Source organism: Acidovorax sp. (assembly GCF_046314175.1).
GTDB lineage: Bacteria > Pseudomonadota > Gammaproteobacteria > Burkholderiales > Burkholderiaceae_C > Acidovorax.
In genome coordinates, this window is the sequence record NZ_JBKBXG010000026.1 from 1 (window position 1) to 57,671 (window position 57,671).

Here is a 57,671-nt window from a genome sequence, read left to right on the forward strand (position 1 = left end):
CGGCGTGCAGGCTAAGCGCAAGCGCGCGGGATGGGATGTGGCCTATCTGGCACACATCCTGGGACTCTCTGTTTAGATGCGATTGCCCTGCCGTTTGAGGGGTCCTGCTCTGAATTTAGGAGCTGGTAGCGCTCGTATTTGCTACCATTGAGATGGTTTTATGTTTTAAACCTAATCTGGTAAAGCGATACCAGCTACTCAAAAGATAGCAAGTGACGGTCTTTCGCCCATAAAAAAGCCCGGCATCGAAATGCCGGGCTGGGCGCCAGGGGCGCTTGAATTACGGCTTGGTGCCGGTAGGGAAAGGCCAGGCTGCCTGAGGGTTCAGCGTGGTCTGTGCTGCAGGGGCCGCAGGGGCAGGCGCCTTGGGGGCCTTCTTGGCCGGTGCAGCTTTCTTGGCGGGCGCAGACTTTGCAGGTGCGGCCTTCTTCGCTGCTACTGCCTTCTTGGCGGGAGCGGCTTTCTTTGCCGGTGCTGCTGCCTTCTTGGCAGGTGCAGCCTTCTTCGCTACCACTGCCTTTTTGGCGGGAGCAGCTTTCTTTGCCGGTGCTGCTGCCTTCTTGGCAGGTGCAGCCTTCTTCGCTACCACTGCCTTTTTGGCGGGAGCAGCTTTCTTTGCTGGTGCTGCTGCCTTCTTGGCAGGTGCAGCCTTCTTCGCTACCACTGCCTTTTTGGCGGGAGCAGCTTTCTTCGCAGGGGCCGCCTTCTTAGCGGCTGGTTTTTTCGCAGTTGCCATCATGTTCTCCTTGGGTCAATATGCAAAGAGCACTTCCTGTCTACAGTGGACAGAAAGCGATCCATGGAGATGGAGAAAAATTCCATCTCCATGAACACGGGAACGCTCACCACGGCGGCGCTCTGCGACGCTGTCTGTGGTGGGCGTGGTGTGGATATCCATGTGGTGTGATGCTTGTAAATAACGAGGCGCTAGTCCCAGGACAGCGCACCACCGGACTGGTATTCAATAACGCGGGTCTCGAAGAAGTTGCGTTCCTTCTTCAAATCGATCATCTCGCTCATCCATGGGAACGGGTTTTCTTCGTTGGGGAAGAGTGTTTCCAGCCCGATCTGCGTGGCACGGCGATTGGCGATGTAGCGCAGGTAGCCCTTGAACATGGATGCGTTCATGCCGAGCACGCCGCGTGGCATGGTGTCTTCGGCGTAGCGGTATTCAAGCTCCACGGCTTTCATGAACAGCGCGTTGATCTCGGCCTTGAACTCGGCCGTCCACAGGTGCGGGTTTTCCAGCTTGAGCTGGTTGATCAGGTCGATGCCGAAGTTGCAGTGCATCGACTCGTCGCGCAGGATGTACTGGTACTGCTCGGCGGCGCCAGTCATCTTGTTCTGGCGGCCCAGTGCCAGGATCTGCGTGAACCCCACGTAGAAGAACAGGCCTTCCATCAGGCAGGCGAAAACGATCAGCGACTTGAGCAGCGTCTGGTCGGTCTCGAAGGTGCCGGTGTGGAAGTTAGGGTCCATGATCGCTTCGATGAACGGGATCAGGAACTGGTCCTTGTCACGGATCGAAGGTACTTCCAGATAGGCACTGAAGATCTCGCCTTCGTCGAGGCCGAGCGATTCGACGATGTACTGGTAGGCGTGCGTGTGGATCGCTTCCTCGAAGGCCTGGCGCAGCAGGAACTGGCGGCATTCGGGGGCGGTGATGTGGCGGTAGGTGCCCAGCACGATGTTGTTGGCGGCCAGCGAATCGGCGGTGACGAAGAAGCCGAGGTTGCGCTTGATGATGCGGCGTTCGTCTTCAGTCAGGCCGTTGGGGTCTTTCCACAACGCGATGTCGCGCGTCATGTTCACCTCTTGCGGCATCCAGTGGTTGGCGCAGGTGGCAAGGTATTTTTCCCAGGCCCACTTGTACTTGAAAGGCACCAGCTGATTGACGTCGGTCTGGCCGTTGATGATGCGTTTGTCGGCAGCGTTAACGCGGCGCTGGGTGCCTGCTGCAGGTGCGGATTGCTGTGCTGCGGATGATGTCATCGACGCATGCACTTCTTGCAAAGACGGGGTCTGAAAAGGCAAAGGCGGCTGTCCCGCCGGGTGGCTTTTGTTCAGTCCACCGTCCAGTTGATTTTGCGATGAGGGCTTGACTTCTTCGTCCCAGGTCAACATAGATTTTCCAGTGTTCGGATTATGAAAGCAGTGCTGCAAAAAGAAAAGCACTGAAGCGTTGTGCAGCAACGTTTTGTTGCTTCACAGCACATGCGCGACGCCTCAATTGCATGCGAGCTGTCGCGCGCGAAGTTTTTATTGGCAGGCTTCGCAGCCTGGATCGTCGATGGGAGAAAACTGAACGTCCGTGGCAGGCACCGCTGCGGCTACTTCCATCGCGTGCTGTTTGCTTTGCGTGGGCGCAGATGCGCTGGTTGGTGCGTCGTCATTTCCCGATGAAACCGAGTTGAGCTGGCGTGTGTTTACCGTGCTCATTTCGACATGCGTGGCACTTTGCGTGCGCAGGTAATACGTGGTCTTGAGACCGCGGATCCAGGCAAGTTTGTAGGTGTCGTCCAGCTTCTTGCCTGACGCGCCTGCCATGTAGATGTTCAGGCTCTGCGCCTGGTCGATCCACTTCTGGCGACGCGATGCTGCTTCAACCAGCCACTGCGCCTCGACTTCAAACGCGGTGGAATATAGGTCCTTGATGTCTTGCGGCACGCGGTCGATGGGGTGCAACGAACCCTTGAAGTGCTTGAGGTCCATGATCATCACGTCGTCCCACAGGCCCAGGCGCTTGAGGTCGCGCACCAGGCCGCCGTTGATGACAGTGAACTCTCCCGACAAGTTGGACTTGACCGAGAGGTTGCCGAACGAAGGCTCGATCGATGCGTCCACACCAATGATGTTGGAAATGGTGGCCGTGGGGGCGATGGCGACGCAGTTGGAGTTGCGCATGCCGTCTTGGGCAATCTTCTTGCGCAGGGCGTCCCAGTCGAGGGTGACCGAGCGGTCCACTTCCACGTAGCCACCGCGTGCTTTGGCCAGCATGTCCAGCGTATCGAAAGGCAGGATGCCCTGGTCCCACAGCGAGCCCTTGTAGCTTGCATACTGACCGCGTTCCTTGGCCAGCTCGGTGGAGGCCCAATAGGCGTAGTAGCAGATGGCTTCCATCGACCGGTCGGCAAATTCCACGGCTTCTTGCGAAGCGTAAGGAATGCGCAGTTCATACAGGCTGTCCTGGAAGCCCATCAGGCCCATGCCCACAGGCCGATGACGAAGATTGGAGTCGCGAGCCTTCGTGACGGCGTAGTAATTGATGTCGATCACGTTGTCGAGCATGCGCATCGCGACCTTGATGGTCCTCTTGAGCTTGTCGTGGTCGAGCTGGCCGTCCTTGATGTGCTGCAGCAGATTGACGGAACCCAGGTTGCACACGGCGGTTTCCGTGTCGCTGGTGTTCAGCGTGATCTCGGTGCACAGGTTGGACGAATGCACCACGCCAGCGTGTTGCTGGGGCGAACGCACGTTGCAGGCGTCCTTGAACGTGATCCAGGGGTGCCCGGTCTCGAACAGCATGGTCAGCATCTTGCGCCACATGTCGGTGGCCTGCACGGTCTTGGCGGGTTTGATTTCGCCACGAGCGGCCTTTTCTTCATAGGCTACATACGCCTTTTCGAATTCAACTCCGAACAGGTCGTGCAGGTCGGGAACATTGTTGGGCGAGAACAGTGTCCAAGTTCCTTTTTCCATCACGCGGCGCATGAAGAGATCAGGAATCCAGTTGGCGGTGTTCATGTCGTGCGTGCGGCGGCGGTCGTCGCCAGTGTTCTTGCGCAGTTCCAGGAACTCTTCTATGTCCAGGTGCCAGGTTTCCAGGTAGGTGCAAACTGCGCCCTTGCGCTTGCCGCCCTGGTTCACGGCCACTGCCGTATCGTTGACAACCTTCAGGAACGGCACTACGCCTTGCGATTCACCGTTGGTACCCTTGATGTGGCTACCCAGGGCCCGCACGCGGGTCCAGTCGTTACCCAGACCGCCCGCGAACTTGGACAGCAGCGCGTTTTCCTTGATGGCGTCGTAGATGCCGCCCAAGTCGTCGGGCACCGTGGTCAGGTAGCAGCTGGACAGCTGCGAGCGCAAGGTGCCGCTGTTGAAAAGCGTGGGGGTCGAGGACATGAAGTCAAACGAAGACAGCACTTCATAGAACTCAATGGCGCGGGCTTCACGGTCGACTTCATTGAGTGCCAGGCCCATGGCCACACGCATGAAGAAGGCCTGGGGCAGCTCGATGCGGGTCTTCTTGACGTGCAGGAAGTAGCGGTCGTACAGGGTTTGCAGGCCCAGGTAGTCAAACTGCAGGTCGCGGTCTGCATTGATAGCTGCGCCCAGGCGTTGCAGGTCGTATTGCTGTAGCAGGCGTTCATCCAGCAGCTCGTTTTCGACCCCCTTCTTGATGAATTGCGGGAAGTAGTCGATGTAGGCCTGGCCCATATCGCTTTGGGTCACCTCACGCCCCAGCACCTCGCGCACGATGGTGTGCAGCAGCAGGCGGGCGGTGGCGTAGGTGTAGTCGGGGTCTTTTTCGATCAGCGTGCGTGCGGCCAGGATGGAGGCTTTATAGACCTCGTCCATAGGAACGCCGTCGTAGAGGTTGCGCATCGTTTCGGCAACGATGGGGTCGGCCTTCACGTCGGCGCCCAGGTTCACACAGGCAGATTCGATGAGCGACTGCAGGCGGTTCAGGTCCAAGGCGACCAGCTTACCGCCGTCCATCACGTGCAGCAAAGGCGCGGGCGCTGCGGGGGTTTGTTGCTCGGTCTGCCGTGCGCGCTCTTGGGTCCGGCGCTCACGGTAGAGAACGTAGGCGCGCGCGATCTCGTGGTGGCCACCACGCATCAGGCCCAGCTCGACCTGGTCTTGCACGTCCTCAATATGAAAGGTGCCGCCGCCGGGGCGTGAGCGCATCAGGGCGCGTGCCACGTTCTGGGTCAGGGTGTCCACCACTTCACGGACGCTGGCCGATGCCGCGCCCTGTGTGCCGTGCACTGCCAGAAAGGCCTTCATCATGGCCACTGCAATCTTCTGAGGCTCAAAAGGCACCACGGCGCCGTTGCGGCGAATGATCTGGTAGTGCGTGCTTGCCTGGGCTGCAGACGCTTGCGCAGGCGTCTGTGTCCGGTTCGACGAAGGGGTGGCGGGCGGGGCGGAAGGCGTATTCAAAGCAGCTTGCATGGGTGTCCTCTTCTGTGGGCTGTCTGGGGATGGGGGCGTGGCTGGAAGTGCCGCCGCAGTGTGTGAGTGATGCGGCGGATTTTAGTCTGTCGCACACTATATATGGGGTGTCGAATGTATTCAAGACACTACCGGTAGTGTACCGCCGCAGATTGGCTAAAAAGTGAAACAGGCCGTTTTGCGCGCCTTCAGCGCAGGCCTGACTGCGCGCTCATCCCTTGCGCCAGCTGAAAATGTTGCCCCAAATCACGCATTGGCAAGCGGTGCGGGCGTATTTCCCTTTCCAGGCCGCGCCATTTCTGGAGATTCGATTTTGTGCATTTGCACAAAGAAAATTTTTGGCCTTGAGGCCATGCTGCGACCAAGTCGTCAGTGAGTCGGCGGCTGGGCCTGCTGGGCGCGCTCGGGAAAGCAGTCTGCTGGCCAATTCAGGGAGTTTTGCAGGCGATTCCAGTCGAACCCCGGGCCGGGATCCTGCTTGCGACCGGGGGCAATGTGTTCATGCCCCGCGATGTGCTGTATGGGATAGCGTTGCGCGATGTCATGGCAAAGTGCCGCTAGCGTTTGGTATTGCGCTATTTCGAAAAAAAACCCCTCCAGGCCTTCCATTTCTATGCCGATCGAGTCGTCGTTGCACTGGGTGCGTCCGCGGTAGCTGGATTGGCCAGCGTGCCAGGCGCGTTCATCACAGTCCACAAACTGCCACAGGACGCCCTGGCGGTCGATAAAAAAATGAGAGGAAACCTGGAGGCCGCGGATGCTTTGGAAATAGGGGTGCGCGTCCCAATCGAGGGTGTTGGTGAACAATTGCTGCACAGCACCTGCGCCGAACTCGCCAGGGGGCAGGCTGATGGAGTGCACCACGATGAGATCAACGGGCGTGCCCGTGTCAGGGCGCTTCCCGTAGTTGGGGGATATCCGCCGAATGGCGGAGCGATGCCATCCTCCGTCCCATCGAACAGGAGCGGTGTCCGCGCCGTCAGCCGATGTCGTCATGCGGGTCCAGGTCATTGGGCGCAGCGATGTTCAAGCGTGCGATGCGGTAGCGGATTTGCCGCAGGCTGATACCCAGTCGGGCAGCTGTTGCGGTGCGGTTGAAGCCCGCCTCGCGCAGTGCTCGAATGAGTATGTCGCGTTCCTGCTGGTCCAGCCAGGCCTGCAAATCACTGGGCAGTGGCACGGTGCTGCCAGCGCTGGGTTGTGGGTGCGGCAGATGCGTGGAAGACGAAGAAGACGTTGATGCGCCGAGAGGGGGTGGCGCCAACTCCGGGCGTGGTGCCACCGAGGCTCCAGCGCCTGAAGGGGGATCTACCTGCAGTTCATCGCCATCGCTCAGAGCCACGGCACGGTGCAGCAGGTTTTCCAGCTCGCGGACATTGCCCGTCAGCGGGTGCGCCGCAATCGCAGTCAGCGCGCGCTCCGTTATCGCAGGCACTGCTATGCCTGATTCCGTTGCAATGCGTGACAAGAGGGCTGTACACAGGGCGGGTAAGTCCTCGCGTCGCTCGCGCAGGGGCGGGATCACGATCTCGATCACGTTGAGCCGGTAGTACAAGTCCTGCCGGAAACGACCTGACTGCACATCGGCCGCCAAGTCGCGGTGGGTGGCACTGACGATGCGCACGTCCACGGTTTCTTCTTGCGTGGAGCCTAGGGGGCGCACGCTGCGCTCCTGGATGGCCCGCAGGAGCTTGGATTGCATGGCCAGCGGCAGATCACCAATTTCGTCCAGAAACAAGGTGCCGCCACGCGCCGCCTGAAAGTATCCATCCCGGTCTTGCGCTGCCCCGGTGTAGGACCCTTTGCGTGCGCCAAAGAACTCGGCCTCCAGCAGGTTTTCGGGAATCGCACCGCAGTTCACTGCGACCAAGGGGCCGTCTGCGCGCTGGCTGCTGGCATGCAGCGCTTGCGCCACAAGCTCTTTACCGGTGCCGGATTCGCCATGGATGAGCACCGGTGCCATGCCCCGCGAGACCTTGGCCACGCGCTGCTTGACATTGCGAATGGCTTCGGATTCGCCCACCAGCCGGTCCAGGGCGGTGCCCGCACCCAGCATTTCCGCCGCTGAAAGCGCTTGGCGGCTCTGGCCCCCACTGCGTGCTGCACGGGGCGATGGAACACCCCCTGTGCCTTGCACCGCCGACGCCACGACCGAGCGGAACTGCTTGAGGTCCACAGGCTTGGTCAGGTAGTCAAAAGCGCCAGCGCGCAGGGCCTCCACGGCATTCTCGGCGGAGCCGTAGGCTGTCATGACCACACAGCGCTCTTTGCGTTGCTGGTCGCGCAGATCCTGCAGCAACTCCATGCCGAACCCGTCGGGCAGGCGCATGTCGGTGATCACAGCGTCGAACTTGTGGGCTTTGAGCTGTTCGCGGGCCTCCTGTACGGTGGATGCGGTTTCGACGCGGTACCCCTCGCGCAGCAAGGTCAGTTCGTACAGGGTTCGCAGATCGGGTTCGTCGTCGACGACAAGGATGGAGGCTATGGGGGCGTTCATGGGCAAATCGGGGGTTAGACCACGATGGTGTCAAACAGCGTGGCAGCATCCGCGGGGCGGGTGAGGCGGCGGAACCCCACGGTGAACGCGTTGCCCCCTGTTTCGCCACGTGCAGTGGTGCGGTTGAGCCGTTGGTAGCTGATGGAAGCACCATGGCGCTGGCACAGCTCGCGGCATATATAGAGGCCCAGGCCGCTGGAGCGGCTTTCTGAGGAGAAGAAGGGTTCGAAGAGGTGGCGTTCTACCGATTTGTCCATGGGGGCGCCGTCGCTCCAGACCTGCAGGATGACCTGGCCTGATGGCGTGGCCCGGGTGAAGACGGAAAGGGAGTCGGGCTCTTGGCCCATGTAGCGCAGCGCGTTGTCCAGCAGGTTGACCAGCACGCGGCGCAGATGTTCGCCATCAAACTCCACCTGGGTGGCGCTGGCTTCAAGCGCCACAAGCCCGCGGCGCTGGACCGGGTCTTGTGCTTGCCAGTCGTTCCAAATCTGGGCAACCGTTTCGTCCAGCGCCACGGTGGAGGCCGGAGCGTGGCTGATTTGGTGCTGCACGCGCGCGATGTCCAGCACTTCTTCTGCAATGCGCGCCAGTCGATCAGCGTTTTGTTGAACCATGCGCGCAAGCCTCTTTTGGGCGGGGTCGTGCAAGTCCTCTTCCAGCAGCGCATTGGCCTGAACAATCGCCGCCAAGGGATTGCGGATTTCGTGGGCCACGGCCGCTGACATTCTGCCCATGGCAGCGAGTTTTTCGGTGCGAAGGCGTGCCTCCATTTCACGCAGGTCGTGCAGGAACATCACGCACAACCGCTCCGAACGTGACTCATGGGCGGCTTCCCGGCTGGTGGTGAGCCAAGTGCGTACATGCAGTCCGGTGGGGCTTTGCCCTGCGTGCAGCAGGTCCACGTCGGCCATCTGGGGTTGTTCCTGCCGGAAGGTGCGCCGCGCCATCAAGACCAGCGGGTGCCAGGGTGCTTCGGAGGCCAGGGTAAAGGGCAGGGCTGGCAGGGGCGCCCCGCCCAGCAACTGGAGTCCCGCAGGGTTGGCGATGCGTACCGCATCGTTTTCGTCTACCACCAGCACGCCATCGGTGAGGTTCTGTATGACCAGTGCACTGACCTGGGTCTGCACACGGGCAGCCACCTGGCTTTGCTGTGCAAGCTCTTGTTCACGTGACAACCGGGTGGCGAGCTGGTGAACCAAGTAACTGACTATGAAGTAGCCCGTACCCGTCAGTGCACTTTGCAGGTAGCGCTGCGCGTCGTCGCCCGAGGTGCGGATGCCAACCCACCATGCCCAGCCTAGCAGCAGCAGCGTGACCCCCGCAGTGGTTCCCAGCGCCAGTGTCAATGTTCCCAGCACCGCGGCCATCAGCACGGGCAAGCCGAACAACGGCGTGTAGTTCATGGCGCCCGCATGCAGCAGTTGCAAAGCGGTAATCGCAGTCAGGTCGACCCCAATGGACGGCAACCATTGCGGGCCTGCACCGGGTGATGGGGGGCCCTGCCTGGCCAAAACGCGCAGCACCACGGTGGCCACCAGATACGCCACGCACACGGTCAGAACGCCAGACTCCGTGGTCTGGTTGATGGCTTGCCCGACCCCCTGCAGCATCAGCAGGGCGATGGCCACCATCACGCGCCCCGTCAGAAAGCCACGCCACAGACGCACAAAAGGCGCATCCACGGTGGGTAGAAACGTACCCGCAGGTGGCAATGTCTGCATGGCGTCAGGCCGGGCCCAGACGTCGGTGTTCGGCGCAGCAGTAGGCCTGGGCACCCAGCATCAAGGCTTCTGCCTGCGGAATGTGGATGCCGCAGTGCGCGCACGCCAGCATGTCCTGGGGCAATGCCAACCGCGACGGTTTTTTCTCTGAAGTATCCGGAGCGCGGCGACTGCGCCAGATGCCGAACGCCACCACGAGTACCACCAACAAAACAAGGTATTTCATGTGCTGCGGCCCAAAACAACTTCCATCACAAAACGGGAGCCGACATAGGCAAGCAACAGCAATGCGGACCCCGCATACAACACGCGCACCGCATTGCGGCCCCGCCAGCCAAAACGCGCGCGACCGATCAGCAAGACGGCGAATGTCAACCACGACAGCAACGAAAAAATGGCTTTGTGGTCCCAGCGCCAGGCGCGCCCATATAGCATGTCGCCAAACAGCCAACCTGCAAGCAGTGTGGCACTGAGCAGTACAAACCCGGCCGTCACAAAGCGGAAGGTCAGACGCTCTAGCGTGAGCAACGGAATGCCGCTGTGCGGGTCTTCGGCCTGGCGGATATGCCGCTCAGCGCGGGTCATCAGCCAGGCATGCACCACCGCTGCGCCAAACAAGCCATAACAGGCAATGCCAAGGGCCAGGTGCAGCGGCAGCCATGCCGAGGCGGTCACATGCAGGGGCTGCCCCGGGAACACGAGCGCCAGCACAACGGCCACTGCGCCCAACGCCGCCAGCACCCAGCGCGCCTGCATTTGCGGAAAGAGCTGCCGCTCCACCGCGTATACAGTGAGAACCAGCCAGGCCGTCATCGACAGGGCGGGCGCAAACCCAAACCGGGGGGCGTCGCCCCAAAGGCCCCATACCAGCACGGCACCATGCAGCAGCCAGGCCACCAGCAGTGCGTTGCGCGCCGCGGCTGCGCTCAGCCGAGACGCTGCTGCGGCGGGCACGGCGTATGCCATGGCGGCTGCCAGGGCCAGCAGCCAACTGACAGGGGAGCTACTCGCTAAAATCATGGGTCACAGTTTAGCCTTTTGCCCCACCGCCAGCGCCTTGGCGGGCCTGCGCACACAACGTTCGAGTTGATGGCGCGCAGGCAACACCGGAACTTCTCCTATGGCATCCGCCCTTACCGACAAACTCACGCGTCTCGTCAAGGAGATGCGTGGCCAGGCCCGCATCACCGAATCCAACGTGCAGGACATGCTGCGCGAGGTGCGCATGGCCCTGCTGGAAGCCGACGTGGCCCTGCCCGTGGTGCGGGACTTCATTGCCCGCGTCAAGGAGAAGGCGCTGGGCCAGGAAGTGCTGGGCTCGCTCAAGCCCGGCCAGACACTGGTCAGCATCGTCAACCGCGAGCTGGCCGCCACCATGGGCGACGGTGTGGCTGACATCAACCTGGCCGCCCAGCCCCCTGCGGTCATCTTGATGGCTGGCCTGCAGGGCGCCGGTAAAACAACGACGACGGCCAAGCTGGCCAAGCACCTGATCGAAAAACGCAAGAAAAAGGTGCTGACCGTGTCGGGCGACGTGTACCGCCCGGCCGCCATCGAGCAGCTCAAGACGGTAACCAAGCAGGCGGGTGCCGAGTGGTTCCCCAGCACACCGGAGCAGAAACCGCTGGACATTGCCCTCGCCGCACTCGACTACGCCAAGAAGCATTATTTTGACGTGCTGCTGGTGGACACGGCCGGGCGCCTGGCCATCGACGAGGCCTTGATGAAGGAAATCAAGGACCTGCACGCTGCGCTGAACCCTGTCGAAACCCTGTTCGTGGTCGATGCCATGCAGGGCCAGGACGCGATCAACACGGCCAAAGCCTTCAAGGAAGCGCTGCCGCTGACCGGCATCGTGCTCACGAAGCTTGACGGCGACTCGCGCGGCGGTGCGGCGCTGTCGGTGCGCCAGATTACGGGCGCACCCATCAAGTTTGCGGGTGTGTCTGAAAAGCTCGACGGCCTGGAGGTGTTTGATGCGGAGCGCCACGCAGGCCGCATCCTGGGCATGGGCGACATCGTGGCGCTGGTGGAGCAGGTCACCGCTGGTGTGGACATGGAGGCTGCGCAAAAGCTTGCGGCCAAGGTCAAGAGCGGTGACGGCTTTGACCTGAATGACTTCTTGTCCCAGATTCAGCAGATGAAGCAGATGGGTGGGCTGTCCAGCCTGATGGACAAGCTGCCGTCGCAGCTCACCGCCAAGGCCGGTGCCCTGGACATGGACAAGGCCGAGAAGGACATCAAGCGCAAGGAAGGCATCATCCAGAGCATGACGCCGCTTGAGCGCCGCAAGCCCGACCTCATCAAGGCCACGCGTAAGAAGCGCATCGCCAATGGCGCGGGCGTGCACGTGCAAGAGGTCAACCGCCTGCTCAAGGAGTTTGAGCAGATGCAGGGCATGATGAAAAAGATGAAGGGCGGCGGCCTGATGAAGATGATGAAGAAGATGGGCGGCATGAAGGGCATGGGCGGCGGTGGCATGCCCAAGATGCCTTTCTGATCGCCCTGCGCGCTGACAATAAAAAACCCTGAAGAGAAAGCTTCTCTTCAGGGTTTTTTGTATTCCTGCCCTGTGCCGGGTCTATCGACTTTCAGCCTCTCACGGCTCCTCCAACCAGTTCTTGAGCGGCTGTTCCGCCCAGACCTTGGCTTCATCGCCCACGAACATGCGGGGCCGTGATGGGGGGAGCTTGCGGCGTTTTTCCTGCGCGGCGATGGACTTTTGCGCTTCCTTCATCCAGTCTGTCACTGTGCGGGCTTCGGCCCCTTCCTGGCCAAAAAGCGCTTCGGCGAAGGGCGTGTTTTCGCCGGTGTACCTGCAATTGAACGTGGTGCGGCGTACATCTGTGGCGGTGAGCACGACCCGGTTTGGCGCTTTCAACGGCTCGACGAATGCGCCGCTGTAGCACGCTGACAGCACCACCAGTGTGGGTACTTTGCCCAGCGGCGCCAGCGCGGCGCTGAGGGTTTTGGCGTTGAGAGGCAGCAGGTGCTTGCCGCCAACGTTGATATTCAACAGGCCGGGGTTGCTGTGGGTCGAGATGAACAGCAAAACGCGGTCTTGCGGGCGCGCCACCTCGGCGGTTTTGGACATGACCAGCGCGAAATTATCTGCCGTTGCCTGGGGCCAGTCCGAGCTCTGGTCGCGGGCAGGGTTGGCCAGCTTGAGCACTAGCGCGTTGGGGTCGATGTCTTTGACCAGCTTTTCGGCCAGCAAAACATCGCTGCGGAAGGCTTTGGACTGCGAGTGCATCGCAAACCCCGCAAAGATGATGCGCCCTGGCGGCTCCGCAGGCGGCGGTGGAGGTGCCGGTGCGGCGGCGACTGGCGCAGGGGCTGGTACGGGCGCCTGCCCTGGGAACAGGGCGCAGCCAGTCAGTGCGACAGTCAGAGTGAGGGCGCTGGCGCAAAGCAGCCGCCGACGGGCGGTGGGAGGAAGCAAGAACGGTGGCATCGATGGCAGGGCCGCACCCTGCAGAAATCCGGGGATGACGCAGGTTCCGGCACCGGGAGCTGGGTGGGAAGGACAGGTATCGTAAGTGAGCGCAAAGTGCCGGCTATGACGCCTGCCTTGGCTGAATTTTGGCTATTTTTGTGGCTTAGCGCTTGATGCTATTCAGCTTTAAGCTATCAAAAAATGAGCATATGCAAAAAAGCCGGTGCATGCACCGGCTTGTAATTTGTAGGGTGTCTTTCAGATTGTCACAATGCCGCTGCCAATGGCGTGGGCTGCGCCAAGCGGCTGGCATGCACCCAGGCACGTCGCAGTACCGGTGGCGACCACGACTCCTCCGGAATCAACAGCAGCCTTTGGGCGCGCATGGCCTTGCCCAGTGCAATCTGGCTGGTCATTACAGCCAGCGGAATCGCCAGTGCCAGCGGCAAGCCGACGGGCATCAGCCACAGTAATGCGCTGCTGTCGATCAGTGCCACACCCACCGCCAGCATAGCGATCACCAGGCTCATGGGGGCCAGTTGGCGCACGGCATGGCGCCAGGGAACGGCATGGGCCTCCCGGGGGGGCGACTTCCATTCCAGCTTCAGTCCGGTGAGCGCAATGAGCACAAACAGCGAATGCGCCAGCATGCGGATGGGGGCCTGCAGGATGGCCATCACGCTTTCGAGCATGGCGCTCTTGAGCAGGCTGAAGCCGCCACCGTATTGCTGCTGCTCACCGCGCATGAACACCGCGGCGACGCCCAGAATGCGAGGCAGGAACAGCATGCACAGCGTCCATGCCCAGAGCGCAAGCAACTCAGCCGGCAGGATGTGCCAGTCGGCCACGAACTTCGCGCCCGACAGCCACAACGCCGTGCCCAGCGTCAAGAACGCCAGCCACAGCGGCGCAGACAAATAGGCCATGGCACCAGTCACGAACATGGAGCGGTGCACCGCGTGGATGCCGGGCTCCGCCATCAGGCGTGCGTTTTGCAGGTTGCCCTGGCACCAGCGGCGGTCTCGCTGCAACTCTGCCAGCAGGTCGGGCGGTTGTTGTTCGTAGCTGCCGATCAGGTCTGACACCAGCCAAACGTGATAACCAGCGCGGCGCATGAGAGCGGCTTCGACAAAGTCATGCGACATGATGCCGCCCGCCAGTCCCCCCGTGCCTTTGATAGGCGCCAGCGCACAGTGCTGCATGAAAGGGGCGACGCGGATGATGGCGTTGTGGCCCCAGTAGTGAGACTCGCCCAGTTGCCAGTACTGCATGCCCAATGTGAACAGACGACCGGTCACGCGCGAAGCAAATTGCTGCGCGCGGGCGTGCAGCGTCACATGGCCAATGGCCTGCGTGGCCGTCTGGATGATGCCCGCGCTGGGGTTGGCTTCCATCAGCTTGGCCATGGACACGATGCAGTCACCACTCATCACGCTGTCAGCGTCCAGTACCACCATGTAACGGTAGTCCTTGCCCCAGCGGCGGCAGAAGTCGGCGACGTTGCCCGCCTTGCGGTGCGTGCGACGGGTGCGCCGGCGGTAGTACACCTGCACCTGGGGTTGCTGGCCGTGCTGGGCCAGGGCGCTGCGCAGATCTTCCCAGGCGGCGCGCTCGGCGCGGGCGATGGCGGGGTCGTAGCTGTCAGACAGCACGAACACATCGAACGTGGTGCCGTGCCCGGTCGCCGCCACTGACTCGCAGGTCGCCCGCAGCCCGGCAAACACGGTGGCCACATCTTCGTTACAGATCGGCATGATGATGGCGGTGCGGGCCTCCTGCGCCAGGGTGTGTTCGGTCACGCTGCGCACCGACAGCGCATGCTTGTCCCCTCGCAGCATCACCCAAAAGCCCATCAGCCCCGTGAGGAAGCCGGTGACGACCCAGGCGGACAGCAGTGCGAACAGCGCAATCTGGCCGTAGCCCAGCCACGGGTTGTCATATTCGGGCTGCACACCAGCGAACAGTGTGCTGGCCAGTGCAGTCGTCAGCAGGGTAAGCAGTGCAAAGGTCCAACGGCGGCGCTGCGCCGCGCCTAGCCAGGCCTGGTCTTGCGCGCTTGAAGCCGTTGGCGATGCAGCCGCCGCCTTGCGGCCTGTCAGTCGCAGCAGCGCGGCGGTACCCACACTGTTCCAGAACCCGCGCCAGGGCACGGCCGGCATCGAACCACGGTTCAGGGGTGGAGCAGTCACCGCGCTGGGATGGCGCTCCTCGCGCAGGGGACTGCGCTGGCTGGCGACCGGCCTGTGGTAGGCGGCGCCTCGGCGTGCGACAACAGCGGGGGCTGCCATGGCATGCGAACGATCGTCCTTGGGGCTTACTCGGGAAGAATGATGTGCGTCCATGTTTCACTCACAGCGTTGTTGTCGTGTTGAAGAAAAGCGCGCAGCTCGATCGGTTGATCGGCCTTCAGGCGCTGTACGCGCACCGTCATGCGCCATTGATTCGTTGCGGGGTTGCGATAGACGATGTTTTCCAGCACCTTGCCGTTGGCATCGCTGGTCACCACTGCTTTCACCGTGGCGTCTGCCGCGAGGGCCTTGAGAGCGGGGCCGTCAAAATCGACCACGTACTGCGTTTGCTCGGCCAGTGCCTGTTCGTTCAGCTTGGTGTAGCCAACGCCGCGGCGCGACTGCGTGGCCCATGCGCTGGGAGGGCGTTGCTGGTCGTCGCCTTGCCAGCTCAACTCGTAGGCAAACTCCAGCGGCTGACCGGGTGGCGGCATTTGGGCTGGTACCCAGTACGCCACGATGTTGTCGTGCGTTTCGTCGGGCGTGCTCAGCTGTACCAGTTCCACGCGGCCATCGCCCCAGTCATGCAGCGGGCGAATCCAGGCGCTCGGGCGGCGCTCGTAGCGGGCTTCCACGTCTTCGTAGCTGGACCATTCGCGGTCGCGCTGCATCAAGCCAAAGCCCTTGGGGTTCTTGGTGGTGAACGAGGTGACCAGCGGCTGCTTTGGGTTTTGCAGAGGGCGCCAGAGCCACTCGCCCTCGCCCGTCGCGATCATCAAGCCGTCGGAGTCATGTACTTCGGGCCGGAAGTCCTGCTTGCGCGGCTGGTTCTCGCCAAAGAAGAACATGCTGGTCAGCGGCGCGATGCCCAAGGTGGCAATAGGCTTGCCCGCGCCGGACCGCATGAACACCCGGCTGCGCACGGTGGTGGTGGTCTGCGGGCCAGGCGTGATGTCGAACTGGTAGGCGCCCGTGGCCCGGGGCGAATCCATCAGTGCGTAGACAGTCACCTTCTGGGCACCGGCTTCAGGCTTCACCAGCCAGAACTCCTTGAAGCGGGGAAACTCTTCACCCGAGCCACCCACGGTGTCAATCGCCAAACCGCGTGCAGACAGCCCGTATTGCTGGCCTTTGCCCAGCGCGCGGAAGTAGCTCGCGCCCTGAAACACCACCAACTCGTCCTTGTAGTCAGGCGAGTTCAGGTGGTTGTGCAGCCGGAAACCCGCAAATCCGAGATCACCCCAGTTTTGCGGTTTGACCTGGTTCTTGCCATAGTCAAAATCGGCGCGGCTGTAGCTGATGTGGCGCGCACCTTGCGGGGTGACTTCGTTGAGGAGCACGGGCTCGGTCTGGTACAGCCCGAGATGGAAGAACATCGCCTCGAACGGCAATTTGTCGGCACGCCACAACGCGCGGTCGGGGCGCCAACGGATGTCCCGCACCTGGTCGTAGTTCAGCTTGGCAAGGTCGGCGGGCAGCTTGTCGCTGATAGCGCGGTAGGGCTGGGTTGCGCCATCCCGGGCAAGGCGGGTCACGCTCTCGAAATCAAACGCCTGGGCAGACGCTGCACCGGCCAGCAGCGAGGCGGCCAGCGCAATCGCCGGGCCAGCGGAGCGGCGGGCCCGGCGTGAAAAAGTGGAAAGAACCGCGTACATGCTGACATACAGGGCAAACCCTGTGCCAGCTTGAAAAAACTCTTTTAAATCAACAACTTGGCGCTGCTATGGCATGTAAGCGTTTGTGCATAAGCCCCCAACGACTTCAAATCATCGATTTTTGTCGCTGTTTAGCGACGGGCAGTGGGCTTCAATATATAAAACCCATATAAATCAATAACTTACTCGTGTCGCTCTTCGGCGACGTCATCCGCGGCGCCCCCGTCAGCCTTGAAATTGCCCGGAGTGAGAGCGTGTTTCTGAAGCAGGCGATAGAACTCCGTGCGGTTGCGTTGGGCCAGCCGCGCAGCGTCGGCCACATTGCCATCCGTCATCTTGAGCAGGCCCACCAGATACTCGCGCTCAAAGCGCTGACGCGCCTCAGTAAAGCTCAGTACCTGCGTGGACGGGGTGCGCAGTGCGCGCTGCACCAGCGTCAGGGGCACCAACGGGGTGGTCGACAGGGCGCACACCTGTTCGACCACGTTGAATAACTGTCGAACGTTGCCAGGCCATGCGGCCGTGGTCAGCGCCTTGAGTGCCTCGGGGGCGAAACCGGACAAGCGCTTTCCGTACTTGCGGGCCAGCTTGTCGAGAAAGTGGTTGGCCAGCAGTGCGATGTCTTCGCGCCGCTCGCCCAGCGTGGGCAGCATCAGCGTGACGACGTTGAGGCGGTAGTACAAGTCTTCCCGAAACTGCGCGGTGGCCATGGCCGCTTCCAGATCGCGGTGGGTCGCCGAGATGATGCGCACGTTGATGGGAATGGCCTGGCTGGCCCCCACCGGCCGCACTGCGCGCTCTTGCAGCACCCGCAGCAGCTTGACCTGCAGCGCGGGCGGCATGTCTCCGATTTCATCGAGCAGCAGCGTGCCGCCTTCTGCAGCCTGGAAAAGGCCTTTGTGGTTGCTCACCGCATCGGTGAACGCGCCTTTGACATGGCCGAACAGTTCGGACTCCAGCAAGGCCTCTGGAATGGCGCCGCAATTGACGGCGACAAACGGCCGCGCAGCGCGTGGGCTGGCACGGTGTATGGCCTGCGCCAGCAACTCCTTGCCTGACCCGCTGTCGCCCAGCAGCAGAACGCTGGCGTCGGACTGCGCCACCATGTAGGTCTCGGCCAGCAGGTCGGTCATCCGGTTGGATCGACTCACAATTTCAGCACGCCATGCTTCGTTGGCATGAGCGTGGGTGACTGCGGGGGCGCTCAGCGCCAGTGCTTGGCCAATTTTCTCCAGCAGCTCTTTGCCGTCATAGGGTTTGGTGAGATAAGTGAACACCCCGCGTGATGTCGCTTCGACTGCGTCTGGAATAGTGCCGTGGGCCGTGAGCAGGATGACCGGAAGGGAAGGGTGTCGGGCACGTACCTCGTCAAACAGGGCCAGCCCGTCACGCCCTGGCAAGCGCACATCGCTCAGAACCAGTTGGGGCCGCGCCATGTCCAGCTGCGCCAATGCGGCTTCGGCAGATGTCACGGCCACCACGTCATATCCGGCCCCGTTCAGACGCAATGACAGCAGCCGCAGCATGTCTGCGTCGTCGTCCACGACCAGGATACGGGCACCAAGGGACGCGCGGTGGGGTGTTGGGGTGGCCATAGGGGTGATCCGTGCAGCGTTGGTCACGGCACTGGCCGTGCAGGGCTTGCGCCGTTGCTGGATGCCGGGCTGGCGGGTGCAGGCGCAGGGCGGGTGGTCAGGCTGCGTTCGATGGCACGCACGGCCTCCAGGCGCTCGTTGAGCTGTTCGTTGCGCCGCTGGGCCTCGCGCAACTGCTGGTTTTGGCGATCAATCTGGTCTTCCAGCCGGCGTTGCTGCAACAGGCGTGACTCCAGTAAGCGCGCCAGGGGGTGCAAGGCCTGCGCTGCCGGGGTGGAGTTGCCGAGCACCCGTAGCACCAGCCCCTGGGCGCGTGCGGTGTCGACAGGCTGACGCGTTTGCGCCAGAGCGACGGCCAGGAGCAGCGGGTTTTCAACTGCCGCTTCTTCCAATTCGGTCAGTCGGGCAATTTCCTTGGCCAGATCCTGCGGCGACAGGCGCAGCGTGCGGTCGGCCTGTGCCAGCACGAGCGCGGCGGGGTCCACCACGAAGATTTTCTTCGGCTTGCTGACAGGTTCGTTGACCTCTGGCTCTGGGGGCGCGGGCGTTTCCACCACGGTGGCCGCTGGAGGCTCGGGTGGGGCCAGGGGCGGCGACGCCATGCTGCTGCAGCCCGTCATCAGGAATGCAACTGCCAGCAATGCAGCCCACATCAAGGGTTGCCGCGCCTCAGGTGGCGCGGCGGGAATGGAATGACAACTAGACAACATGCGGCAGTTCTATGCGGAAAAAGGTGTGGATACCATCGTCGATCAGCTGCAGGCGGCCCCCATGGGCGACAACGTATTCATTGACAATGGAAAGGCCGATGCCGGTGCCGCGCACGGCGTCCTCGGGCTGTCGGACACCTCTGTAAAAGGGTTCAAAAATACGATCACGGTCGGCACCCGCCACGCCGGGCCCCTGGTCTGTGACGTCGATGCTGATATGCCCCGGTGTGCGGGAGAGTATCAGCCGCACGGTGCCGCCCTTGGGTGAAAAACGGATGGCGTTGGACAGCAGATTGCTGATGGCAGAGCCGATCTTGTCCGCATCAACAGGCAGGGACACATCCTGCCCCTCGACCAGCACGCGCAGTCCGCGCGCTTGCCACTGCAGGCGCTGAGATTCCACCTGGGCTTCGAGCAGTGCGAGCAGGGCGGTGTCCTGTCGCTGAAGCTGCCGCGCCTCAAACGCAGCGGCGTTGAACCTGAGCAGCGCCTCGATCTCGCCCTGCAAAACCAGCGTGTTGTGGTGCAGTATTTGTGTCACCTCGCGCTGGCCCGGGGTCAGTTCGCCAGTCACTCCGTCCTGCAGCAGGGCCACGCCTTCGCGCAAGGCCGCCAACGGGGTCTTGAGTTCATGGGACACGTGTCGCAGAAAGCGGGCCTTGTCGGCGTCCAGTTCCAGCAACCGCAATCGCAGCCATTCCAGCTGCTGCCCCACGCGACGCATGTCGTCAGGGCCGGATATGAGAATGGCCTGATCCAGCTGGTTTTCGCCCAGCTTGCGAATCGCGCTTTCAAGGCGTTTGAAGGGCCGCGCAAGCCAGATGCCCAGTGCCAGCGCCAGAGCCAGTGCCAGCACGATCACGCCCACCACCTGGTGTGTGACGTTGCGTCGGCTGTCCTCAACGCGCTCCTGCAGGAGCGCGTTGCGCTGGGTATTGATGTCCTGCACCGACTGGTATACAGCGGTGTGAAGCGCCTGCAGCGCTACAAACTCTTCAGCTACTCGGCGCTCGTTCTCCAGCGCGCGCTCCGGCGGGGCATCGAGCAGCGCCTTGACGGTGTCCAGCCGTTCACGCCATTGCGCAGCCTGCTCTTGCGGCAGGCCCCCGTGCTGGAGCTTGTCAAGGAGCACCTGTGCCTCCCCGGTCATGTCGTTGAAACTGCGCCGCAGGGGGGCATCGCGCAGCACCAGTGACTGGCGGGCGGCGCGCTCCAGTGCCTGCCCCCGCTGGTTGAGCGCCTGAGCGGCGGCATTGAGGGCGGTTGCCTCAGTCGCCCCCAGCCGGCTTTGCACCATCAGTTGCTCCAGCGTGTGCAGCGCTCGCAGGGAGCTCACACCCAACAGGCCGGCAATCAGCAAAAAAGCCAGCAGCAGAAGCTGCTGAAACGACAACCCATGCAACGCGCCTTCAGGCCCTGGGCGCGTGATCGGTGTACTGTCTGCTGCCATTCCAGTGTGAACAGGGCCTAGGCCGCGAGCACTGGCTCGCGTGTAACCACTTCTCCGCGCAGCGTATAGGCCTTGGCTTCTGTAATGGTCACATCCAGCATCTGGCCGATCAGGCGGGGCTGGCCCACAAAGTTGACCACGCGGTTGCATTCGGTGCGGCCCATCAACTCGGTGGTATCGCGCTTGGAGACGCCTTCCACCAAAATGCGCTGCACCGTACCCACCCGGCTTTCGCTGATGGACTTGATGTTGGCGTTGATCACGCCCTGCAGGTGCTGCAGGCGGCGCAGCTTTACATCGTGCGGCGTGTCGTCGTGCAGGCCAGCCGCCGGGGTGCCTGGGCGGGGGCTGAAGATGAAGCTGAAGCTGTTGTCGAAGTGGATGTCGTCGATGAGCTTCATCATCTTGTTGAAGTCGTCTTCCGTCTCGCCCGGAAAGCCCACGATGAAGTCGCTGCTCATGGCCAGGTCGGGGCGGATGGCGCGCAGCTTGCGCACCGTGCTCTTGTATTCCATGGCGGTGTAGCCGCGCTTCATGGCCATCAGGATGCGGTCGCTGCCATGCTGCACAGGCAGATGCAAGTGGCTGGCCAGCTTGGGCAGCTTGGCGTAGGCCTCGATCAGCCGGGGCGTGAACTCGTTGGGATGGCTGGTGGTGTAGCGGATGCGCTCGATGCCAGGGATGTCGGACACGTATTCGAGCAGCAGGGCAAAGTCGGCAATCTCTGCGGTGCCACCCATCTTGCCCAGGTAGGCATTGACGTTCTGACCCAGCAGCGTGATTTCCTTGACGCCCTGATCCGCCAGGCCTGCTACTTCGACCAGCACGTCATCAAACGGGCGGCTCACTTCTTCGCCGCGCGTGTAGGGCACCACGCAGTAGCTGCAATACTTGCTGCAGCCTTCCATGATCGACACAAAGGCCGATGCGCCTTCCACCCGCGCGGGTGGCAGGTGGTCAAACTTTTCAATCTCGGGAAAGCTGATGTCCACCTGCGGCTTGTCCAGGCGCTCGCGCTGGTTCAGCATCTCGGGCAGGCGGTGCAGGGTTTGGGGGCCAAACACCACGTCCACATAGGGAGCGCGCTTGATGATCTCGGCGCCTTCCTGGCTGGCCACGCAGCCGCCCACACCAATCTTCACGCCTTTGGCTTTGAGGTGTTTGATGCGGCCCAGGTCGCTGAACACCTTCTCCTGGGCTTTTTCACGCACCGAGCAGGTGTTGAAAAGGATGAGGTCGGCCTCGTCCACGTTCTGCGTGGGCTCGTACCCCTGTGCGGCGTGCAAGACGTCTGCCATCTTGTCCGAGTCGTACTCGTTCATCTGGCAGCCGAAGGTTTTGATGAAGACTTTTTTGGCCATGGCTGGTTCGCAATCGGAAAAGGGATGCAGCGGCGCGCCCGGGCGGTGCCGCACTGTGCAATGGCTGGGCCGCATGGAGCGCCTCAGCCCGGGAATTACTTCTGGACCGGGTCGAATTCAGAGCGGTAATTGCGCTCGACCGTGTCGCTGCCCTTGCGCGGCTGGTCCGCCTCGCTCTGGCTCAATATCCAGGCGGACTGCAGCATGCCGGTGCTGGGCTCGATGAGGTAGTTCACCTTGAAAGTCTGGCCCAGAACCGTGTGCGCCATGACCAGAGAGTTCTGCGGGCTGAACAGGCGCATGCCGGGCGCCATGCGGATGGCGCGGCCATTAAGGGTGGCGTCCGATGTTGCGGTGATGGTCAGCGTGCCGCGCAGCGCGGCGTCGGGGAAAGTGCGGGAGACGCCCAAGGCGCCCTGCACCTGCGCCGAGGCGGGCAGTGAGCCCCAGAGCACGGCACACCCCAGGCCGACGGCCAGGGCGCATTTCAGGAACTTGGTGGGGGAGGGGGATGTTGTGGGTTTCATGGGGCAGCGGTGCTTGGTTTATATCCAGGGGCTGGAGGGGGATTCTAAGATGCGCGGCAAATAACCATTCAAGGCAAAGCACATGAGCGAATCATTGGAGCAGGCCCGTCAGGCTTTCGTGCGGGGCATCGCGCTGTTCGAGGGTGGGCAGTACGAGCCTGCCGACGAGGCATTCACCCAGGCCCTGGCGCTGGCGCCGGGGCGGGCGTCCGTGCTGCTGAACCTGGGAGTGACCAAGGTCCATCGCCAACTGTTCGAACAAGCGGAACCCTTGCTGCAGGCCGCCCTGGCCGCCGACGACACCCAGGGCGACGGCTGGGCGGCGCTCGGGCTGGCGCAGATGGAGCTGGGGCAGTGGGAGGCGGCGCGGGGCAGCCACGAAAACGCCTTGGCACGCGGCGTGGCGTCGGCCGTGGTCCGCATGCGCCTGGGGCAGTGCCTGGCGCGTGCAGGCCGCACCCCAGAGGCGCTGGCCGCGTTGGAAGCGGCCGTACAGCAGGACACGGACCTGGCCGAGGCGTGGAGCCAGCTCGGTCACCTGCGCCGCGAAACGCAGCAGCCCGCCGAGGCAGCGCGCTGCTACCAGAATGCGCTGGATCGCGGCGCAGATGCCGACCTTCACCGCTACTACCTCGCAGCGCTGCAGCACGGGGCACCCGTCGCCCAGGCGCCTCGCCAGTACGTGCAGACCCTGTTCGACCAGTACGCCCACGAATTCGAGGACCATCTGGTCGGCCAATTGCGCTACCAGGGGCATCAGGTGCTGGTGGAGAAGTTGCCCGCCGCCTGCCCGCCCCGCTTCGCGCAGGTGCTGGACCTGGGCTGCGGCACGGGCCTGTGCGGCCTGCACATCAGGCCCCGCTCAGAGGTGCTCTGGGGCGTGGACCTGTCGGCGGCCATGCTGGACAAGGCCCGCGCGCGCGGTGCGTACGACCGGCTGATCGAAGGAGACCTGGTGCAGGCCTTGCGCAGTGAAGCTGCTCTGTTCGACTTGGTGTTGGCGGCAGACGTGTTCATCTACGTGGGTCACCTGGAGGACGTTTTTGCGTTGCTGGCGCAGCGTATCCGCCCCGCCGGGTGGCTGGCCTTCACGATCGAAGAAGCGGTGGAGCTGGAAGACGAGCCCCAACTGCTGCCCAGCCTGCGCTATGCCCATCCGCTGAGCTATATCCAGGGGCTGGCTGCGCAGCATGGCTTTCGATGCGTACATACCCACAGCGCCCCACTGCGGTGGGACCAGGACACCGGGGTGCCTGGCCAGTACCTTTATCTGCAGCGATCTATATAAAAAAGATAGCTGTTGGCGCCTGTCTACATTGAATTTGAATCGACTTTCATATTGAAATCCAATGTAGACGAGCGCTGGTAGCTATGAATTTTGATAGTCTGCGCAAAGAAAAACCCCCAGCACTTGAGTGCTGGGGGTTTTCAATTTGGTGGTCGTAGGTGGACTTGAACCACCGACATCAGCATTATGAATGCTGCGCTCTAACCAACTGAGCTATACGACCGAAGTCCCGAATTATAGAACAAAATTTATTGGTGAGTAAAGTTGGCTGCGCGCTTGTTCATGAAAGCGTCCATGCCTTCCTTTTGGTCCTGCGTGGCGAACAGAGCATGGAACAGGCGGCGTTCAAACATCACGCCATCGCTCAATGTTCCTTCGAAGGCGCGGTTGACCGACTCCTTGGCGGCCATCAAGGCGATCTGCGAGAACCCGGCGACGATGATGGCCGCGCCAAGGGCCTCATCCATCAGCTTGTCGAAAGGCACCACGCGGCTGACCAGTCCAGCGCGTTCCGCTTCGGCCGCGTCCATCATGCGGCCAGTGAGTGCCATGTCCATGGCCTTGGCTTTGCCCACGGCGCGGGGCAAGCGCTGTGTGCCGCCCGCGCCGGGAATCACCCCCAGCTTGATCTCGGGCTGGCCGAACTTTGCCGTCTCTGAGGCAATGATGAAATCGCACATCATCGCCAGTTCACAGCCGCCACCCAGCGCAAAGCCGCTCACAGCGGCAATCACGGGTTTGCGGATGGTGCGAATGGCTTCCCAGTTGCGGGTGATGTAGTCACCCTTGTAGGTGTCCGCGAAGCTGTACTTGGCCATAGCCCCAATGTCAGCCCCGGCAGCAAAGGCCTTTTCACTGCCTGTGATGATCATGCAGCCGATTTTTTCGTCGGCATCAAATGCTTTCAGCGCAGCGCCGAGCTCGTTCATGAGCTGGTCGTTCAGCGCATTGAGCTGCTTGGGGCGGTTGAGCGTGATGACGCCAACCTTGTCCGCTTCGACGCGGACCTCGATGGTTTCGTAGGCCATGAAATCTCCTGGGTTTGTGGTTTGTTCTATCGACGACACAAAGAAATATACCGAAGAGAGTTAGATCGTCTGCCGCCTATGCCAACCAGCGGCCCAAAGCAGCGGTGTCTGTGGCCGTCAGGCTGATGGTGTCGGACGGGGCAGAGGGCTCGGGCGTCTTGGATTTTTTGCTGCCGTTTTCGCGGGTCTTGCCAGCGATGGGCAGCTCCAGCGGCAAACGCAGCAGGCGCCCGTCACGCGACACGATGGCAGTGAGCGAATGCTCAACACCCGCGCAAAAGGCCACATCGTCCAGCTTGCAGATACGCCATTCCTGCCCGAGCACCACCAAACCAAGCCATTCGTCCCCGGCAGCAAAGCCTGCCTTTTCTGCAGCGCCACCCCGCAAGACCGTTTTGATCTGCACGCTGTGATTTTCTGCCACGCGTATTCCCAATCGCTGGGCCCACTGGGGCGTCTCGGGTTTGAGTGCGACGCCGTGCGCAGCCAGCACTTCCGCCAGGGGCAACTCTGCGGTGCTGTGCACCCAGTGCTGGATTTCGGCATCAAACGGGCGGCCTGCCAGCTCGAGCAGCACGTCGCGCAAGTCGGATTCCTGCATGGGGCCAGCCGCACAACGGGTCCACAGCGCGCGCATCACGTCGTCCAGGGTGGCTTTGCCCTCGCGGCGCAAGGCAAGATCAAGGCACAGCGCAACCAGGGAGCCCTTGGTGTAATAACTCACTGTGGCGTTGGGGGTGTTTTCGTCTTGTCTGTAGTACTTCACCCACGCGTCAAAACTGGCCTGTGCGACGGTTTGCACCATTCGCCCAGGCGTTTGAAGCACCTGGTTGATGGTTTTGGTGATGAGCTTCAGGTAGGCCGCGTCATCGATCAAGCCTGCACGGCGCAGCAGCAGATCGTCGTAATAGCTGGTGAAGCCTTCAAAAAACCACAGCAGCTCGGTGTAGTTTTCGCGCGTGTAGTCATACGACGTGAACTCGGAAGGGCGCAAGCGCTTCACGTTCCAGGTGTGAAAGTACTCGTGGCTGATCAACCCCAGCAGCGTGTTGTAGCCATCGCCCGCTCGGGCCTCGCCCATGCGCGGCAGGTCGCGGCGGCCACAGATCAGCGCCGTTGAGTTGCGGTGCTCCAGGCCGCCATAGCCGTCACCCACCGCATTGAGCATGAACAGATAGTTCTTGAAAGGCGCTTTGCCCTCGCTATGCCAGAAGCGGATGGCGGTCTCGCAAATCTTCTGTGTGTCGGCCAGTAGTCGCTTGCCATCGAAAGAAGGTGCTGCACCCGCCACGACAAAGCGGTGGGCGATGCCGCCCGCAGTAAAGCGGCCCACCCAGAAGGTACCCATTTCTACAGGGCAGTCCACCAGTTCGTCGTACCCGGCCGCGGCGTACATGCCAAAGCCGCGAGGGTCGATCTGAACCCCTTTCAGCCCCGTGGCCACAGACCATTTTGCCGTTGCTGGCGTACTGGCAATTTCCAGTGTGTGGCGCTGCGCTTCCGCTCCATGTACCCGCAGGCAAAGGCTGGTGCCGTTGAAAAAGCCGCGAGAGGCATCGAGCCAGGCTGTGCGCACCGAGTTGTCGTATGCGCACACCGCATAGGTCAGAACCAAGGGTTTTGCGGGGTTGCAACTGGCTTGCCAACGGTGCTTGTCCAGCTGAATCAGTGTGACATCGCGCTTTCCCTGCTGTGCCTTCAATTGTTGAAGGTTCTTGGAGAACTCGCGCACCAGGTAGCTGCCCGGTATCCATACCGGCAGCGACACCTCCTGCGACGCCTTCGGGTTTGCCACCGTCAGGGTGACAGTGAACAAATGGGCATTGATGTCGGTCGCTTCGACCCGGTAGTGAACGGCAGAAGGTTGCAATGTGGATGCGGTTTGGCGTGCAGAAGGCATGGGCGCTTGCAGGTACTGGCGTTGCGAGGGTCTAAACGCATCGCACGGGATAACAACGATGCGCCCAGGACGGACGCGCGTGCGTCAATTGGTGGTAGGCGAATCCTTGGCCACTTCGGCCAGCCGTTTTTCAACCTCTTGCGCGCCGATGGCGCCGGGCACCCGAATGCCATCGGCAAAGATCAATGTGGGAGTGCCGGTGATTTTGTGCTTTTTGCCAAAGGCCAGATTGCGCTGCAGCGCGCTGGTGTCACAGCTGGCAGCGGCAGGGGTCTTGTCTTTGATCATGTAGTCCTGCCACGCCGCAGTTTTGTCCTTGGCACACCAGATATTGCGAGATTTTTCGGCCGAATCGGGGCTCAGGATGGGGTACAGGAACAGATAGACCGTCACGTTGTCGACGTTCTGAAGGTCACGCTCGAAGCGCTTGCAGTAGCCGCAGTTGGGGTCTTCAAACACAGCGACCTTGCGCTTGCCGTCGCCCCGCACAATGGTGAAGGCATCCTTGAGGGGCAGGGCCGAAAAGTCAACGGCGGTCAGCTTTGCGATGCGGTCTTCCGTCAGGTTGCGCCGGGCCTTGGTGTCAATCAGCTCACCCTGGATCACATAGTTGCCCTTGGCATCGGTGTAGAAAAGATCGGTACCGATACGCACCTCATACAACCCCTTCATGGGTGTCGGGCGCACTTCATCGATTTTGTCCATCTGAGGAATGCGCTCGGCCAGCGCCTTGCGGATGCCCGCTTCCTGTGCGGTGGCCACAAGGCTCAAAGAGGCGAGGGAGGCGGCAGTCAGCAGGGTGGAAATCAGTTTCATTGTGGTCTCGTTCAATCGATCAGGTTGGCGGCACAGTGCGGTCGCAAAGTGCTGTCACTGCATGCCCATGGCTTGGCGCGCTACAAAATTTTTCAGCGGTCCGCTGCGTTCAAAGCCTTTCATTCCCCAATTGCGCAGCGATTGCAACGGGCCTTCTTGGCGCATGAACAATTGCTGCAGACCGTCCGTTGCCAGGCCCATGGCCAGCAGCGCCGCCTTGCGCTCGCGCTCGTAACGCCGCAGCAGCCGCACGTCTCCCGGGCTGCGCCAGTAGTCCCGCTGGTGCAACACATTGGCCAGTGCCTGCGCATCGCCCAGTCCCAGGTTCAACCCTTGGCCCGCCAGAGGATGCACGTTGTGCGCCGCATCGCCTGCCAACACCCAGCTGCGAACGCCCCGGTTGTCCGTCGGGGCTGTTCCGCACCAGCGGCCTGCTTTCGCCAGCTGCAGCGGCCAGGTGGCGCGCTCAGCGCACAGTGTCAGCGTGCCCAGGGCACCGTGGCTCGCTTGCTTCAACTTTTCCGCAAAGGCTTCAGGCGAAAGCACCATCAGCGCCTCCGCCTGGTCCTGCATGACGGACCAGACAACCGCCACAGAGTTCCCCTCGGTCCCCTCCAAAGGCAGAAAAGCCAGAATCCCGTCGGGTGAAAACCATTGGCGTGCTGTCTGTCCATGCGGATACTCGCAACGCACGCGCGTGGCAATCGCATGCTGCGCGTAGGGGGTGACGTCAAAATTCACGCCGAACTCGGCCCTTGTGCTGCTGGCGCGCCCTTCGCAGACCACTGTAAGGGCGGCCGCGACAGGCGCATCCACGACCTCCACCTGAGGCTGGTAGCGGACTGCTTCAGCAAGGCGTGATTCCAGGGCTGGCACGTCCACAATCCAGGCGAGGGCTTCTACCGACTGGGTGTCAGCGTCAAAACGCACAACAGCGTCCTGGTCCCCCAGCACCTGCATATGTTTTACCGCGGTGGCGTGCTCTGTGTCGGGCCAACTGCGCAGCGATTCCAGTAAACGGCGGGATGCCATGTTCAGTGCATACGCCCGCACATCCGAGATGGCAGGGCTCTTGGGTGCAGCGGCGGGCACCAGGGCCACTTTCAGACGTTCTCGCGCAAGCAGCAGAGCCAGCGTTTTACCCACAATGCCAGCGCCGCGGATACAAATGTCAAAGTTTTGGGCCATGCGGGGCATTGTAGGAGTGGTCTTACGCCCCCTCTAGCGCAGGGCAAAATTGCACCCTTCTTCTGTATGGCCCATTTGAGGAGCACCCTGCGTGAGTTTCAATCCCGATAGCGATCTGTCCGGCACCATTGCGCGTTTGTTTGTGTACCCCGTCAAGTCCTGCGCGGGTATCGAGGTGCAGCAGGCGCTGTTGACCGAAACCGGCCTGGACCTTGACCGGGCCTGGATGGTCGTAGACGCCCAAGGTGCTTTCCTGACCCAGCGGGCGTTGCCGCGCATGGCCTTGATCCGGCCGCAACTCAAGACTGATGAGATGGTGCTACAGGCCCCCGGCATGCTGGCATTGCATGTGGCTATTGATGCGGTGGAGTCGCCTGCCACGGTCACGGTGTGGCGAGACACCGTGCCCGCATGGGACATGGGCGCTGTGGCCGCGCAGTGGTTTACGGATTTTCTGGGCCAGCCCTGCCGACTGGTTCGTTTCGACCCCGAGCACAAGCGTTTGTCCAGCATGGCGTGGACGGGTGGGGTCGAAGCCCCCAACCAGTTTGCGGATGGGTTTCCCATCCTTTTGGCGAGCGAGGCCTCGTTGGAAGAACTCAACACGCGCCTGGCAACCGCAGGGCACGCGGCGGTTGGCATGGACCGGTTTCGCCCGAACGTGGTGCTGGCAGGCCTCGATGCGCACGACGAAGACCGTGTGGACCTTGTCCGCGTTGATGGCGGGGCCGAAGGCCAGATGCATCTGCAGCCCGTCAAGCCCTGTGCGCGTTGCCCCATCCCCAATATCGATCCTGCAACCGCACAGACCGACCCGTTGGTGGGCGACACGCTGCGCACCTACCGCCGGGACAAGCGGCTGGACGGTGCTGTCACCTTCGGCATGAATGCCATCGTGCGCCAGGGGGCAGGCCAGATGCTGCGTGTGGGGCAGCGCATCGGGGCCGATCTGCGCTTTGATTGAAGCCTGAATGGGAGTGCTGGACCAGGGCTGGCCGCTGGGCCCGTAAAATCGGCGGTTTGTCTCCGAAATCCAGAAAGCCCTGCCATGAGCCTCCAATGCGGCATCGTGGGCCTGCCCAACGTCGGCAAGTCCACCCTTTTCAACGCGCTGACCAAGGCCGGCATCGCCGCCGAGAACTATCCGTTCTGCACCATTGAGCCCAATGTGGGCGTGGTCGAAGTGCCGGACCCCCGCCTCAAGCAACTGGCCGACATCATCTCGCCCGAGCGCATCGTGCCGGCCATCGTCGAGTTTGTGGACATTGCCGGCCTGGTGGCGGGCGCCAGCCAGGGCGAAGGCCTGGGCAACCAGTTCCTGGCCCACATCCGTGAGACCGACGCCATCGTCAACGTGGTGCGCTGCTTTGAAGACGACAACGTGATCCACGTGGCTGGCCGCGTCGACCCGATCTCTGACATCGAAGTCATTCAGACCGAGCTGTGCCTGGCCGATATGGGTACGGTGGACAAGGCGCTCAACCGCTACACCAAGGCCGCCAAGTCGGGCAATGATAAGGACGCCGCCAAGCTGGTAGCGCTGCTCACGCGCATCCAGGCTGCACTCAACGAAGGCAAGCCAGCGCGTTCGGTGGAGATCACCAAGGAAGAGCAGCCCCTGCTCAAGTCCCTGTGCCTGATCACCGCCAAGCCCGCGATGTTTGTGGGCAATGTGAGTGAAGACGGCTTTGAGAACAATCCGTTCCTGGACCGCCTCAAGGAATATGCCGCCAGCCAGAACGCTCCGGTGGTCGCCATCTGCGCCAAGATGGAAGCCGAAATGGCCGAAATGAGCGATGAAGACCGTGACATGTTCCTGGCCGAGATGGGCCAGACCGAGCCCGGCCTGGCCCGGCTGATCCGTGGGGCGTTCAAGCTCTTGGGCCTGCAAACCTATTTCACCGCGGGCGTGAAGGAAGTGCGCGCCTGGACGATCCACATCGGTGACACGGCCCCCCAGGCAGCGGGCGTGATTCACGGCGACTTTGAGCGTGGCTTTATCCGCGCGCAAACCATTGCCTTTGACGACTTCATCGCGCTCAAGGGCGAACAGGGCGCAAAGGACGCCGGCAAGATGCGCGCCGAAGGCAAGGAGTACGTGGTGAAAGACGGCGACGTGCTGAACTTCCTCTTCAACGTCTAACCTTGTTTGGCTCCCTGGCGTCGCAGCGCCAGGCCACGCACATGGCAGTCCCTGGCAACCTTTGGTTGGCCAGGGATTTTTTTGATCTGTCGCAGGGACTGCACAAGTACTCGCTGCACCATGGGCCATGTGCCGCTAACCTACGCGCGCCGCGCATTGATGCCTTTTTGCGCGCTACTGGAAAACACGGAGAGTGAACGCGTCAGTTCTCCGTAAGATGCGCGGGTTTGCCTGCCGGGGGCTCCCGCCCCTGCTCCCAGTCTCTTTCGGTAAACAGTCACCCGCACCAACCCAGGCCACCGCCTGCATCCCTATGCTCTTCGGACGCAAGAATCCCTTTTCGGCCACGGACGCCTTTCCCCTGTCCGACGCCGTCATGGAATTCGATGATTCGTCTTCGGCCATGGTGCGCCCCGCACGGCGTGCGTTGGATAGCTTTGGCGCGCGCCCTCAGCCCAGCTCTCGACAGGAGTGGCTTGCGACTGGTGCGCTGATCAGCCTTTACACCCTGGCGCTGGTGGTTTTTTGGAGTTTGGGCATGGTGGACGCCGAGACCGTGGGCGTGCTCGCGGCCATGATCGCGGCGGGCTGCGCGGTGTTCTGGGTGGTGCTGTACTCGGGCGCAGTGCAAAAGATCCGCCAGCGGACCTTGAAGCTGGCCATTGTCACGACGGCACTGGCCTGCATGCTCGGGATTTTCTACCTGGCCCCCGTCACGCAGATACTGTTGACGCCGTTTGCCTTTGTTGCTGTTTCCTACGGCATTTTTACCGTGCCCCGGCGCACCTGCCTGGTGTTGGCCACGGGCGTTCTGTTGGCGTATGCCCTGATCGTGTGGCTGCACTACGCCCAGCAGCAAAACGATGCCTTGCTGCGGCTTGAGCTGATGCACCTGCTGGCTTTGCTGGTGTCGCTGCCTGCCTTCATCGTGCTGATGGGCAAGGTCCAGCGCCTGTACCGCAGCCTGTACCGGGCCAGCCGCAAGATCAAGAACATCCAGGAAGACGCCCAGCGTGATCCGCTGGTGGGCTGTTTTAACCGGCGGTACGTGCTGGCGGCGCTGGAGGAACAAAAGCAGCTGGCGGACGAAAGCGGCATACCGCTGTGCCTGGCCGTGCTCGACCTCGACCATTTCAAACGCATCAACGATGAACTGGGCCACCTGGGCGGAGACGAGGTGCTGCGCACTTTCGCGCGCGTCGCGCAGCAGGGTGTGCGGGGCGGTGATGTGTTTGGGCGGTATGGGGGCGAGGAGTTTTTGCTGATCTTCCCGGGCACCTCGCTACTGCCCGCGCTCAATACCTGCGAACGCATTCGGGCGCAGGTGGAGACGTACGCCTGGACGGGGCTTCTCAAGGGGCGCGTCACCGTGTCGATGGGTGTGACGCAATATGTTCTGGGGGAGTCCGTGCTGGAGTTCTTCAGCCGTGCTGACACGGCCATGTACATGGCCAAAGAAGGTGGGCGCAATCAAGTGGTGGTGGAAGAGCCCATTTCCAAAGACGACTCCCAGCTCTCCGAACCCAGCGCGCACGCATTTCTGTAGCGTCATGTGCGTGGGCCGCAGTTCCGGAGCGGATCTGTAGTGGACTGGCGGCGGCTAAACCGCTAAACCGCTAAACCGCCAAATGCCCCGGCATGAAGTACAGCAACACAGTGGTCATGATGAGGTAGCGAAAGAACTTGCCCACCGCCATATAGGCCAGGCAGGGCCAGAACGGCAGTTTCAGCCAGCCTGCCACGGCGCACAGCGGGTCGCCCACCACGGGCAGCCAACTGAGCAGACATGCTCTGGCACCAAAGCGTTCCAGCCATTTCAGTGCCCGCACATCGGTGTGGTAGCCGCGGGCCTTGTCCACCACCTTGTGTGCGCCCAGGCCCATCCACCAGCTCACGCCGCCACCCAGGGTGTTGGCCACCGTAGCTACCAAAATGGCGGGCCAGAACATTTCGGGGTTGATCTTGATGAGCCCGAACACGGCGGGCTCAGACCCCAGCGGCAGCAGCGTGGCCGAGATGAATGACACAACAAAAACCGTGCTCAGGCCAAACTGTGGCAGCGCCAGCCACGCCAGCAACTGGTGCATCCATATTTCCCAGATTTCCATAGGCGCCGAGTTTAGGCCCGCCGTGCATGCGCTGTGGGTGCAAAGGGCACTGTCCTACACCGGTCTGCGTCATGGACGCATGGTGGGGCGCAAAGGCCGTTTGTATCGTGAAGCAACAGTACCCCTGCACGCCGCCAACGGGAGGACCCCATGCAATTTGCCCCTCGAAGCTCCACGCCTGATCGCACTCCGCGCGCTGAACGCCTCGCAGCTGTGCGGGCGCCTTTCACTGCTCATGGCGGGTTTGTGGTGGTGGCCCTATTGCTGGCCGCGTGCGCGCGCAGCCCCTATGCGGCCGTGCCTGTGACGGGAAGCAATGTTGCGCAATCCGCGGTGGTGGGGGCTGCGGCGTGCCGCGAGACCCCTGCCGCCCGCAGCGCCTTGCAGAACATCTCCCAAGAGCTGCAAGCCCAGGGCATGGCAATGAAAGCAACATGCCAGGCCGACGGTGGCGGGTGGGTGGTGCAGATTCGGGTCATGGACGGCGTCAAGGCCAGTCAGGTCGTGCGCGGGCCTTTGGCTGACGGGCATGACGTGGACATGGGGACCCCCGCTGGTGTGCCCCTGGCGGGGGCCTCCACGGCATCCAAGGGCTTTTCGCCCGACGTGCAGCACAACCGCCAGTGGCTGCACGCGCTGATGGCGCGCCACCAGTTCGACAACGTGCCGGATGCCTGGTGGCACTTTGCCCAGCGCGGCGCTGCGTCCGGGGACACGCAAACGGATCTAGCCGCGCGTTGATCCGCCGTTAAAGCGGCGGCAGCGGGCGTGGCGTAGGGCCGTTGTCGGGCGTGTCTGGCGCGCTCGATATGCCGCAAAACACGGCTTGCAATTCATTTCAACTGCTGAAATTTTGAGCAGGTACAATCCTGCCTCCTTTTTCAGCAATCGCTGCTGCCCCCATCCCGCCCCCTCCCATGCACATTGGCCACATTCCTTTGGCGAACCGGCTGTTCGTCGCCCCTATGGCGGGCGTCACCGACCGGCCGTTTCGCCAGCTGTGCAAGGCGCTGGGCGCGGGGTACGCAGTCAGCGAGATGGTGACCTCGCGCAAGGACCTGTGGAACAGCCTCAAGACCTCGCGCCGGGCCAATCATGAAGGGGAGCCGGGGCCCATTGCCGTGCAAATCGCTGGCACCGATGCACCGATGATGGCCGAGGCTGCGGTCTACAACGTGGAACGCGGCGCGCAGATCATCGACATCAACATGGGCTGCCCCGCCAAGAAGGTGTGCAACAAGTGGGCGGGTTCTGCGCTGATGCAGAACGAAGCCCTGGCGGTAGAAATTGCCGCGGCGGTGGTCGAGGCCTGTGCTCCTTTCAACGTGCCCGTCACGCTGAAGATGCGCACGGGCTGGTGCCAGGAGCACAAGAACGCCGTGCAACTGGCGCGCCAGTTCGAGGCCGTGGGCATTCAAATGCTCACGGTGCACGGCCGTACGCGCGAGCAGGGCTACAAAGGCTTTGCAGAGTACGACACCATCGCCGCCGTGAAGGCATCGGTGAAGGTGCCCGTCGTGGCCAACGGCGACATCACTTCGCCCGAAAAGGCGCGCGATGTGCTGGCTGCCACCGGGGCTGACGCGATCATGATCGGCCGCGCCGCCCAGGGTCGGCCGTGGATCTTTCGCGAGATCGGCCACTTTCTGGCCACGGGCGAACACCTAGCGCCGCCGCTCGTGGCCGAGGTGCGTCGCCTGTTGCTGGACCACCTGCACGACCACTACAGCCTGTACGGCGAGCTGACCGGGGTGCGCAGTGCACGCAAGCACATTGCGTGGTACCTGCGCGCGCTGCCGGGCGGCGAGGCCTTGCGGGCACATATCAACACGATCGAAGACTGCACCACGCAGTGGCAGGCCGTGGCCGACTATCTGGATGCCTTGGGGCAACAGATGGACCGGATGCCGGTGGCCACCGACGTGGGCGCAAACACAGAAGAACAAGAGGGATTGGCTGCATGAGCAAGAAACACATAGAAGAATGCGTGCGCGAGAGCCTGCAAGGCTACTTTCGCGACCTGGGTGGCGAGACGCCTGACGGCATGTACGACATGCTGGTGCGCGTGGTCGAAAAGCCGCTGCTCGAAGTGGTGATGACCCAGGCCGACAACAACCAGTCGCGTGCCGCCGAGTGGCTGGGCCTGAACCGCAACACGCTGCGCAAGAAGCTGGTCGAGCACAAGCTGCTCTAAGGCCGACGGATCAATAACTATCAAATTTATAGCTGCTAGCGCTTGATGGATAAGCGCTAGAGCCTGTTTTATTCAAACTCTCCCCACCCACACCATGAACGCACTCCTTTCCGTCTCCGACAAGACCGGCATCGTCGAATTTGCACAAGCGCTGCATGCGCTGGGCATCAAGCTCTTGTCCACCGGCGGCACCGCCAAGCTGCTCGCTGACAAGGGCCTGCCGGTGACCGAAGTGGCCGAAGTCACCCAGTTCCCCGAAATGCTCGACGGCCGCGTCAAGACCCTGCACCCCAAGGTGCACGGCGGCCTGCTGGCCCGCCGCGAGCTGCCTGCCCACATGGCGGCCCTCAAAGAACACGGCATCGACACCATCGACCTGCTCGTGGTCAACCTCTACCCCTTTGAAGCCACCGTGGCCAAGGCCGGTTGCACGCTGGCCGATGCCATCGAGAACATCGACATCGGTGGCCCCGCCATGGTGCGCAGCGCCGCCAAGAACTGGAAGGACGTGGGCGTGATCACCTCGGCCGACCAGTACGAAGCCGTGCTGGCCGAGCTGAAATCGGACGGCAAGCTGTCTGACAAGTTGCGTTTTGCACTGTCGGTGGCGGCGTTCAACCGCATCGCCCAGTACGACGGCGCCATCAGCGACTACCTCTCGTCGGTGACGTTTGAAGAAGAGAAGCTGTCGGAAACGTACGTGCCCACGCGCTCGCAGTTTGCAGGCCAGAGCAACGGCATCTTCACCAAGGTGCAAGACCTGCGCTACGGAGAGAACAGCCACCAGCAGGCTGCGCTGTACCGCGACCTGCACCCCGCCCCAGGCTCGCTGGTCACTGGCGTGCAGCTGCAGGGCAAGGAACTGAGCTACAACAACATTGCCGACGCCGATGCGGCGTGGGAATGCGTCAAGAGCTTTGAAGCCGCCGCCTGCGTGATCGTCAAGCACGCCAACCCCTGTGGCGTGGCCGTGGGTCTGGATGCCTTGAGCTCCTACAGCAAGGCTTTCCAGACCGACCCCACCAGCGCCTTTGGCGGCATCATCGCCTTCAACCGCGTGGTGGACGGCCAGGCCGCAGCACAGGTCAGCAAGCAGTTTGTCGAAGTGCTGATGGCCCCCGACTTCACGGCCGAGGCACTGGAAATTTTCAAAGCCAAGGCCAACGTGCGCCTGCTTAAGATCGCCCTTCCTTCGACATCTTCCGCACACGGCGGCAAGACGGATTGGGCGCGCGGCCGCAACGCCATGGACGCCAAGCGCATCGGCTCGGGCCTGTTGCTGCAGACCGCCGACAACCATGAGCTGTCGCTCATCGACCTCAAGGTCGTGACCAAGAAGCAGCCGACGCTCGAAGAAATGGAAGACCTGCTGTTCGCCTGGAAGGTCGCCAAATACGTCAAGAGCAACGCCATCGTCTTCTGCAAGGGCGGCATGACCATGGGCGTCGGCGCGGGGCAGATGAGCCGCCTCGACTCGGCCCGCATTGCCAGCATCAAGGCGGGCCATGCCAATCTGAGCTTGCAGGGTACCGTGGTGGCCAGCGATGCGTTCTTCCCCTTCCGCGACGGCCTCGATGTGGTGGTGGATGCAGGCGCCACCTGCGTTATTCAACCCGGCGGCTCGATGCGCGACAACGAAGTGATTGACGCAGCGAATGAGCGTGGTGTGGCCATGGTGTTCAGCGGCGTGCGCCACTTCCGCCATTGATCATCAAGATGCGATGGGCTTGGCCATGCTGCGCCTGTTGCTGTGCAGCCCGTTGAGCCGATGCGATGACCCCACCTCCTTTTAACGACGAGCCCGACACGCGCCGCCCGCGCTGGGTGGCGTGGGCCATTGGCGTGGTGGCGGTTTGCATCGCGTTGGGCATGTTGAACCTGGCCTGGCTCATGCTTGCCGGGGCGCTCGGGCCCACGGTCGAAAAGGACACTGCTGCACCCGCTGATACGGCGAGTGCACCTGCAACTACCACCACGGCGGCGTTGCCGTTGCCTGCAACCGCTAGCAGCTGCTTGCGTTGCCATGGTGTCGAACGTTCCTATGTCGGGCCCGCCTTCATAAGCATTGCCGAGCGCTACCGTGACCGGGCGGACGCGCAACCGTACCTTGCAGGCAAGATCGTGAATGGGAGTGTGGGCGCGTGGGGCCGCGTCATCATGCCGCGCCAGGTAGGCATTACCGACGCGACGGCGCGTGATCTGGCCGCCTGGATCATGCAGCTTGCGCTGCCTCCTGCGTCTGGCGCGCAAGACGCTTCCCAAAGCAATCCGGCCAGCGGCGCCGCGGCGCGATAGTTCGCGCAACCATTCCGTGACTGCGCGAGCAAGGTTGTTTCAGATGGGCCTCGCAGGGAAAGTTTGAAGCGTTTTCAGGCGCTAGCGCTTGTGTATAAAGCGCTGGCAGCTATGGTTTTTGATGTGCCTGTGGCGGCTGCTCCTGCCCGTCTCAGCGCGCTGCAGCCTCCGCAAAGTCCAGTGGCAGCCCCACGTAGTTTTCCGCCAGCGAGGTCGATGCCGCGCGGGAGTTCACGAGGTAGTCCAGTTCCGCCTCCTGCATCTTCTGGCCGAACTCGCCCGTATCGGGGAAGCGGTGCATCAGCGAGGTGAACCACCACGAGAAGCGCTCGGCGCGCCATACGCGGCGCAGGCAGCGGTCAGAGTACGTGTCGATGCCGGCGCTGGACTTGTCGCGGTAGTAATCGGCAAACGCATTCCACAGATAACCCACGTCGCTGGCGGCCAGGTTCAGCCCCTTGGCGCCCGTGGGCGGCACGATGTGGGCAGCGTCGCCCGCGAGGAACAGGCGGCCAAAGCGCATGGGCTCGGCCACAAAGCTGCGCAGCGGGGCGATGCTCATCTCCAGCGCGGGGCCGGTCACCAGGTTCGCGCGCGCCTCGGGGTCCAGGCGGTTACCCAGTTCGGTCCAGAACCGGTCGATGCTCCACTGCTCCACCTTGTCGGTCGTGGGCACTTGCACGTAATAGCGGCTGCGCGTGTTGCTGCGCATGCTGCACAGGGCAAAGCCGCGTTCGGTGTTGGCGTATATCAGCTCATGCGAGACGGGCTTCACATCGGCCAACACACCCAGCCAGCCAAAGGGGTAGACGCGTTCGTAGGTGTGCAGCGCAGCGGCGGGTACGCTGGCGCGGCACACGCCGTGGTAGCCATCGCAGCCTGCGATGAAGTCGCAGGTCAGGGTGTGCGTCTGTCCATCTTTCTCGTACGTCACGCGGGGTTGCTGGCCATCAAAGTCGTGCACGCTCACGTTCTGCGCGTCGTACACCGTGGTCAGGCCTGCGGCGGTGCGTGCGTCCATCAGGTCGCGGGTCACTTCGGTCTGGCCGTACACCGTCACGCGGCTGCCGCCAGTCAGTGCGTGAAGGTCGATGCGGTGGCGTGCGCCCTTGAACAATAGTTCGATCCCATCGTGTGGCAGGCCTTCAGCCTGTGCGCGGGCGCTCACACCCGCCTGGTCCAGCAGGTCCATGCTGACCTGCTCCAGCACGCCAGCACGGATGCGGCCGAGCACGTAGTCAGGGCTGCGCTGTTCGATGATGACGGCGTCAATGCCGGATTTGTAAAGCAACTGGCCGAGCAGCAGCCCGGCGGGGCCTGCACCAATGATGGCAACCTGTGTACGCATGTCTCTGTACCTCGTTAGGGATCGTGGAATTACCGTGGAAAACAACCAGGTTGAGCGTAGGTCCCGGGGCGTCCGTAAGCCAGTGGCCACGGGGGATAGCGTGCGATTGCCGAATAGCTTGTGCGATGATCGCGCAGTTATTGATATGCGTCATGTGCCGCGCCGCAGGGTGGTGCCTCCGCTGATGGCGCACCCACAACCATGACCACTGTTCCGATTGCAAAGTCCGATCTCATCGAAGGCATGGCCAAGGGCATGGCCGTGCTGGAGAGTTTTGACACCGAGCGCCAGCGCCTGAACGCCTCATTGGCCGCGCAGCGCACGGGCCTCACGCGGGCCGCCGCGCGCAGGCACCTGCTGACGCTGGCGCACCTGGGGTATCTGGAGACGGATGGCAGCTATTTCTGGCTGGCGCCCAAGGTGCTGCGGTTTTCAGGCAGCTACCTCGCGTCGGCCCGGCTGCCGCGCGTGTTGCAGCCCACGCTCAACCGGCTGGCCGCGCAGACCCAGCAGTCCTTCTCGGCCGTGGTGCTGGATGGGGACGAGGTGGTGATCGTCGCGCGCAGCGGGGTATACGGCGCGCCGTCACGCACCATGGCCTATGGCCTGCACCTGGGCGCACGTTTGCCCGCGCACCCCACGTCCACCGGGCGGGTGCTGCTGGCTGCGCTGCCCGCGGCGGAGTTCTCGGCGTGGCTCAAGGCGTGCTCGCTGCAGCGGCTGACGCCCCACACGGTGACGCAACCGGGCGCCCTGCGCAAGGTGGTGGCCCAGGCCCGGCGCGACGATTGCTGCCTGGCGGTAGAAGAGCACGAACTGGGTGTGCACGCGCTGGCCGTGCCGCTGCGCAATCTGCAGGGCCAGACGGTGGCAGCGCTGAACGTGGTGGCATCGCCCCAGCAGGTGCAGGCGCAGACCCTGCAGCGCGACATGCTGCCGCTGCTGCAGGAGGCAGCACGGGAGCTGCGGGGGCTGTTGTAGCCGCGCCGAACGGTAGTTAGGCCGCGACGATGCGCCCAGTACCCGCCGCGCCCGCCAGCACCTTCAGGGATTTGCCCGTGCTGGCCGTGTAGGTGCGGCTGGTGATGGTACTGACGTACACCCAGTCGGCGCGGCACTCCGTGGCGGTGGCAGTCAGCACCATGTAGCCGCGGCGCGAGGTGTCGCAGTACTTCAGGGGTGTGATGAGCTGCTGCAGCGCGCCAGCCAGCGTGGCGGGGTTTTCGTTGGGCAGGTATTCCTCAAACCCCGGCGAGCTGACGGATGAGGTGGCGAATTCCACGCCCACGGCATTGCCGCTCCTGTCTTGCAACTCGTTGGCCCAGGCGTTGTGGGTGTCGCCAGACAGCACCACCAGATTCTTGCCCAGGCTGCGTGAGGTGGCCAGCACGGTCTCGCGTGCCACCTGGTAGCCGTCCCAGGCATCCAGGTTGTAGGGGATGGAGGGCTGCGCCAGGACGGCCCGCTCGGCCGGTGTCAGGCTGGCGGGCGCCGTCTGCGCGCGGGCCACCAGCGCCGCATATTGGCTGACGGAGACGCCTGCGCCGGGTTGCAGCGTTTCCATCAGGATGGGTGCCGGAATGTTCATGCGGCCCATCAGCACCTGCTGCCCCAGCACCTGCCAGGTGGCGCCGGATGCTGCCATCTGCTGCTGCAGCCACTGTGTTTGTGTCGTGCCCAGCAGCTGGCGGCTGGTGCTGCCCACAGCGGCTGTGAAGGCGGCGGCGTCAAAGCCGGTGGCTGTGAAAAACTGGCCGTAGTCCAACTGCTCGTCGCGTGCCACCACGCGGGTGTCAAGCATGTGCAGCGCCACCAGGTTGCCAAACGCAAAGCTGCGGTAGATCAGCTCGGGCTGCGCGTTGCGGGTGGGCATCCACTCATGGTAGGCCTGCATGGCGGCGGCCTTGCGGGCGCTGAAGCTGCCTTCGGTGGCGCTCTGGTGGTTTTCTGCGCCGTTGCTCCAGGTGTCGTTGGTGATTTCGTGGTCGTCCCACACCGCAATCATGGGCGCCGCTGCATGCAGGGCCTGCAGGTCGGGGTCGGTTTTGTACTGGGCGTGGCGCTGGCGGTAGTCGGCCAGGCTCAGGATCTCGTTGGCAGGCTGCGACAGCCGCCCCAGTGCGCCAGCGTTGGCCGACGCATATCCGCCCTGGGCATATTCATAGACGTAGTCACCCAAGTGCACGGTGGCGTCCAAGTCATTGCGGCGGGCAGCGTCGGCATACACATTGAAGTAGCCGGTGGGGTAGTTGGCGCACGAAAACACGGCCAGCTTGACTTGCGCCACGCTGCCGGTGGGCAGGGTTCGCGTGCGGCCGGTGGCAGTGCGGGTGGCGTAGGCGCGAAAACGGTAGAAATACGTGGTGGCCGCCTTGAGCCCGGTGGCATCTACCTTGACGGTGAAATCCTTGCTGGCAAGCGCCGTGGCCTTGCCTTGCGCGGCGATGCCGGTGAAGTTGCTGTCGGTGGCAAGCTCCCATTCCACCGGGATGTCCCCGGTATGGCCAGCGGGTGGCGTGACCCGCGTCCACAGCATGACGCGGTCGGCCAGCGGGTCGCCACTGGCGATGCCATGCGCAAACTGCACGACAGGCGCGTCGGCATCGCCGCCGCCACATGCCACCAGTGGCAGAGCGCCCAGCGCGGCGGCGGCCATGCCGACCTGCCGCACAAAGCGCCGCCGCCCGGCATCGGCCTGCGCTGCGTCGCGAAGAGGGTTGGGTGTGGAGACGAGGGGTTTGTGTGCCATGGCGCGAGAGGTGTGGGGTAAAACACCCGAGCCTGCCTGCGCTGCATGACGACCACATGAAAGGAGGCGGGCGACACCCGTGCCTCCAGAATATCAATAAAATTGGCCTCTAGCGCTTTCTGGTAAAGCGCTGGTAGCTATTATTTTGATAGTTCTTTGAACACGTCACGCGCGGCGGCCACGGTGGCGGCAATGTCGTCGGCGGTGTGTGCGGAACTGACAAAACCGGCCTCGTACAGCGCGGGCGCAATGTAGATGCCGCGGTCCAGCAGGCCGTGGAACAACTGGTTAAAACGCGCGCTATCGGTTTGGAGCACCTGGGCGTAGTTCTGGGGCAGCTCGGGCAGCAGGAAAAAGCCGAACATGCCACCTTCGCAATCGGCGCTGAAGGGCACGCCTTCGGCGGCGGCCGCAGCCGACAGGCCATCGACCAGCGAACGTGTGGTGGCGGACAGCGCATCGAAGAAGCCGGGCTTCTTGATCTCGCGCAGCGTGGCCAGCCCGCAGGCTGTGGCCACGGGGTTGCCCGACAGCGTCCCGGCCTGGTACACCGCACCCAGCGGCGCCAAGTTTTCCATAATGGCGCGCGGACCACCAAAGGCCGCCAGGGGCATGCCACCGCCAATCACCTTGCCCAGCACCGTGATGTCGGGCTTAAAGCCCGGGATGCTCTTGGCGTAGACACTTTGCGCGCTGCCCAGGGCCACCCGGAAGCCGGTCATCACTTCGTCGAACACCAGCAGCGCGCCGTATTCGGTGCACAGCTCGCGGCAGCGCGTCATGAACGGAACGCTGGCGCGCACCAGATTCATGTTGCCCGCAATCGGCTCGATCATCACGCAGGCCAGTTCCTTGCCATGCAGGGCGAAGGCTTCTTCCAGCTGGGCGACGTTGTTGTATTCGAGCACCAGCGTGTGCTGCACAACCTCGGGCGGCACGCCCGCGCTGGTGGCGTTGCCAAAGGTGGCCAGGCCGGAGCCCGCCTTGACCAGCAGCGAGTCAGCATGGCCGTGGTAGCAGCCTTCAAACTTGATGAACTTGCTGCGGCCCGTGGCACCACGCGCCAGGCGAATCGCGCTCATGCCGGCTTCGGTGCCGGAGCTGACAAGGCGAATCATCTCCATAGACGGCACGAGGCTCAGGATTTCTTCGGCCAGCTCTACCTCGCGTTCGGTGGGCGCGCCAAAGCTGAAGCCTTCCAATGCTGCCTTTTGCACCGCTTCGAGCACGGCAGGGTGGCCGTGGCCCAGGATCATCGGGCCCCAGGAGCCGATGTAATCAGTAAAGCGCTGGTCGTTGGCGTCCCAGAAGTAGGCGCCTTGAGCCCGCTTCACAAAACGCGGCGTGCCGCCTACGGCTTTGAAGGCCCGCACGGGCGAGTTCACGCCGCCGGGGATGAGCGCCTTGGCGCGTTCGAACAGGGGGATGTTGAGATCAGTGCTTGGTGTCATGGGGTGGCATTACAAAGCCTTCGATGGCTTGCGTTTCGTCAATTGCTAGTTCGTCGTCGGCCGCTTCGTCTTCATCGGGCAGTGCCCAGAACATGCGGTCGGGCACGATGTGGCCCATTCCAGGGCGAAAACCGGCGTCCAGGCAGCGGTCGAGGTAACCCAGTGCCTCGCTGGTGGCTTCGCCCAGGTCATTGCCGCTGGCGACCAGTGCAGTGAGCGCAGCCGACAGCGTGTCGCCCGCGCCGGAAAACGTGGCGTCGAACAGTTCGAACTTGCCGCTGCCCAGAATGGTCTGGGGCGACGCCAACACGTTTTCGACAAACTGCTCGGGCAAGGGGATGCCTGTGACCAATGTGTACGGAACGCCCATGTCGGATGCGGCCCTGGCGATGTCGCGGGCGGAAGGGCTGCGGTCGCTGGTCCAGTCGGGCAACAGCCAGCGCCACAGCGTACTGTGGTTTCCAACCAACACTGAGGTCTGCGGTAACAACAATTCGCGGAAGGCGTCCAAGTACTCATCGATCAGCTCTTCACGCCACCAGGAGAGGTTGGGCATGTAGGCTATCACCGGGACTTCGTCATAGTCTGTCGTTATTTCGGCGATGGTGCTGATGTTCTCGGGGCTGCCCACAAAACCGATCTTGATGGCCTGCACCGGCAGGTCCTCCAGCACGGCCCGCGCCTGCTCGGCCACGGCCTCGTCGTCGAAGCTGAAGTGGTCAAAAATCTCAGCCGTGTCGCGGGCGTATGCTCCGGTAACCACGGCAATCGGATGCCCGCCGACGGACGCGATGGTGGTGATGTCAGCGGTCAGTCCACCGGCTCCGCTGGGGTCGCTGGCGTTGAAGACCAGAACGCAGGCCGGGCTTGCATCCTCCACGTCTTCATCGTCAATGTCGGTGATTTCTGGAGGGGGGAGGGGGGCTTTGATGGTCATGGACCAGTTCCTGCTGGATGGGTGGCACAGAAGCTGCAGGCGGCTGAGATGACTAGATACAATCGTTGCATTCTATGTGAAGGCCCTTTAAGCTGTGATCGACTCTAAAACTTGGATGTGCTTGATTTGCGGTTGGATTTATGACGAGGCGGAGGGTTCACCTGAGCACGGCATTGCACCCAACACTCCATGGGATCAGGTTCCCATGAATTGGACGTGCCCAGAATGTGGCGCCCGCAAGGAAGATTTCGAGATGGTTCAGATTTGAGACGCAGCGACCGCTGCGTTGTTTATTTTTCCATCGGGAGCAGTAACAATTGACTACAACAGGCGCATCTTTCAAAGTGCTCGTGGTGGATGACAGCAACACCATCCGTCGAAGCGCCGAGATTTTTCTCAAGCAGGGGGGGCACGAAGTCTTGTTGGCCGACGACGGCTTTGATGCTTTGGCCAAAGTCAATGATTACCAGCCTCAGCTGATTTTCTGCGACATCCTCATGCCCAAGCTCGACGGGTACCAGACCTGCGCCATCATCAAGCGCAATGCCCGTTTTGCAGATACTCCGGTGGTGATGCTGTCCTCCAAGGATGGTGTATTCGACAAAGCGCGCGGGCGCATGGTCGGCTGCCAGGAATATCTCACCAAACCGTTTACCAAAGACCAGTTGCTGCAAGCCGTGCAGCAATTTGGCAATGCCCAACAAGGAGCGATGTAATGCCCATCCAGAAAGTATTGGTCGTCGACGACTCGAAGACCGAGTTGATGTTTTTGACCGACCTGCTTCAGAAAAAAGGCATGCAGGTACGCACCGCAGAAAATGCCGATGAGGCTTTCCGCCGTCTGGCGGAGGAAAAGCCCGACCTGATCCTCATGGACGTTGTCATGCCCGGCCAAAACGGCTTCCAGCTCACACGTGCCATCACCCGCGACCCGCTGTACGCCGATGTGCCCATCATCATGTGCACCAGCAAGAACCAGGAAACGGATCGCGTCTGGGGGATGCGGCAGGGTGCGCGCGGCTATATCACCAAGCCCGTGGATCCCGCTGAACTGCAGGCCAAAATTGACGCTCTGAACTAAGGCTGCGGCGCGTTCATGGCCAACCGCGAAGCCCTGCGAGAGCTCCAGACCCGACTTGCCAGCCGCCTTCAGGCTGCAAGAACCGAAGGGTCCTCTGTTTCATCCTGGCTGGCTGTCGAGTCGGCCGGGAGTTTTTACTTGCTGCCACTGGGTCAGTCGGGGGAGATCTTTCCCTGGGTCTCGATCCAGGCGGTGCCCTACACCCAGCGGTGGTTTCTGGGTGTGGCCAACCTGCGCGGCGGGCTGGTCGGCGTGGTGGATCTGGCAGGCCTTCTGGGTTCAGCCGCTCCGCGCACGGAGCAGGCCTTGTCCGAAGCCAGCCTGCTGGCCTTCAATGCCGCCCTGGAGGTCAATGCAGCGTTGCTGGTGGATCGCCTTGCAGGCCTGCGTGGGACCGATGCATTTGTGTCTTCTGAGCCGCCCGCCGAGGATTCGCCCGCGTTCTTTGGCACCACCTATATCGATTCCAGCGGCACACGCTGGCAGGAGCTGAACTTGCAGATCCTGTCCCAACATCCCGCTTTCCTGAGCATCAGTGCTTGAGTTTTTCTGTAAGGCTGCACCATGTCCGTCGTCAATCAATTTGGAAAACTGTTCAACCGGAAACCCGGCACGTCGGACACCGGCGCGACTGCTGGCACTGCCGATGACGGGCGTGATCTCCTTGCAACGGGCTCGCTCGATGGAGGCTATCAGGCCGAAGGCATGAACAGCGTGCAGGGCGACCCTGATGGTTACTCCCCCGAACTCTCATCACCGGACGCTGATGAAGATCTGATTTCGTTGCCGTTGCTGGGGCGTTCTACCGCTGCCGGTCATCAGCGCCGTTTGCTGGCGCTGCTTGCCATCGGAGTGGTGGTTCTGGCGCTGATTGCCGGTTGGGTGCTGCAACAAGCGGACCGTTCTGCGCAACAACTCGCGGCTACCGGCCAATCGCTGATGCAGTCGCAGCGGCTTGCCAAGTCAGTATCTCAGGCGCTGGTGGGTAGTCCGCAGGCCTTCCCCGACGTGGTGGAAAGCTCTGGCGTGCTGGCGCGTAACGTGCGCGCGCTCAACGCGGGTGACGACGAACTGGATGTGCAGTCCTTGGGCGAGCCTTTCAAGCCCGATCTCGAATCCGTGAACCCTCTGATGGAGCGTGCCGAGCGCAATGCCAGCGTGGTCATGGGGCAGCAAAAAATTCTGACGCAGGTCGGTGACGCTCTGCGCACCATTAACCGCCAGTCGTCTGACCTGCTTGAGATTGCCGAGACGGTGTCGTCGCTGAAACTGCAGCAGAACGCACCAGCCTCAGAAATCTCGGCTGCGGGTCAGCTTGTGATGTTGACCCAGCGCATTGGCAAGTCGGCCAACGAATTCCAGACCATGGAGGGCGTGAGCCCAGAAGCCGTGTTCTTGCTGGGCAAGGATTTGAACTCGTTCAAAGAAATCGCCCAAGGTCTGCTGGATGGCAGCCCTGAGTTGCGCCTGACGGCCACCAAGGATGCGCAGACCCGCGAGCAGCTGGAAGCGCTGGTTAAGCTCTATGAGCAAACCCGCACTCAGGCCAGCGCCATTCTGGGTAACCTCCAGGGTCTGGTCTCTGCCCGCGAAGCGCAATCCGCGATCATTGCCGACAGCGAACCGCTGCGTCGTCAACTGGAAGATTTGCAGTCCAAGCTGTCTGCCCAGACTGGTTTGGGCGGGGGACAGGTCGCAGCTCTGGCGCTTGCGGGCCTGTTTGTGGTCTTGTGCGGTGTCGGTATCTCGCGTGTTCAGCTGCTCGACAGCCGTGGCCGCCAAGCCAACGCCGAAATGCAGCAAAAGGACGCCAAGCGCCAAGAGCAGGAAGCCAAGCGCGTCAACGACGCGAACCAGGCCGCCATTTTGCGTTTGATGAACGAGCTGCAATCGGTCGCTGAAGGTGACTTGACGCAGGAAGCCACGGTGACCGAGGACATCACGGGCGCTATTGCTGACTCCGTGAACTACACGGTGGAGGAACTCCGCCAGCTGGTGGGCAGCGTGCAAAATACGGCGACCCGCGTTGCGCAGACGACCGCCCAGGTGGACAGCACGTCGACCGAACTGCTCGCCGCTTCGACGGAACAGCTGCGTGAAATTCGCGAAACTGGCCGCTCCGTTCTGGATATGGCGACCCGAATCAACGAGGTGTCGACACAGGCCCAAGAGTCCGCCACAGTGGCCCGTCAATCGCTGCAAGCTGCCGACTCCGGTCTGCAGGCCGTGCAGAACGCCATTGGCGGTATGAATTCCATCCGTGACCAGATCCAAGACACCTCCAAGCGGATCAAGCGCCTGGGCGAATCGTCGCAGGAGATCGGTGAAATCACCGAGCTGATTTCTGACATTACTGAACAGACGAACGTTTTGGCGCTGAACGCCGCCATTCAGGCTGCATCCGCCGGTGAAGCTGGTCGCGGCTTCTCGGTGGTGGCGGAAGAAGTGCAGCGTCTGGCTGAGCGTTCCGCCGATGCGACGCGCCAGATTTCTGCGCTGGTGAAAGCCATTCAGACCGACACCCAGGATGCTGTGGCCGCTATGGAACGCTCCACGCAAGGGGTGGTGGAAGGTGCTCGACTGTCCGATAGCGCGGGTACCGCTCTGTCCGAGATTGACCGTGTGTCGCGCCGTCTTGCTGAACTGATTGAGCAGATTTCGTCTTCGACTTCCAGGGAAGCTGTTCTGGCCAACGAGGTGGCCGACAACATCCAGCACATTTTTGCGGTGACCGAGCAGACGGGTGAAGGCACCCGTTCCACAGCGCAGCAGGTGCGCGAGCTCTCGCACATGGCCGAAGAACTACGCCAATCGGTGGCACGGTTCAAGATCGCCTGACGTAGTCATCAACCAGCTGGCTCATTGCAGCCGGGGACGAATCCATGTCATCTATTGATGTCAACAATGCACCGGCCGCTGATGGGACCCAGGGAGATCAAGACCTGGGCCCGCTGGCCTGGGTGCTTGACGAACTGCGCAAATCGCTGGACGGTGCTGTCAAAGCCATGCGCCGTTTCGTGCGGGATGCCGAAGCCGCGCGCGAATCCGATCTCGCATCTCTGGACGCGGGCCCTTTACGCATCGCGCGTCAGCAACTCCATCAAGCCTGCGGGGCCCTTGAAATGGTGGGCATGGGTCCACCGGCACTGGTGCTCCGGTCCATGGAGTCTGCCGTTCAAAAGTTTGTGCAGCGCCCTGAAACCTGCAGCGATGAAGCTGCTGCGGTCATAGAGCGCGCTAGTTTTGCGCTGATCGAATATTTGGAAACTGTGCTGGCAGGCAAGGCGACTTCGCCGGTGGCGCTGTTTCCTCAGTACCGGGACGCGCAGGCACTGGCTGGCGCCGAGCGCGTGCATCCAGCCGACCTGTGGCCGGTGGAGCGCCGCTTTCGTGAGCCAGAGGGTGCTATTGCGGCCACACCGCTGTCCTATGGGCCGGAAGCTCGGGCGCGCCTGGATTCTGCGGTTCTGAGGATCGTCAAGTCCGGCGATTTGAAAGCAGCCCGGAGCCTGCGTGATACCTGTCTCTGTTTTGTTGCTGCAGAGTCAGATCGCCAGTCGCGCGCCTTTTGGAAGATTTGCGCTGGTTTTTTTGAAGCCTTCGGTGCGGGGCTGTTGCCTCCCGACGTTTACGTCAAGCGTGTGGCGTCGCGCGTTCTGATGCAGTACGCAACCCTTGCCAAGGGTGACACGACCATTTCTGACCGGTTGGTTCAGGATCTGCTGTTCTTCTGCTCGCAGGCCAAGCCTGCCGAGTCGTCCGACAACCCTTTGCCCTCGTTGTTCGCGGTGCGCCAGGCGTTTGCCTTGGATCGCTTCAAGCCCGTAGATTACGAAACAACCCGTTTTGGTCGCTTCGACCCCGCGGTGCTTACACAAGCTCGCAAGCGCATTGCGTCTGCGACCGAAACGTGGTCGGCCTTGGCCGGTGGGGATCGCAACAAACTCAAGCCAGCGGCGGACCAGTTCAGTCTGGTGTGCGATTCGCTGCGCAAGTTGCACCCTGGTAGCGAAAGCCTCGCGCAGGCGCTGACCCGTGCGCTGGACGCCACCACCCGGTCGGGTGAGCCTCCGTCTGCCGCATTGGCTATGGAGGTGGCCACCTCGGTGTTGTACCTGCAGGCTGCGTTTGAAGAACTGGATGCCGCCGATGACCAGATGGAGGCCCGTGCGGCCCGTTTGGCGGAGCGTCTGGACGCAGTCGGTACGGGCGCAGAACCTGAGCCCCTCGAACAGTGGATGGAAGAGCTGTACCGCCGCGTCAGCGATAACCAGACCATGGGCAGCGTGGTCGACGAACTTCGCGCGACCCTGGGTGAAGCAGAAAAGTCTCTGGATCAGTTTTTCCGAAATCCCCAGGACACCGCTGTGCTTGCCACGGTGCCTGGGCACCTGGCCCAAATGCGCGGTGTGCTATCGGTGTTGGGGCTTGATCAGGCGTCGCTTGCCGTGATTCGCATGCGCGACACAGTGGAGCGCCTGCTGATCAACGAAATCCCCGAGGAAGACCGACAGGCTGCTTTCGAAAAATTGGGTAACAGCCTTGGCGCGCTTGGATTCCTGATTGATATGCTCAGCTACCAGCGCACCATGGCGCGCAAGCTGTTTGTATACGACGAAGAGCTGGGTGAGTTGCGCATCTTGATGGGCAAGACACGCTCGCGCGCCACCGATGCGGTGGAGGAAACTCCCACCAAGCTCGACGAGCGTGCGGCCGTGCCATTGCCAGATGTGGTGCCACGCTTTCCGGCGCCGGAACCTGTCAGCGAACCCACCGATTTCGCGCCGTTCCCGGATTTCGCTCCCGCAGCCGAACCACAGCCATTGGCCCATGCAGAACCCGCTGCATTGGCGCCAGAGATCTCTTTCGATGCGCCTGCGTCCCCTGGCCGCTCTGCAGCGTCTGCACCTGCTGCCTTGCCAGCCATGGCGGCCCCCGTTCCGCGCCCTCTGGAAATCGAAGACGAGCTGCTTGAAGTGTTCCTCGAAGAGGCGCGCGAAGTGGTCGTTACAGGGCTCGGCGCCATTGATTTGCTCAAGGATGAACCGGGCAACCTGAGCGAACAGACCACGTTGCGCCGCGCTTTCCATACTCTCAAGGGGAGCTCGCGGATGGTGGGGCTCAATGACTTCGGCGAAGCCGCCTGGTCGATGGAGCAACTGCTGAACGCCTGGCTGGCTGAACAAAAGCCCATGCACCCCGAGCTGTTGCAGCTGTCGTCGGATGCCATGCGCGCCTTCAGCCGATGGGCCGATGACATCGCCGCCGGTGAAGCGGCAGGCTGGAGCACTGAAGCATTCCGTAAATCCGCCGATGCAATGCGTCTGGATGGCACATTGCTCCCGTTGGCGGCACCTGCCGAAGGGGTCGTACCTGCCGAGGTGGTCGATGAGCCAATCGCCGTAGCGGATGTGCTGGAAGAAGCGCCGCTGGAGGTGTCGCAACCGCTGGCAGAAGAGCCCGCGCTGGTGGCCGAAAAGTTGCCCGAAGCGATTGAAGCATCCCAGGCGATGCCGGACTTCGAATCCACACAGATTTCCGATCATGTGCCCGAGCAGTACGCCGAAGTGTCAGGCGCGTCATCGGACGTGGCGGAAGACATTGATTTCTCTGTCTTTACGGCGGCGTTGAACGAGACGCCTGGTGAGCCTGCTGCGGTCGATCCCTCCAGTGCAGACTTCGTACTCGATCTCGAACTGCCTGACCTGGAGCCGCTCGAGCCGACAGCGCCGGAGGCGGAACTTCCTGCAGATGTGTTCGAACTGCCTGCGGAAGTGGCGGCAGAACCTGCGCCCGCACTGGCCACAGAGGCTTTTGATGTTGCGGACCTCGATGATGCGGCCCTTGCAGAACTCGAAAGCCTGCTGGATTCTCCACCGGATGCGCAAGCACCTGCAGGGGTACCTGGTGCTGAATCGGTGGAGGCGGAGCCCATTCCTGTGGTCGCTGCTGACGTTCACGAAGCGCTGCCGCAAGAAGACAGTAGCCATGACGACGCGGTCAAGGTCATTGAAACCTTGCGCATTGGCATTCCCTTGTACAACGTCTACCTCAACGAGGCGGACGAGTGGTCGCGCCGGTTGGTGACGTGCCTGCAGGAATGGTCGCTGGAGCTGCACCAACCGCTGCCCGATATGGCGGTGGCGCTGGCACACTCGCTGGCAGGCAGTTCTGCGACGGTAGGGTTCACCGCGTTGTCGGAGTTGTCCCGCGTTCTGGAGCACGCGCTCCAGCACGTGCAACTGCAGTCGGGTGGCACCGAAGAGCAGGCTCAGTCCTTCATGGCTGCTGCCGACGATATCCGCAGGTTGCTGCACCAGTTTGCTGCCGGCTTCCTCAAAGAGCCCAGCCAGGAAGTGCTGGAGCAACTGCGACAGATTCTGGAAACCGAGGTGGACAACACCTTGTCGCCCCCCGAAGAGGACGACGATTTGCCGCTGGAGCGCGAAGAGGTTGGGCAAAATCTGTCCTTTGATGCTCCTGCAGAGCCAGGGCTGGCAGAACAAGCCGCACCCGAAATTGCACCCGTGGTGGTTCAGGCAGGCCATGTGGCGCCAGCGTTGTCTGTGGTCGTACACGACAGGGACCACGACCAGGACGTGGACAACGCCATCGCCCATGCCATCGCCATGGGCTCCGATATGGACGACGACATCGATGCCATCGACGTCATTGATCCCGATCTGTTTCCGATCTTCGAAGAAGAAGCCGCTGAACTGCTGCCCCAACTGGGCGGTGCATTGCGTCAATGGGCTTCGCGCCCTGACAACCTCGGTGCCCGCAGTGAAGTGCTTCGTGCGCTTCACACGCTCAAGGGCAGCTCAAGACTTGCTGGTGCCATGCGTTTGGGAGAAATGGCCCACCGCCTGGAATCTGCCATCGAGCAGCTGGATGTCGATACGGTTACCTCAGACCAGATTGAGCCCTTGCAAGGCAACTTTGACGGCCTGCAGGCGAATTTCGAAGCGCTGCGTGCCATTGGCCAAAGCCCTGCCGATGCGGTGATCTCAACGCCGGTGGATTCTGTGCGTCCGGCTTCGCAGGTGCCCGTAGCTTCTGCGGTCTCCACATCGGAATCGCCGGCAGAGGCAGGCCCAAGGCCTTCTGCGCCTGCCGTTCGTTTGCCCGTGCCGTCGCAGCTTGCTCCATTGCGTGCGGCAGCCAGCCAGTCGGTACGCGTACGTGCCCAGCTGTTAGACCGTCTGGTGAATCAGGCGGGCGAGGTGATGATCAGTCGCTCTCGGTTGGACGTGCGTTTGGGCCAGTTCCGCAGTTCTTTGACCGACCTGTCGGGCAATCTGGACCGTTTGCGCCAGCAGCTTCGAGACATCGAGGTTCAGGCCGAGTCGCAGATGCAATCGCGCCTGGCGCTGTCCAAAGATTCTGCCGCAGGGTTTGATCCGCTGGAGTTTGACCGTTTCACCCGCGTGCAGGAACTGACCCGCATGATGGCCGAGTCTGTCAACGACGTGGCCACTGTACAGCGCAACCTGCAGCGTGCCATGGAAGGCGCAGAAGACGATCTGATCGCTCAGGGCCGTCAGGCGCGTGAACTGCAGCGCGACCTGCTGCGCACCCGCATGGTGGAGTTCGAAGGTATTTCCGAGCGGCTCTACGCCGTGGTGCGGCAGGCTTCCAAGGAAACCGGCAAGCAGATCAAGCTGGACATCACCGGCGGCTCCATTGAAATGGACCGAGGCGTGCTGGACCGCATGACCCCCGCATTCGAACACTTGCTGCGCAACTGTGTCGCTCACGGCATTGAAGAGCCCCAAGTACGGACGGCTGCAGGCAAGCCAGCGTCGGGCACGATCACCATCGATCTGCACCACGAAGGCAACGACGTGTCGGTGGAGTTCCGCGATGACGGAGCGGGTCTGAACCTGCCACGCATTCGTGAGAAGGCCTTGTCGCAGGGCATCGTGACCGCGGACGTGGAACTGAGCGATGCGGACGCTGCCAACCTGATCTTCATGCCTGGTTTCTCCACGGCGTCTGAAGTGACCGGGCTCTCGGGGCGCGGTATTGGGATGGACGTGGTCCGTGCCGAGATCAACGCCTTGGGTGGCCGTATTGAGACGACGACAGAGGCTGGAAAGGGTGCTGGCTTCCGCATGGTGCTGCCATTGACCACGGCGGTGACGCAGGTCGTGATGCTCCGTGCGGGAGACCTCGCGGTGGGCGTGCCTGCCAGCGTGGTTGAAATCGTGCGCCGCACCTCCGCGGCCGACCTCGACGAGGCGTATCGCACAGGCACCTTTGACGACGGCACTGAGAAACTGCCGTTCTTCTGGTCTGGGGCTTTGTTGCAGGCTTCTGCTCGTAGCTACGAGCCAGGTGGCAAGACCCGCCCAGTGGTGATTTTCCGCAGCGCTTCGCAGCGCATCGCCATGCACGTGGACGAAGTGCTTGGCAACCAGGAAGTGGTGGTGAAAAACCTGGGGCCTCAGCTGTCGCGTCTACCAGGCCTGGCCGGTATGTCTGTGCTGGCTTCGGGTGCTGTGGTGCTGATCTACAACCCGGTGGCGTTGGCCACGGTGTACGGCGATCAGGTTCGCGCTTCCAGCGTGGGCTTGCCGCCCGCAGTGGAGTCTGCTGGTTCGGGTGCTGGCAAGTCGGTGGTCTCTGCGCAACTGGCGGGTCCGAGCCTGGTTCCACTGGTTTTGGTGGTGGATGACTCCATCACGGTGCGCCGTGTCACGCAGCGTTTGCTGCAGCGCGAAGGTTATCGCGTGGCGCTGGCTGCCGATGGGCTTCAGGCACTGGAGCGACTGCAGGAAGAGCGCCCCACCGTGGTGCTGTCCGACATCGAAATGCCACGCATGGATGGTTTCGATTTGGCCCGCAACATCCGAGCAGATGGCGCCTTGCGTGACCTGCCCATCATCATGATCACCTCGCGCATCGCTGAAAAGCACCGTGAGCACGCGATGGAGCTGGGCGTGAACCACTATCTCGGTAAGCCGTATTCGGATGAAGAGTTGCTGAGCCTGATTCAGCACTACGCACGCCTCGAAGCAGCTGCAGAGGTCTGATCGAAAGCCACACGCCCCATTTGCAAACGATGGGGCTTGTGACCTTGGTTTGCGACCTTTCGTTAACCATTTGGGTCCTTTCTCATGGATTCCGTGAATCAGTCAGGGGTTTCACTGGAAGGCAAAGCTCCGGCCCCTTATGGCGACAGCCGGTTGTTGGCGTGCTTGGCATTGGTTGCTCGCGAACGTGCGTCTGATCTTTTTCTGCTGGCCGGAGCGCCCCCTACCGTCAAGCGGCAAGGGGCTTTTTTGCCAATCAGCCAGCAGGTGCTCAAGGCCCAGGACATCCGGACCATGGCGTACTCGATCATGGGCAAGGCGCAGCACCATGAGTTCGAGACCACCATGGAGTGCGATTTTTCGTATGCCACTGCAGAGGGAGACCGGTTTCGTGTGAACGTGCACCTGCAGCGCGGACAGGTGGGTATGGTCATTCGCCATGTGGCTGGCAGTATCGCGGGCCTGGACGAGTTGGGGTTGCCCCAGGTATTGAAAGACCTGGCCTTTCTCAAGGGCGGTCTCATCCTCACGGTAGGGTCGGCAGGCTCCGGCAAGACCACGACACTGGCGGCGCTGATAGACCATCGCAACACCAACGCCAGTGGTCACATTCTCACCATCGAGGACCCCATCGAGTATCTGCATCTGCACAAGAAATCGCTGATCACACAGCGAGAGGTGGGTATCGACACGCGGTCGTACGACGAGGCTTTGCGGCGTGCCATGCGTGAGGCACCTAACGTGATCATGATCGGTGAGATCCGAGACCGCGCAACAATGCAGCACGCGCTGCACTACGCGGAATCGGGGCATTTGTGTGTGTCCACCTTGCATGCGCACAACGCTAACCAGGCGGTGCAGCGCATTCTCAATTTCTTTCCGGAGCATGCACACAAACAACTGCAGATGGACCTGTCGCTCAACCTGCGTGCGGTGGTAGCCCAGCGCCTGATCAAGGGTGTCGAGGGCCGACTGGTTCCTGCTACCGAGATCATGCTGCTCACCCCGTACGTGGCCGATCTGATCCAGAAGGGGCAGATCGACGAGCTTAAAACCGCGATCAACCGCGGGGCTGAGCAAGGCATGTGCAGCTTTGACCATTCCCTGTTCAAACTGGTCGAGTCTGGCGCCATCTCTGCCGAGGAGGCCATCGCCCACGCTGACAACCGTACCGACCTGTCGCTCAAGCTGCGTCTGGCAGCAGGTGGCACGCTGAGCGTGGACGGCATGAGCATGAGTTCTTCACAGTCCGCCGAAGCGTCCAACTCTCGCTGACTCACCCCACCCGATGGCGGCTGAGGAGATCTACGGGTGCTCTGCTGATCCTGGCCACTAGCCAGCAGTGGCTGCCTTCACCACTGCGTAACGCTCCAGCGTACGTTTGCGTGCCACGTCATGGTCCACCACAGGCAACGGATAGTTGTTACCCAGCCGAACGCCTGCTTCCTGCAATTCGAGCGGGCGCGCTAGCCACGGCGCATGTAGTGCCTTGGTAGGGAGCCCCGCCAGTTGTGGCAGGTAGCGGCGTATGAACTTGCCCTCCGGGTCGAACTTCTCGCTCTGGCTGACCGGATTGAAGATGCGAAAGTAAGGCTGTGCATCACACCCGCTGGAACTGGCCCACTGCCAGCCGCCGTTGTTGGCTGCAAGATCAAAGTCATTGAGGTGGGTGGCAAAGTAGGTCTCGCCCCAGCGCCAATCAATGCCGAGGTCCTTGACCAAGAAGCTGGCCACCACCATGCGCAGGCGGTTATGCATGTAGCCCGTCTGGTTGATTTGCGCCATGGCCGCGTCCACCAGCGGGTAGCCCGTGCGGCCTTCGCACCAGGCCGCAAACAGGGCGTCAGCCTCGGCGCCTGATTCCCACTGGATCGCGTCGTACGCGGGTTTGAAGCTTTGTGTCACCACATGCGGATGGTGGTGCAGGATCTGAAAGTAGAAGTCGCGCCAGATCAGCTCGCTCAGCCACGTGCTGGCGCCCGGGTTGCCCTTCAGCATCAGCGTATGTGCAGTGCGTGCCAGCAGGCGCGGCGAGATCGTGCCAAAACGCAGATGCACGCTGAGGTAGCTGGGGCCTTTGACGGCCGGAAAGTTGCGCGTGTCATCGTACCGCTCGATGCGGCCCAGAAAATCGTCGAACAACTGCTGTGCCCCACTGGCGCCAGTGGGCAACTTGAGCTGTGCCAGTGCCGTGGCCTCGAAACCCATCGACGCCAGCGTGGGTACTGGTAAGCAGTGTTCCTGCGGGCGGCACGCCAACCGGCGTGTATGACGCTCCACGGGGTAGCTGGTGAGCTGAAAGACATCCACCTTCTTGAGCCACGCGTTCTTGTAAGGCGTGAACACGCTATAGGGGTTGCCGGTCTGGGTCAGCACCTCGCTGCGTTCCAGAATAGTGTGGTCCTTGAAGGTATGCATGGCCTTCCCGGCGGCAGCCAGGCGCGTGCGAACGAGGCTGTCGCGCTCCAAGGCCCGGGGCTCGTCATCGTGGTTGGCGAACACCGCCTGCACGCCCAGAGTGTCTGCCAGTGCTGGAATTGCATCGCTGGACACCGCGTGCAGCACGATGAGGCCGCCCTGTTCCTGCCCGGAAAGCGCGCGCAGCGTCTCATCCAGCTCCACCAGTGACGCGTGGATGAACTCCACCCGCCGGTCTGCCTGGGGCAGGGCGTCCAGGATTTCACGGTCAAATACAAAGACGCAGTGCACCTGCTGGCACTGGGTCAGTGCACGGTGCAGCGCAGCGTGGTCGTTCGCGCGCAGGTCGCGGCGGAACCAGACAAGACCGCTGGGGTAAGAAGGCTCGGAGGAGGGTGCCATGTTCACCGTTAAAATTGCGAGATGTCTTTCGATTCTGCGCCCATCAACCTGACGCATCACTTCCTGATCGCGATGCCCGGTCTGGAAGATGAGTCTTTCTCGCGCAGCGTCGTTTACCTGTGCGAGCACAGCGAACGTGGTGCGCTCGGCCTCATCATCAACAAGCCCTCGGACATCACCCTCAAAGGCCTATTTGACAAGGTGGATCTGTCCTTGCGCCGAGAAGACCTCACCAAAGAGCCTGTGTTCCAGGGAGGCCCCGTGCAGACTGAGCGCGGTTTCGTGCTGCACGAGCCCATGCTGATGGACCGGGCCGAAACCGACGAATCGGCATATGCCTCCACCATGACCATCCCCGGCGGGCTAGAGATGACCACCTCCAAGGACGTGCTCGAAGCGCTGTCTACGGGCGCAGGCCCGCGCCGGGTGCTTATCACGTTGGGGTATTCGTCCTGGGGTGAGGGCCAGCTTGAATCGGAGCTGGCTGAGAACGCTTGGCTGACGGTGGCGGCGGATCTTTCGGTGATTTTCGACACCCCTGTGCCCGAGCGCTACGACAGCGCCCTTGCACTGCTGGGCCTCAAGGCCTGGATGCTGTCGCCCGAGGCGGGGCACGCATGACCGGCCTGCCCGTTCAGCCTGCCGTTCCTGCGCATTTCCAGACCTTTCTTGCTTTCGATTTTGGCCTCAAGCGAACGGGTGTAGCCTCGGGCAACCGCATGCTGCGCGGCGCCACGCCGCAGCGCACCATCCAGGCCGAGGGCGACGCCCGCTTTGCCCAGGTGGCCGAGCGCATCAAGGAATGGCAACCTGACGCCCTCGTGATCGGCGTGCCCTACCACCCCGATGGCGCGAGCCACGAGAACACCCAGCGCGCGCTCAAGTTCGGCCGCCAGTTGCGTGGCCGCTTTGGCCTTCAGGTGTTTGAG

General features: G+C 62.3%; 46 protein-coding genes and 1 tRNA gene (1 of these 47 running past the window's edge). 20 read left to right on the forward strand and 27 right to left on the reverse strand.

All coding sequences use genetic code 11. The features are described 5' to 3' along the window. Positions 1-280: 280 nt before the first annotated feature. The 8 genes from ACK4OE_RS09505 to ACK4OE_RS09540 form a co-directional block, all read right to left on the reverse strand. Positions 281-739 carry a histone gene (locus ACK4OE_RS09505; protein ID WP_409884571.1) on the reverse strand — a complete coding sequence of 153 codons (459 nt, stop codon included), beginning with the start codon at positions 737-739 and terminating at the stop codon, positions 281-283. Positions 740-927: 188 nt separating this feature from the next. Beyond that, positions 928-2,124 carry a ribonucleotide-diphosphate reductase subunit beta gene (locus tag ACK4OE_RS09510; RefSeq protein ID WP_409884572.1) on the reverse strand — a complete coding sequence of 399 codons (1,197 nt, stop codon included), beginning with the start codon at positions 2,122-2,124 and terminating at the stop codon, positions 928-930. A 135-nt stretch (positions 2,125-2,259) separates the two neighbouring features. After that, positions 2,260-5,181, reverse strand: coding sequence for a ribonucleoside-diphosphate reductase subunit alpha (locus ACK4OE_RS09515; protein ID WP_409884573.1), 2,922 nt, complete (start codon positions 5,179-5,181; stop codon positions 2,260-2,262). A gap of 369 nt (positions 5,182-5,550) precedes the next feature. Next, the gene (gene ampD / locus ACK4OE_RS09520) at positions 5,551-6,177 is read right to left on the reverse strand and encodes a 1,6-anhydro-N-acetylmuramyl-L-alanine amidase AmpD (protein WP_409884611.1); all 627 of its coding nucleotides are present in this window, start codon (positions 6,175-6,177) and stop codon (positions 5,551-5,553) included. Then, complete coding sequence (locus ACK4OE_RS09525; protein WP_409884574.1) at positions 6,161-7,678, reverse strand: sigma-54-dependent transcriptional regulator; 1,518 nt, start codon at positions 7,676-7,678, stop codon at positions 6,161-6,163. Before ACK4OE_RS09525 ends, ampD begins: the two co-directional genes overlap by 17 nt. 14 nt (positions 7,679-7,692) lie before the next feature. Then, positions 7,693-9,399 carry an ATP-binding protein gene (locus ACK4OE_RS09530; RefSeq protein ID WP_409884575.1) on the reverse strand — a complete coding sequence of 569 codons (1,707 nt, stop codon included), beginning with the start codon at positions 9,397-9,399 and terminating at the stop codon, positions 7,693-7,695. 4 nt (positions 9,400-9,403) lie between these two features. Next, positions 9,404-9,625 (reverse strand): PP0621 family protein, encoded by a 222-nt coding sequence (locus tag ACK4OE_RS09535; protein WP_409884576.1) that lies wholly within the window; start codon positions 9,623-9,625, stop codon positions 9,404-9,406. Next, positions 9,622-10,419 carry an inner membrane protein YpjD gene (locus ACK4OE_RS09540; RefSeq protein ID WP_409884577.1) on the reverse strand — a complete coding sequence of 266 codons (798 nt, stop codon included), beginning with the start codon at positions 10,417-10,419 and terminating at the stop codon, positions 9,622-9,624. Before ACK4OE_RS09540 ends, ACK4OE_RS09535 begins: the two co-directional genes overlap by 4 nt. A gap of 100 nt (positions 10,420-10,519) precedes the next feature. Here ACK4OE_RS09540 and ffh point away from each other — a divergent pair, with 100 nt between their 5' ends. Further along, a complete protein-coding gene (gene ffh, locus ACK4OE_RS09545) occupies positions 10,520-11,899 on the forward strand; it encodes a signal recognition particle protein (RefSeq protein ID WP_409884578.1) in 1,380 nt (459 codons plus the stop codon). Between the two features lie 99 nt (positions 11,900-11,998). Here ffh and ACK4OE_RS09550 read toward each other — a convergent pair whose 3' ends face one another. The 8 genes from ACK4OE_RS09550 to ACK4OE_RS09585 all read right to left on the reverse strand — a co-directional run bounded on the left by ACK4OE_RS09550 (position 11,999) and on the right by ACK4OE_RS09585 (position 22,361). Continuing rightward, entirely contained in the window at positions 11,999-12,841 is an 843-nt protein-coding gene (locus ACK4OE_RS09550; protein ID WP_409884579.1) for a C13 family peptidase, read from the reverse strand. 260 nt (positions 12,842-13,101) lie between these two features. Then, positions 13,102-15,123: a glucans biosynthesis glucosyltransferase MdoH gene (gene mdoH / locus ACK4OE_RS09555; RefSeq protein ID WP_409884612.1), complete on the reverse strand. Its 2,022-nt coding sequence runs from the start codon at positions 15,121-15,123 to the stop codon at positions 13,102-13,104. Positions 15,124-15,149: 26 nt separating this feature from the next. Next, on the reverse strand, positions 15,150-16,718 hold the full coding sequence (locus ACK4OE_RS09560) for a glucan biosynthesis protein G (RefSeq protein ID WP_409884580.1): 1,569 nt from the start codon (positions 16,716-16,718) through the stop codon (positions 15,150-15,152). 182 nt (positions 16,719-16,900) lie between these two features. Beyond that, positions 16,901-18,313 (reverse strand): sigma 54-interacting transcriptional regulator, encoded by a 1,413-nt coding sequence (locus ACK4OE_RS09565; RefSeq protein WP_409884581.1) that lies wholly within the window; start codon positions 18,311-18,313, stop codon positions 16,901-16,903. Between the two features lie 23 nt (positions 18,314-18,336). Next, positions 18,337-19,023: a hypothetical protein gene (locus ACK4OE_RS09570; protein ID WP_409884582.1), complete on the reverse strand. Its 687-nt coding sequence runs from the start codon at positions 19,021-19,023 to the stop codon at positions 18,337-18,339. After that, positions 19,013-20,473: a sensor histidine kinase gene (locus ACK4OE_RS09575; protein WP_409884583.1), complete on the reverse strand. Its 1,461-nt coding sequence runs from the start codon at positions 20,471-20,473 to the stop codon at positions 19,013-19,015. Before ACK4OE_RS09575 ends, ACK4OE_RS09570 begins: the two co-directional genes overlap by 11 nt. 17 nt (positions 20,474-20,490) lie before the next feature. Next, on the reverse strand, positions 20,491-21,834 hold the full coding sequence (gene miaB / locus ACK4OE_RS09580; protein WP_409884584.1) for a tRNA (N6-isopentenyl adenosine(37)-C2)-methylthiotransferase MiaB: 1,344 nt from the start codon (positions 21,832-21,834) through the stop codon (positions 20,491-20,493). Between the two features lie 95 nt (positions 21,835-21,929). After that, positions 21,930-22,361: a hypothetical protein gene (locus ACK4OE_RS09585; protein WP_409884585.1), complete on the reverse strand. Its 432-nt coding sequence runs from the start codon at positions 22,359-22,361 to the stop codon at positions 21,930-21,932. Between the two features lie 82 nt (positions 22,362-22,443). Between ACK4OE_RS09585 and ACK4OE_RS09590 the strand changes: the two genes are divergently transcribed. Then, positions 22,444-23,649 carry a tetratricopeptide repeat protein gene (locus ACK4OE_RS09590; protein WP_409884586.1) on the forward strand — a complete coding sequence of 402 codons (1,206 nt, stop codon included), beginning with the start codon at positions 22,444-22,446 and terminating at the stop codon, positions 23,647-23,649. Between the two features lie 146 nt (positions 23,650-23,795). Here ACK4OE_RS09590 and ACK4OE_RS09595 read toward each other — a convergent pair. The 5 genes from ACK4OE_RS09595 to ACK4OE_RS09615 all read right to left on the reverse strand — a co-directional run bounded on the left by ACK4OE_RS09595 (position 23,796) and on the right by ACK4OE_RS09615 (position 28,581). Continuing rightward, positions 23,796-23,872, reverse strand: a tRNA-Met gene (locus ACK4OE_RS09595). Between the two features lie 25 nt (positions 23,873-23,897). After that, on the reverse strand, positions 23,898-24,677 hold the full coding sequence (locus tag ACK4OE_RS09600) for an enoyl-CoA hydratase (protein WP_409884587.1): 780 nt from the start codon (positions 24,675-24,677) through the stop codon (positions 23,898-23,900). Positions 24,678-24,753: 76 nt separating this feature from the next. Then, positions 24,754-26,577, reverse strand: a complete 1,824-nt coding sequence (locus tag ACK4OE_RS09605; protein ID WP_409884588.1) for a M61 family metallopeptidase — start codon at positions 26,575-26,577, stop codon at positions 24,754-24,756. Between the two features lie 84 nt (positions 26,578-26,661). Beyond that, on the reverse strand, positions 26,662-27,393 hold the full coding sequence (locus ACK4OE_RS09610) for a DsbC family protein (protein WP_409884589.1): 732 nt from the start codon (positions 27,391-27,393) through the stop codon (positions 26,662-26,664). Between the two features lie 54 nt (positions 27,394-27,447). Next, positions 27,448-28,581: an FAD-dependent monooxygenase gene (locus ACK4OE_RS09615; protein WP_409884590.1), complete on the reverse strand. Its 1,134-nt coding sequence runs from the start codon at positions 28,579-28,581 to the stop codon at positions 27,448-27,450. A gap of 91 nt (positions 28,582-28,672) precedes the next feature. Here ACK4OE_RS09615 and ACK4OE_RS09620 point away from each other — a divergent pair, with 91 nt between their 5' ends. The 3 genes from ACK4OE_RS09620 (at position 28,673) to ACK4OE_RS09630 (ending at position 32,270) form a co-directional block, all read left to right on the forward strand. Next, the gene (locus tag ACK4OE_RS09620; protein WP_409884591.1) at positions 28,673-29,545 is read left to right on the forward strand and encodes an MOSC domain-containing protein; all 873 of its coding nucleotides are present in this window, start codon (positions 28,673-28,675) and stop codon (positions 29,543-29,545) included. 84 nt (positions 29,546-29,629) lie between these two features. Further along, positions 29,630-30,724, forward strand: coding sequence for a redox-regulated ATPase YchF (gene ychF / locus ACK4OE_RS09625; RefSeq protein ID WP_409884592.1), 1,095 nt, complete (start codon positions 29,630-29,632; stop codon positions 30,722-30,724). 313 nt (positions 30,725-31,037) lie between these two features. After that, positions 31,038-32,270 (forward strand): diguanylate cyclase, encoded by a 1,233-nt coding sequence (locus ACK4OE_RS09630; RefSeq protein ID WP_409884593.1) that lies wholly within the window; start codon positions 31,038-31,040, stop codon positions 32,268-32,270. Positions 32,271-32,340: 70 nt separating this feature from the next. Here ACK4OE_RS09630 and ACK4OE_RS09635 read toward each other — a convergent pair whose 3' ends face one another. Further along, the gene (locus ACK4OE_RS09635) at positions 32,341-32,811 is read right to left on the reverse strand and encodes a YqaA family protein (RefSeq protein ID WP_409884613.1); all 471 of its coding nucleotides are present in this window, start codon (positions 32,809-32,811) and stop codon (positions 32,341-32,343) included. A 171-nt stretch (positions 32,812-32,982) separates the two neighbouring features. On the opposite strand from ACK4OE_RS09635, the gene ACK4OE_RS09640 reads away from it, so the two are divergent. The 5 genes from ACK4OE_RS09640 (at position 32,983) to ACK4OE_RS09660 (ending at position 37,321) form a co-directional block, all read left to right on the forward strand. Continuing rightward, positions 32,983-33,573, forward strand: a complete 591-nt coding sequence (locus ACK4OE_RS09640) for a D-Ala-D-Ala dipeptidase (protein WP_409884594.1) — start codon at positions 32,983-32,985, stop codon at positions 33,571-33,573. A 176-nt stretch (positions 33,574-33,749) separates the two neighbouring features. Continuing rightward, positions 33,750-34,796 (forward strand): tRNA dihydrouridine synthase DusB, encoded by a 1,047-nt coding sequence (gene dusB, locus ACK4OE_RS09645; protein ID WP_409884595.1) that lies wholly within the window; start codon positions 33,750-33,752, stop codon positions 34,794-34,796. Next, complete coding sequence (locus ACK4OE_RS09650; RefSeq protein ID WP_409884596.1) at positions 34,793-35,026, forward strand: Fis family transcriptional regulator; 234 nt, start codon at positions 34,793-34,795, stop codon at positions 35,024-35,026. Before dusB ends, ACK4OE_RS09650 begins: the two co-directional genes overlap by 4 nt. Before the next feature lie 94 nt (positions 35,027-35,120). Beyond that, on the forward strand, positions 35,121-36,734 hold the full coding sequence (purH, locus tag ACK4OE_RS09655; protein WP_409884597.1) for a bifunctional phosphoribosylaminoimidazolecarboxamide formyltransferase/IMP cyclohydrolase: 1,614 nt from the start codon (positions 35,121-35,123) through the stop codon (positions 36,732-36,734). 65 nt (positions 36,735-36,799) lie between these two features. Then, a complete protein-coding gene (locus ACK4OE_RS09660; RefSeq protein ID WP_409884598.1) occupies positions 36,800-37,321 on the forward strand; it encodes a c-type cytochrome in 522 nt (173 codons plus the stop codon). Between the two features lie 151 nt (positions 37,322-37,472). Here the strand turns inward: ACK4OE_RS09660 and pobA are convergent, their stop codons facing one another. After that, a complete protein-coding gene (pobA, locus tag ACK4OE_RS09665; protein WP_409884599.1) occupies positions 37,473-38,669 on the reverse strand; it encodes a 4-hydroxybenzoate 3-monooxygenase in 1,197 nt (398 codons plus the stop codon). Positions 38,670-38,870: 201 nt separating this feature from the next. On the opposite strand from pobA, the gene ACK4OE_RS09670 reads away from it, so the two are divergent. Beyond that, complete coding sequence (locus ACK4OE_RS09670; protein WP_409884600.1) at positions 38,871-39,650, forward strand: IclR family transcriptional regulator C-terminal domain-containing protein; 780 nt, start codon at positions 38,871-38,873, stop codon at positions 39,648-39,650. 16 nt (positions 39,651-39,666) lie between these two features. Here ACK4OE_RS09670 and ACK4OE_RS09675 read toward each other — a convergent pair whose 3' ends face one another. The 3 genes from ACK4OE_RS09675 to ACK4OE_RS09685 form a co-directional block, all read right to left on the reverse strand. After that, positions 39,667-41,418: an alkaline phosphatase D family protein gene (locus tag ACK4OE_RS09675; protein ID WP_409884601.1), complete on the reverse strand. Its 1,752-nt coding sequence runs from the start codon at positions 41,416-41,418 to the stop codon at positions 39,667-39,669. A gap of 140 nt (positions 41,419-41,558) precedes the next feature. Further along, positions 41,559-42,869, reverse strand: a complete 1,311-nt coding sequence (gene hemL, locus ACK4OE_RS09680; RefSeq protein ID WP_409884602.1) for a glutamate-1-semialdehyde 2,1-aminomutase — start codon at positions 42,867-42,869, stop codon at positions 41,559-41,561. Then, entirely contained in the window at positions 42,853-43,806 is a 954-nt protein-coding gene (locus ACK4OE_RS09685) for a hydroxymethylpyrimidine/phosphomethylpyrimidine kinase (RefSeq protein ID WP_409884603.1), read from the reverse strand. The genes hemL and ACK4OE_RS09685 overlap by 17 nt, the downstream gene beginning before the upstream one ends. Positions 43,807-43,900: 94 nt before the next feature. Between ACK4OE_RS09685 and ACK4OE_RS09690 the strand changes: the two genes are divergently transcribed. The 7 genes from ACK4OE_RS09690 (at position 43,901) to ACK4OE_RS09720 (ending at position 55,197) form a co-directional block, all read left to right on the forward strand. Then, positions 43,901-44,074, forward strand: a complete 174-nt coding sequence (locus ACK4OE_RS09690) for a rubredoxin (RefSeq protein ID WP_008903269.1) — start codon at positions 43,901-43,903, stop codon at positions 44,072-44,074. A gap of 49 nt (positions 44,075-44,123) precedes the next feature. Further along, entirely contained in the window at positions 44,124-44,522 is a 399-nt protein-coding gene (locus ACK4OE_RS09695) for a PleD family two-component system response regulator (protein WP_034692846.1), read from the forward strand. Then, on the forward strand, positions 44,522-44,887 hold the full coding sequence (locus ACK4OE_RS09700) for a PleD family two-component system response regulator (protein ID WP_010459520.1): 366 nt from the start codon (positions 44,522-44,524) through the stop codon (positions 44,885-44,887). The genes ACK4OE_RS09695 and ACK4OE_RS09700 overlap by 1 nt, the downstream gene beginning before the upstream one ends. A 15-nt stretch (positions 44,888-44,902) precedes the next feature. Beyond that, on the forward strand, positions 44,903-45,430 hold the full coding sequence (locus ACK4OE_RS09705) for a chemotaxis protein CheW (RefSeq protein ID WP_055393363.1): 528 nt from the start codon (positions 44,903-44,905) through the stop codon (positions 45,428-45,430). Between the two features lie 21 nt (positions 45,431-45,451). Continuing rightward, positions 45,452-47,725 (forward strand): methyl-accepting chemotaxis protein, encoded by a 2,274-nt coding sequence (locus ACK4OE_RS09710; RefSeq protein WP_409884604.1) that lies wholly within the window; start codon positions 45,452-45,454, stop codon positions 47,723-47,725. Between the two features lie 44 nt (positions 47,726-47,769). Then, the gene (locus ACK4OE_RS09715; protein ID WP_409884605.1) at positions 47,770-53,922 is read left to right on the forward strand and encodes an Hpt domain-containing protein; all 6,153 of its coding nucleotides are present in this window, start codon (positions 47,770-47,772) and stop codon (positions 53,920-53,922) included. An 84-nt stretch (positions 53,923-54,006) separates the two neighbouring features. Beyond that, positions 54,007-55,197, forward strand: a complete 1,191-nt coding sequence (locus ACK4OE_RS09720) for a PilT/PilU family type 4a pilus ATPase (protein WP_409884606.1) — start codon at positions 54,007-54,009, stop codon at positions 55,195-55,197. A 57-nt stretch (positions 55,198-55,254) separates the two neighbouring features. Here ACK4OE_RS09720 and ACK4OE_RS09725 read toward each other — a convergent pair whose 3' ends face one another. Then, a complete protein-coding gene (locus ACK4OE_RS09725; RefSeq protein ID WP_409884607.1) occupies positions 55,255-56,742 on the reverse strand; it encodes a cryptochrome/photolyase family protein in 1,488 nt (495 codons plus the stop codon). Positions 56,743-56,763: 21 nt separating this feature from the next. On the opposite strand from ACK4OE_RS09725, the gene ACK4OE_RS09730 reads away from it, so the two are divergent. After that, the gene (locus ACK4OE_RS09730; RefSeq protein WP_409884608.1) at positions 56,764-57,363 is read left to right on the forward strand and encodes a YqgE/AlgH family protein; all 600 of its coding nucleotides are present in this window, start codon (positions 56,764-56,766) and stop codon (positions 57,361-57,363) included. Beyond that, positions 57,360-57,671 carry the 5' portion of a Holliday junction resolvase RuvX gene (ruvX, locus tag ACK4OE_RS09735; protein ID WP_409884609.1) on the forward strand. The gene runs 108 nt beyond the window's last position, so 312 of the gene's 420 nt are visible here — the first part of the coding sequence; the start codon lies at positions 57,360-57,362; its stop codon lies off the right edge, out of view. Before ACK4OE_RS09730 ends, ruvX begins: the two co-directional genes overlap by 4 nt.

Coding starts and splice junctions, on each gene's coding strand:
- ACK4OE_RS09705 (WP_055393363.1), top strand. CDS start 44,903: ATGGCCAACCGCGAAGCCCTGCGAGAGCTCCAGACCCGACTTGCCAGC.
- ACK4OE_RS09720 (WP_409884606.1), top strand. CDS start 54,007: ATGGATTCCGTGAATCAGTCAGGGGTTTCACTGGAAGGCAAAGCTCCG.
- ACK4OE_RS09615 (WP_409884590.1), bottom strand. CDS start 28,581: ATGGCCCAAAACTTTGACATTTGTATCCGCGGCGCTGGCATTGTGGGT.
- ACK4OE_RS09700 (WP_010459520.1), top strand. CDS start 44,522: ATGCCCATCCAGAAAGTATTGGTCGTCGACGACTCGAAGACCGAGTTG.
- ACK4OE_RS09640 (WP_409884594.1), top strand. CDS start 32,983: ATGCAATTTGCCCCTCGAAGCTCCACGCCTGATCGCACTCCGCGCGCT.
- ACK4OE_RS09730 (WP_409884608.1), top strand. CDS start 56,764: ATGTCTTTCGATTCTGCGCCCATCAACCTGACGCATCACTTCCTGATC.
- hemL (WP_409884602.1), bottom strand. CDS start 42,869: ATGACACCAAGCACTGATCTCAACATCCCCCTGTTCGAACGCGCCAAG.
- ACK4OE_RS09600 (WP_409884587.1), bottom strand. CDS start 24,677: ATGGCCTACGAAACCATCGAGGTCCGCGTCGAAGCGGACAAGGTTGGC.
- ACK4OE_RS09525 (WP_409884574.1), bottom strand. CDS start 7,678: ATGAACGCCCCCATAGCCTCCATCCTTGTCGTCGACGACGAACCCGAT.
- ACK4OE_RS09630 (WP_409884593.1), top strand. CDS start 31,038: ATGCTCTTCGGACGCAAGAATCCCTTTTCGGCCACGGACGCCTTTCCC.
- pobA (WP_409884599.1), bottom strand. CDS start 38,669: ATGCGTACACAGGTTGCCATCATTGGTGCAGGCCCCGCCGGGCTGCTG.
- ACK4OE_RS09610 (WP_409884589.1), bottom strand. CDS start 27,393: ATGAAACTGATTTCCACCCTGCTGACTGCCGCCTCCCTCGCCTCTTTG.
- dusB (WP_409884595.1), top strand. CDS start 33,750: ATGCACATTGGCCACATTCCTTTGGCGAACCGGCTGTTCGTCGCCCCT.
- ACK4OE_RS09660 (WP_409884598.1), top strand. CDS start 36,800: ATGACCCCACCTCCTTTTAACGACGAGCCCGACACGCGCCGCCCGCGC.
- ACK4OE_RS09605 (WP_409884588.1), bottom strand. CDS start 26,577: ATGCCTTCTGCACGCCAAACCGCATCCACATTGCAACCTTCTGCCGTT.
- ACK4OE_RS09590 (WP_409884586.1), top strand. CDS start 22,444: ATGAGCGAATCATTGGAGCAGGCCCGTCAGGCTTTCGTGCGGGGCATC.
- ACK4OE_RS09650 (WP_409884596.1), top strand. CDS start 34,793: ATGAGCAAGAAACACATAGAAGAATGCGTGCGCGAGAGCCTGCAAGGC.
- ACK4OE_RS09585 (WP_409884585.1), bottom strand. CDS start 22,361: ATGAAACCCACAACATCCCCCTCCCCCACCAAGTTCCTGAAATGCGCC.
- ACK4OE_RS09715 (WP_409884605.1), top strand. CDS start 47,770: ATGTCATCTATTGATGTCAACAATGCACCGGCCGCTGATGGGACCCAG.
- ampD (WP_409884611.1), bottom strand. CDS start 6,177: ATGACGACATCGGCTGACGGCGCGGACACCGCTCCTGTTCGATGGGAC.
- ACK4OE_RS09635 (WP_409884613.1), bottom strand. CDS start 32,811: ATGCACCAGTTGCTGGCGTGGCTGGCGCTGCCACAGTTTGGCCTGAGC.
- ACK4OE_RS09510 (WP_409884572.1), bottom strand. CDS start 2,124: ATGTTGACCTGGGACGAAGAAGTCAAGCCCTCATCGCAAAATCAACTG.
- ACK4OE_RS09565 (WP_409884581.1), bottom strand. CDS start 18,313: ATGGCCACCCCAACACCCCACCGCGCGTCCCTTGGTGCCCGTATCCTG.
- ACK4OE_RS09685 (WP_409884603.1), bottom strand. CDS start 43,806: ATGACCATCAAAGCCCCCCTCCCCCCTCCAGAAATCACCGACATTGAC.
- ACK4OE_RS09670 (WP_409884600.1), top strand. CDS start 38,871: ATGACCACTGTTCCGATTGCAAAGTCCGATCTCATCGAAGGCATGGCC.
- ychF (WP_409884592.1), top strand. CDS start 29,630: ATGAGCCTCCAATGCGGCATCGTGGGCCTGCCCAACGTCGGCAAGTCC.
- miaB (WP_409884584.1), bottom strand. CDS start 21,834: ATGGCCAAAAAAGTCTTCATCAAAACCTTCGGCTGCCAGATGAACGAG.
- ACK4OE_RS09675 (WP_409884601.1), bottom strand. CDS start 41,418: ATGGCACACAAACCCCTCGTCTCCACACCCAACCCTCTTCGCGACGCA.
- ACK4OE_RS09725 (WP_409884607.1), bottom strand. CDS start 56,742: ATGGCACCCTCCTCCGAGCCTTCTTACCCCAGCGGTCTTGTCTGGTTC.
- ACK4OE_RS09570 (WP_409884582.1), bottom strand. CDS start 19,023: ATGTTGTCTAGTTGTCATTCCATTCCCGCCGCGCCACCTGAGGCGCGG.
- ACK4OE_RS09530 (WP_409884575.1), bottom strand. CDS start 9,399: ATGCAGACATTGCCACCTGCGGGTACGTTTCTACCCACCGTGGATGCG.
- ffh (WP_409884578.1), top strand. CDS start 10,520: ATGGCATCCGCCCTTACCGACAAACTCACGCGTCTCGTCAAGGAGATG.
- ACK4OE_RS09535 (WP_409884576.1), bottom strand. CDS start 9,625: ATGAAATACCTTGTTTTGTTGGTGGTACTCGTGGTGGCGTTCGGCATC.
- ACK4OE_RS09710 (WP_409884604.1), top strand. CDS start 45,452: ATGTCCGTCGTCAATCAATTTGGAAAACTGTTCAACCGGAAACCCGGC.
- ACK4OE_RS09540 (WP_409884577.1), bottom strand. CDS start 10,419: ATGATTTTAGCGAGTAGCTCCCCTGTCAGTTGGCTGCTGGCCCTGGCA.
- purH (WP_409884597.1), top strand. CDS start 35,121: ATGAACGCACTCCTTTCCGTCTCCGACAAGACCGGCATCGTCGAATTT.
- ACK4OE_RS09575 (WP_409884583.1), bottom strand. CDS start 20,473: ATGGCAGCAGACAGTACACCGATCACGCGCCCAGGGCCTGAAGGCGCG.
- ACK4OE_RS09505 (WP_409884571.1), bottom strand. CDS start 739: ATGATGGCAACTGCGAAAAAACCAGCCGCTAAGAAGGCGGCCCCTGCG.
- ACK4OE_RS09515 (WP_409884573.1), bottom strand. CDS start 5,181: ATGCAAGCTGCTTTGAATACGCCTTCCGCCCCGCCCGCCACCCCTTCG.
- ACK4OE_RS09560 (WP_409884580.1), bottom strand. CDS start 16,718: ATGTACGCGGTTCTTTCCACTTTTTCACGCCGGGCCCGCCGCTCCGCT.
- mdoH (WP_409884612.1), bottom strand. CDS start 15,123: ATGGCAGCCCCCGCTGTTGTCGCACGCCGAGGCGCCGCCTACCACAGG.